Origin of the sequence: Humidesulfovibrio sp. (genome assembly GCF_030689645.1) — a bacterium.
Lineage (GTDB): Bacteria > Desulfobacterota > Desulfovibrionia > Desulfovibrionales > Desulfovibrionaceae > Humidesulfovibrio.
Genome location: NZ_JAUYFU010000077.1, coordinates 56,782 through 101,623, shown reverse-complemented (window position 1 = coordinate 101,623; position 44,842 = coordinate 56,782). Strand labels below are relative to the sequence as shown.

The 44,842-nt window shown below is 63.2% G+C and carries 37 protein-coding genes (1 of these 37 cut by a window edge); 18 read left to right on the top strand and 19 right to left on the bottom strand.

Annotation, left to right across the window (positions count from 1 at the left end):
• Positions 1 to 79: 79 nt before the first annotated feature.
• Positions 80 to 610: a hypothetical protein gene (locus tag Q8O35_RS10960; RefSeq protein ID WP_305573194.1), complete on the top strand. Its 531-nt coding sequence runs from the start codon at positions 80 to 82 to the stop codon at positions 608 to 610.
• A 55-nt stretch (positions 611 to 665) separates the two neighbouring features.
• Here Q8O35_RS10960 and lipA read toward each other — a convergent pair whose 3' ends face one another.
• From lipA to Q8O35_RS10925, 7 genes are read right to left on the bottom strand one after another with little or no spacing between them, the layout of a single operon-like run.
• On the bottom strand, positions 666 to 1,544 hold the full coding sequence (gene lipA / locus Q8O35_RS10955) for a lipoyl synthase (protein WP_305573192.1): 879 nt from the start codon (positions 1,542 to 1,544) through the stop codon (positions 666 to 668).
• Positions 1,474 to 2,139, bottom strand: a complete 666-nt coding sequence (gene lipB / locus Q8O35_RS10950) for a lipoyl(octanoyl) transferase LipB (RefSeq protein ID WP_305573190.1) — start codon at positions 2,137 to 2,139, stop codon at positions 1,474 to 1,476. The genes lipA and lipB overlap by 71 nt, the downstream gene beginning before the upstream one ends.
• 11 nt (positions 2,140 to 2,150) lie before the next feature.
• Positions 2,151 to 3,830: a small ribosomal subunit Rsm22 family protein gene (locus tag Q8O35_RS10945; RefSeq protein WP_305573188.1), complete on the bottom strand. Its 1,680-nt coding sequence runs from the start codon at positions 3,828 to 3,830 to the stop codon at positions 2,151 to 2,153.
• Positions 3,820 to 5,382, bottom strand: coding sequence for an ASKHA domain-containing protein (locus Q8O35_RS10940; protein ID WP_305573186.1), 1,563 nt, complete (start codon positions 5,380 to 5,382; stop codon positions 3,820 to 3,822). The genes Q8O35_RS10945 and Q8O35_RS10940 overlap by 11 nt, the downstream gene beginning before the upstream one ends.
• Before the next feature lie 9 nt (positions 5,383 to 5,391).
• The gene (locus Q8O35_RS10935; protein WP_305573184.1) at positions 5,392 to 6,375 is read right to left on the bottom strand and encodes a sensor histidine kinase; all 984 of its coding nucleotides are present in this window, start codon (positions 6,373 to 6,375) and stop codon (positions 5,392 to 5,394) included.
• Entirely contained in the window at positions 6,350 to 6,745 is a 396-nt protein-coding gene (locus Q8O35_RS10930) for a response regulator (RefSeq protein WP_305573182.1), read from the bottom strand. The genes Q8O35_RS10935 and Q8O35_RS10930 overlap by 26 nt, the downstream gene beginning before the upstream one ends.
• 26 nt (positions 6,746 to 6,771) lie before the next feature.
• The gene (locus Q8O35_RS10925) at positions 6,772 to 8,433 is read right to left on the bottom strand and encodes a PAS domain-containing sensor histidine kinase (protein WP_305573179.1); all 1,662 of its coding nucleotides are present in this window, start codon (positions 8,431 to 8,433) and stop codon (positions 6,772 to 6,774) included.
• Between the two features lie 222 nt (positions 8,434 to 8,655).
• Between Q8O35_RS10925 and Q8O35_RS10920 the strand changes: the two genes are divergently transcribed.
• From Q8O35_RS10920 to Q8O35_RS10865, 12 genes are all read left to right on the top strand, one after another.
• Positions 8,656 to 11,340: a PEP/pyruvate-binding domain-containing protein gene (locus Q8O35_RS10920; protein WP_305573177.1), complete on the top strand. Its 2,685-nt coding sequence runs from the start codon at positions 8,656 to 8,658 to the stop codon at positions 11,338 to 11,340.
• Positions 11,337 to 12,446, top strand: a complete 1,110-nt coding sequence (locus Q8O35_RS10915) for a glycosyltransferase family 4 protein (RefSeq protein ID WP_305573175.1) — start codon at positions 11,337 to 11,339, stop codon at positions 12,444 to 12,446. Before Q8O35_RS10920 ends, Q8O35_RS10915 begins: the two co-directional genes overlap by 4 nt.
• Complete coding sequence (locus Q8O35_RS10910) at positions 12,443 to 13,633, top strand: glycosyl transferase family 2 (protein WP_305573173.1); 1,191 nt, start codon at positions 12,443 to 12,445, stop codon at positions 13,631 to 13,633. Before Q8O35_RS10915 ends, Q8O35_RS10910 begins: the two co-directional genes overlap by 4 nt.
• 98 nt (positions 13,634 to 13,731) lie before the next feature.
• The gene (locus Q8O35_RS10905; RefSeq protein ID WP_305573171.1) at positions 13,732 to 14,778 is read left to right on the top strand and encodes a YIP1 family protein; all 1,047 of its coding nucleotides are present in this window, start codon (positions 13,732 to 13,734) and stop codon (positions 14,776 to 14,778) included.
• 5 nt (positions 14,779 to 14,783) lie between these two features.
• On the top strand, positions 14,784 to 15,137 hold the full coding sequence (locus Q8O35_RS10900; RefSeq protein ID WP_305573169.1) for a hypothetical protein: 354 nt from the start codon (positions 14,784 to 14,786) through the stop codon (positions 15,135 to 15,137).
• 128 nt (positions 15,138 to 15,265) lie between these two features.
• The gene (locus Q8O35_RS10895) at positions 15,266 to 16,411 is read left to right on the top strand and encodes an OmpA family protein (protein ID WP_305573167.1); all 1,146 of its coding nucleotides are present in this window, start codon (positions 15,266 to 15,268) and stop codon (positions 16,409 to 16,411) included.
• A 134-nt stretch (positions 16,412 to 16,545) separates the two neighbouring features.
• Complete coding sequence (gene ahbC, locus Q8O35_RS10890; RefSeq protein WP_305573165.1) at positions 16,546 to 17,730, top strand: 12,18-didecarboxysiroheme deacetylase; 1,185 nt, start codon at positions 16,546 to 16,548, stop codon at positions 17,728 to 17,730.
• Between the two features lie 100 nt (positions 17,731 to 17,830).
• Positions 17,831 to 18,817: a porphobilinogen synthase gene (gene hemB / locus Q8O35_RS10885; RefSeq protein WP_305573163.1), complete on the top strand. Its 987-nt coding sequence runs from the start codon at positions 17,831 to 17,833 to the stop codon at positions 18,815 to 18,817.
• Positions 18,818 to 18,823: 6 nt separating this feature from the next.
• The gene (gene ahbD, locus Q8O35_RS10880; protein WP_305573161.1) at positions 18,824 to 20,017 is read left to right on the top strand and encodes a heme b synthase; all 1,194 of its coding nucleotides are present in this window, start codon (positions 18,824 to 18,826) and stop codon (positions 20,015 to 20,017) included.
• Positions 20,017 to 20,475: an AsnC family transcriptional regulator gene (locus Q8O35_RS10875; RefSeq protein WP_305573159.1), complete on the top strand. Its 459-nt coding sequence runs from the start codon at positions 20,017 to 20,019 to the stop codon at positions 20,473 to 20,475. The genes ahbD and Q8O35_RS10875 overlap by 1 nt, the downstream gene beginning before the upstream one ends.
• Before the next feature lie 24 nt (positions 20,476 to 20,499).
• Positions 20,500 to 21,153, top strand: a complete 654-nt coding sequence (gene rpe, locus Q8O35_RS10870) for a ribulose-phosphate 3-epimerase (RefSeq protein WP_305573157.1) — start codon at positions 20,500 to 20,502, stop codon at positions 21,151 to 21,153.
• Positions 21,154 to 21,254: 101 nt separating this feature from the next.
• Positions 21,255 to 22,061 (top strand): hypothetical protein, encoded by an 807-nt coding sequence (locus tag Q8O35_RS10865; protein WP_305573155.1) that lies wholly within the window; start codon positions 21,255 to 21,257, stop codon positions 22,059 to 22,061.
• A gap of 26 nt (positions 22,062 to 22,087) precedes the next feature.
• Here Q8O35_RS10865 and fdhD read toward each other — a convergent pair whose 3' ends face one another.
• Positions 22,088 to 22,876, bottom strand: coding sequence for a formate dehydrogenase accessory sulfurtransferase FdhD (fdhD, locus tag Q8O35_RS10860; RefSeq protein ID WP_305573153.1), 789 nt, complete (start codon positions 22,874 to 22,876; stop codon positions 22,088 to 22,090).
• Positions 22,877 to 22,921: 45 nt separating this feature from the next.
• Positions 22,922 to 24,202, bottom strand: coding sequence for an Nramp family divalent metal transporter (locus Q8O35_RS10855; RefSeq protein WP_305573151.1), 1,281 nt, complete (start codon positions 24,200 to 24,202; stop codon positions 22,922 to 22,924).
• A gap of 207 nt (positions 24,203 to 24,409) precedes the next feature.
• Here Q8O35_RS10855 and Q8O35_RS10850 point away from each other — a divergent pair, with 207 nt between their 5' ends.
• Entirely contained in the window at positions 24,410 to 26,044 is a 1,635-nt protein-coding gene (locus Q8O35_RS10850; protein WP_305573149.1) for a caspase family protein, read from the top strand.
• A gap of 101 nt (positions 26,045 to 26,145) precedes the next feature.
• Here Q8O35_RS10850 and amrB read toward each other — a convergent pair whose 3' ends face one another.
• From amrB to Q8O35_RS10830, 4 genes are all read right to left on the bottom strand, one after another.
• Positions 26,146 to 26,979, bottom strand: a complete 834-nt coding sequence (gene amrB, locus Q8O35_RS10845; RefSeq protein WP_305573147.1) for an AmmeMemoRadiSam system protein B — start codon at positions 26,977 to 26,979, stop codon at positions 26,146 to 26,148.
• Between the two features lie 17 nt (positions 26,980 to 26,996).
• Positions 26,997 to 30,509, bottom strand: a complete 3,513-nt coding sequence (locus tag Q8O35_RS10840; protein WP_305573145.1) for a lipopolysaccharide assembly protein LapB — start codon at positions 30,507 to 30,509, stop codon at positions 26,997 to 26,999.
• A 23-nt stretch (positions 30,510 to 30,532) separates the two neighbouring features.
• Complete coding sequence (locus Q8O35_RS10835; protein WP_305573143.1) at positions 30,533 to 31,552, bottom strand: sigma-54-dependent Fis family transcriptional regulator; 1,020 nt, start codon at positions 31,550 to 31,552, stop codon at positions 30,533 to 30,535.
• Positions 31,553 to 31,726: 174 nt separating this feature from the next.
• Positions 31,727 to 33,130: an NAD(P)/FAD-dependent oxidoreductase gene (locus Q8O35_RS10830; protein ID WP_305573141.1), complete on the bottom strand. Its 1,404-nt coding sequence runs from the start codon at positions 33,128 to 33,130 to the stop codon at positions 31,727 to 31,729.
• Positions 33,131 to 33,413: 283 nt separating this feature from the next.
• Between Q8O35_RS10830 and Q8O35_RS10825 the strand changes: the two genes are divergently transcribed.
• Both Q8O35_RS10825 and Q8O35_RS10820 read left to right on the top strand, forming a co-directional pair.
• A complete protein-coding gene (locus Q8O35_RS10825; RefSeq protein WP_305573139.1) occupies positions 33,414 to 35,120 on the top strand; it encodes a glutamine--tRNA ligase/YqeY domain fusion protein in 1,707 nt (568 codons plus the stop codon).
• 157 nt (positions 35,121 to 35,277) lie between these two features.
• Positions 35,278 to 35,703, top strand: coding sequence for a MarR family winged helix-turn-helix transcriptional regulator (locus Q8O35_RS10820; protein ID WP_305573137.1), 426 nt, complete (start codon positions 35,278 to 35,280; stop codon positions 35,701 to 35,703).
• Between the two features lie 216 nt (positions 35,704 to 35,919).
• Here the strand turns inward: Q8O35_RS10820 and Q8O35_RS10815 are convergent, their stop codons facing one another.
• Positions 35,920 to 36,777: a hypothetical protein gene (locus tag Q8O35_RS10815; RefSeq protein WP_305573135.1), complete on the bottom strand. Its 858-nt coding sequence runs from the start codon at positions 36,775 to 36,777 to the stop codon at positions 35,920 to 35,922.
• Between the two features lie 178 nt (positions 36,778 to 36,955).
• Here Q8O35_RS10815 and Q8O35_RS10810 point away from each other — a divergent pair, with 178 nt between their 5' ends.
• Positions 36,956 to 38,668: a glycosyltransferase gene (locus Q8O35_RS10810; protein WP_305573133.1), complete on the top strand. Its 1,713-nt coding sequence runs from the start codon at positions 36,956 to 36,958 to the stop codon at positions 38,666 to 38,668.
• Positions 38,669 to 38,771: 103 nt separating this feature from the next.
• The gene (locus Q8O35_RS10805; protein ID WP_305573131.1) at positions 38,772 to 41,351 is read left to right on the top strand and encodes a cyclic nucleotide-binding domain-containing protein; all 2,580 of its coding nucleotides are present in this window, start codon (positions 38,772 to 38,774) and stop codon (positions 41,349 to 41,351) included.
• Between the two features lie 28 nt (positions 41,352 to 41,379).
• Here the strand turns inward: Q8O35_RS10805 and Q8O35_RS10800 are convergent, their stop codons facing one another.
• The 5 genes in view from Q8O35_RS10800 to rfbB are tightly spaced (at most 43 nt apart) and all read right to left on the bottom strand, a layout consistent with a single transcriptional unit that may run on beyond the window.
• Positions 41,380 to 41,838 carry a PaaI family thioesterase gene (locus Q8O35_RS10800; protein WP_305573129.1) on the bottom strand — a complete coding sequence of 153 codons (459 nt, stop codon included), beginning with the start codon at positions 41,836 to 41,838 and terminating at the stop codon, positions 41,380 to 41,382.
• On the bottom strand, positions 41,838 to 42,689 hold the full coding sequence (locus tag Q8O35_RS10795) for a TatD family hydrolase (RefSeq protein ID WP_305573126.1): 852 nt from the start codon (positions 42,687 to 42,689) through the stop codon (positions 41,838 to 41,840). The genes Q8O35_RS10800 and Q8O35_RS10795 overlap by 1 nt, the downstream gene beginning before the upstream one ends.
• Positions 42,690 to 42,706: 17 nt before the next feature.
• Positions 42,707 to 43,738 carry a glycosyltransferase family 1 protein gene (locus tag Q8O35_RS10790; RefSeq protein WP_305573124.1) on the bottom strand — a complete coding sequence of 344 codons (1,032 nt, stop codon included), beginning with the start codon at positions 43,736 to 43,738 and terminating at the stop codon, positions 42,707 to 42,709.
• A 43-nt stretch (positions 43,739 to 43,781) separates the two neighbouring features.
• Complete coding sequence (gene rfbD, locus Q8O35_RS10785) at positions 43,782 to 44,702, bottom strand: dTDP-4-dehydrorhamnose reductase (RefSeq protein ID WP_305573122.1); 921 nt, start codon at positions 44,700 to 44,702, stop codon at positions 43,782 to 43,784.
• On the bottom strand, positions 44,699 to 44,842 hold the 3' portion of the coding sequence (gene rfbB / locus Q8O35_RS10780; protein ID WP_305573120.1) for a dTDP-glucose 4,6-dehydratase. 876 nt of this gene lie beyond the right edge of the window; the window shows 144 of its 1,020 coding nt (coding positions 877-1,020); the start codon falls outside the window, past its right edge; the stop codon is at positions 44,699 to 44,701. Before rfbB ends, rfbD begins: the two co-directional genes overlap by 4 nt.

Here is a 44,842-nt window from a genome sequence, read left to right as displayed (position 1 = left end):
CACCCTGCCCCTCGGGCCAGGGTGCTCCCCCTGGGGGCCACCTCTTGCGCCAAGAGGGGAACATGGACTAACACAATAAGTGGTACAACTTTTGGGGGCAGGTCAGTGCGATGAATACTATTCGTTAATTGAAAGAAAGGAGAAAGACGATATTGATTTCGCCTGTAAGTTGCATGACCTCTGTTATTTGTTGGCCGGCGGCGGTTCTAAAGCGTGTGATGCGGCATTGCTTCAGAACGTTAACAGGATCTCTTCTTCAATGGCAGGCAGTCCGATAGGCGTGCGATGTTGGGAAGAATGCGCTCGTGTTATGAACTTTTCCGTGTCAGGTATTGGATCTCTACGTGATCAAGAGGACTGGCGGGAACCGATAGTCTTGATTCCGACTATGGCTGTGAGAACTGGGCGGCAATCCATTGAGTTTTTATTCTTAAAAGCAATAACCGGAAGTGCCGACCATGAGGGGCATTGTTCTGCTAAAGAGGATCTCTCGTTTTTTGGCCCTACTACCCCTGATGAATATCGCACTCTTGTTGACTGCTATCGTTCTGGTAATTCCCTGAACAACTGTGGTGGGGTATTGAAATATCGGAATGTGTCGCGATATTGACCGTACACTTGCTGCTGCAATTGTTCGCAGCGCAGTGTTGTGTGAAGTTTCATATTCACTCCGCGCCAGCAAGCTCCGCAGCGTGGTAGCTGCTGCGCACAAGCGGCGCGCAGAACATTTTCGCCACCCCGATGGAGCGGCCATACGCTGCCAGGGTGTCGAACTCCTCCGGCGGCATGTAGCGCTGCACAGGCGGATGATTGCGCGAGGGCCGCATGTACTGCCCGATGGTAATCATGCCGCAGCCAACGCCGTGCATGTCGCGGATCACCGCGCGCAGCTCCTCGTCCGTTTCGCCCAGGCCCACCATCAGCCCGCTCTTGGCCGGAATGCCGCTGCCATGCGCGGCCACGCGCCGCAGCAGCTCCAGGCTCTGGGCGTAGTCCGCCTGGGGCCGGATGCTGGCATACAGGCGCGGCACGGTCTCCACGTTGTGGTTCAGCACGTCCGGCCCGGCGGCCAGCACGGTCTCTAGGGCATCCGCATCGCCCTGGAAGTCCGGGATGAGCACTTCAACAGTGCAGCCTGGCAGGCGCTCCTTCACGAGGCGGATGGTCTGTCCGAAGTGCGCGGCCCCGCCGTCGGGCAGGTCATCGCGCGTGACGGACGTGACCACGATGTGCTTGAGGCCAAGGCGCGCCGCGCCCTCGGCCACGCGCCGAGGCTCGTCGGCGTCCGGCGGCAGCTGAAGGCCGGGATTGATGTTGCAGAAGGCGCAGTTGCGCGTGCACTCGCGCCCGAGAATCAGGAACGTGGCCACGCTGCGCGAAAAGCATTCCCACTTGTTGGGGCAGCGCGCGCTCTGGCACACGGTGTTCAGGTCCAGGTCGCTCAGGAGCGCGCTGGTGCAGGCGTAGCCCTTGCTACTGGGCAGCTTGACCCGCAGCCAGGGGGGAATGCGCAAAGCGGGCGCGGAATTCTCTGGCGAGGACATCCTTCACTTCCTTTATGTCGATGACGCGTCCGGCCTCCGCGCTCATGGAGGTGGCCTGGGCGCCGCCGATGCCGCACAGTGTGATGAGGTCAAAGAGGCTCACGTCCGGGCCGACGTTCAGGGCAAGGCCGTGGTAGGTGATGAAGCGCTTGACGCCGATGCCCATGGAGCAGAGCTTGCGCATGCCCTCCACGCCGCCGGTCCACACGCCGGGGAAGCCTTCGCGCCGCGCGGAAGCGACGCCGAAGGCGGCGTTGGTGCGGATGACCACCTCCTCCATGTCGAAGAAGAACTGGCGGATGCCGCCGGGGCGCTTCTCCACGCGGAAGATTGGGTAGGCAACCAGCTGGCCGGGGAAGTGGCAGGTTATGTTGCCGCCGCGCAGGGTCTGCGCCAGCTCAATGCCCTGGCTCTTCAGGTGCGCTTCGCCCACGTGCAGGTTCTCGCCGCCGCCCTGTCTGCCCAGAGTGATAACCTTGGGGTGCTCCAGAAGGTAGAGCGCTTCCTCGCCCCCTTGCTGCACCTCGGCCAGGGTCGCCAGTTGGAGCGCCTCCGCCTCGCGGTATGAGATGAGTCCAAGATCGACGATGCGCACAGTCGGAAGCCCTAGGCCTTGCCTTTGGGCTTGCCTTTCGCTTTGCCCTTCTGCTTGCCGGGCTTCTGACCTTTGGGCTTTCCATCGGCCTTGCCGGAAGCGGAGCCTGAGGCCTTTCGCTCTGCCCGGGAGGCGTGCGGCTTGTCGGCGGACTTGGCCTTGTCTCCCGCCTTGGCCGCGGGCTTGCCTTCCGCTTTGCCAGCCACTTTGCCAGCTGACCTGCGCCGGGGCTTGGCATCGCCGCCGGGTCGGTCCGCTGGGCGCTCCGAGGGCAGCTTGGGCTTGCGCGGGGCCTTGGGCTCCTCTGCCGCGATGATGGTGTCGACCGTGATGGCCGGAGCGGATTTTGCCGGTGCAGCCTTGGGCGTTGCCTCTTTGTCGGACGAGCCTGGCTTCTGTGCGTTGCCCTTGCCAGCGATGGGCCTGGGGGCTTGGGCCGGTCTGGGCGCGGCGGACTTGCCGGGAGCGCGTCCCTTGGGCGGCGCGGCGACAGGCAACATGGCCGGGATGAGCAGGTCTCCGCCCATGGGCAGCACCAGCGCGTGCGATTTCGCGTCCGTTTCCGGGTATTCGGGCCAAGTGGCCTCGATCAGCGCGCCGGGCAGGGGCACCAGGTGCTTCCTGGGCAGGCTGAGCAGGGTCAGGCCGCGGTCAGAGCACGCATACTGCCCGAAGCGGTGCGGGGCCATGCCGTCGGCAGCGGGCAGCTCAAAGGGACCGGATACTGCGCGCACAAGGCTTTTGCCTTCGCCAGCTTCGAGTTTGCGACCTCTGGTCGAGAAATGCAGGAAGCTTAGGCTCACGTTGTCCTTGGCCAGGCGGGCCTCGTCCGAGAGCTTTTTGAGCCAGCCGGGCGCAGCCTCGGCGTCGAAATTGAAATGGCACCAGGCCGTATAGCCCCTGCCGCTCATGGGGCAGGGCTCGGTGTGCGGGCAGGGAGCCAGGGGCTTCAGCCCGCGGTGCAGGAACCCGCGCCGCAACGCGGCAACGAGGTGCGCGGAAGGCCGCACGCCGGGTTCCACGATGCAGACCGCGCCTGTGGGCGTGAGCATGGAGGACAGGTGCCAGGACAGGGCGTCGGCGGCTTCCAGCAACTCGCCCTCGCCGCGTTGCAGCACCTCGTTCAGGGCGTTGGCCATGATGAGCAGGTCGGCCTTTTCGCGCAGGCGGGCATCCATCGGGCCTTTCACCAGGGTGACCTTCCAGGGTGCGAGGCCTCCCTGAGCAGCGGCAAGGCTGTTCAGCAGGTCGAGGCCAAGGCGCATGGGCTTGGGCGCGCGGTCCACGCAGATGAAGGTCAGGGGGCGCTTGCGCAGGCGCGGGCGGCTGAGCCACAGGGCCAGCGGCGCAGTGAGCGGCCCGGTGCCCAGGTCCACGATTGTGGCTGCGCCGTTGGGATCGTCACCGCCTGGATCAAGGGCCAGGCCGGAGAAAAGAATGCCCAGGCGGTAAATGTTCCAGGGTAGGAAATAGCGCATGTATGCAGACAGGGCCGCAGGGTCTGACAGGTAGTCGCGCCGCAGTTCGTCGCGTTCGTCGGTGAGCAGGTGCGAGAGCCTGCGGATGTCTCCGGGCAGCTCGCGGCGATGCTGGCGGCGCATGGGCATGACAGCGTCAAGATGCTTGGGGAGGCCGGCAAGCTGGGTCAAAAATTCCCGGCTGGCGCGTTGGAAAAGTTGTTCAGGCGACATGGCGCAGCACCATCCTTTCAACATACAAGGAACCGAAGCGGGGGTCGGTGGCCAGATCCAGGGTGCGGCATCCGGCGGGAAGGGCACGGACCCAGTCCCAGGCTTCGGAAGAGTTCAACAAAAGGCCCGCGCCTATGAGCGAGGTGTTTCCAGCCCGAATCAGGCGGCTGACAAGCACTTCGGGCAGAAAACCAAGAGTGGACAGGTCGCGGGCATCCACATGTTCGCCCATGGCCCCGGCCAGATACACGGTGGCAAGGGCCGAGGCCGGCAGGCCGGATTCGGCCAACAGCCGCGACAGGGCGAGGTTGAAGGCCGCCTTGACCTTCACCAGCTCCTCCACGTCCGAAGCGGGCAGGCTGAGGCCGTTCCCCAGGTCCAGCACAGCCTCGCCGTCGGAGTAGGCCAGTCCTTTGACCAGCCGCTGCCCCAGGGGCGTGGCGGGTACCACGAAGCGGCCCGACTCGTCCAGCACCCCGGCCCGGAGGAGCGCGGCCGCCAGGGAAAGGTACCCTACGCCGGTGATGCCGCCATCTTCGCCCGGCAGGGGCGGTCGTTCGACATACTCCGGCTTGAGCCCAGCAGGAGTAAGCGCAAAGGCGCGCACGGCTCCGGGCGCGGCGGTTCGGCCATGGCGCAGGCCCACCCCTTCAAGGGCAGGCCCCATTGGCACGCTGGCCAGCAGATACTCGCCAGGCGATAGGGCCAGCACGAACTCGCCGTTGGTGCCCAGGTCGGCCAGGAGGAATGGGTGCTGCGGCGGTTCTGCGGAAAAGGTGATGGCGGCGAGGCCCGCGCTCAAGTCAGCGCCCACAAAAGGCGACAAGAGCGGCGGGATGCGCGTCTCTGGCAGGTCCGGCGCGATGCTGCGGTCATCGCCGCCCGCGTAGTCCAAGCGGTAGGGCGCACGCGCCAGACCCTCCACGGGCAGGCCCAGCAGCAGATACGTCATGGCGCTGTTGCCGGACACGCACAGGCGCGACACAGGGCGGCCCGCCTCGGCCTCGGCCTTGCGAACAAGCCCGCGCAGGCGATCCAGGGCCAAGCGTTGCAGAATGTCTTCTCCACCGGGGCGGGCGGCGAAGCCAAGGCGCGACATGACCTCACTGCCCAGGCCCATCTGCGGATTCAACTCCTGTCCGGTGGAGAGCTGCGTCTTGCTTGCAAGCGCCGTCCAATGGATGCTGGTGGTGCCGAGGTCCACGGCGAGGGTCAGTTCGCCTGAGGCGTCGGCGGCCAGTGCGTTTTTCTCACGCGGGTGGCCGGAGCGCTTGGCCTCTGGCAGTTCGATCTCGCAGGCTTTGGCCGGGTGCAGGCAAGAAAGCCGCCACCCCTCGGCCAGGGCTTCGGCTCCCAGGCGGCGGGTCTCGTCGCTGGCAGGGTGTGGCGGGTCGGAAAGGTAGCGCACGCGGCACAGGCCGCACTTGCCCAGGCCCGCGCACAGGGGCACTCCGTCCCAAAGCCCAGCCAGAAAGATGGCTTGGGCCAGGGTCAGGCGGTCGTCGGGTGCCAGGGTCAGGTGCTGCCCGTCGTGGGTGGCGAGGCGGATCACACAGGCCTCCTAGACCTTGCGCGGCAGGCGGATGGTGAAGGTCGTGCCCTTGCCCAACTGGCTCTCCACGCAGATCTGACCAGCCATGCCGCTCACCATGTTGTGGCACAGGGAAAGGCCCAGGCCAGTGCCTTGCCCAGGCGGCTTGGTGGTAAAGAATGGGTTGAAAATCTTATCCATGTCTTTCGGGTCGATGCCGTGCCCGTTGTCTTTGATGTGGATGTTCATGAACTCTTCATCGACCTGGGCGGTGACCTCAATGAGACCGCCTTTGTCCACGGCGTGCAGGGCGTTAGTCATGAGGTTCAGCACCACTTGGCGCAGCAGGGGCGCGTCGGTGCGCAGGCGAGGCAGGTTCTCCGGCAGGGTTCGGGTCAGGGTGACGTTCTTGTAGGAGGCCTCTTTGTCCACCAACCGGGCCATGTCGTCCACCAGTCGAGCCACATCCACTTCCTGCAGCACAGGCTCGCGCTTGCGGGCGAAGTCCAGCAGCTTGTGGGTGATGTTCTTGCATCGGTCCACCTGGCTGCGGATCTCGCGCAAGGAGTCGCGCACCTCGGCGAAGTCGGCGCCGCTCGCCTTCTCCGCATCGGACAAAAGGTGCGCGGCCCATTCGGTCTCTTGGGCGATGATGGCGATGGGGTTGTTGATTTCGTGCGCGATGCCTGCGGAGAGTTCGCCCACGGCGGCCAGTTTCTGGGACTGGATGAGCTGGGCGGTGAGCAGGTTTTTGGCCTCTTCGGCGCGTGAAAGCCTGGACATGAGGCCGCGGGCGGAACAGGCTGCAAGAAAGAGTACTGCCCCGGCCAGGAGTGCGGCCAGGGGAGGGGTGGCGAAGGTGGCCGCCACAACCAGGGCGGCCAGCACTGGCGGAAGCAGGAAATGCAGCCAAAGCACCAGGCGCTGCTCTTTCCACACCCGCGCGCCGGTGGCCTTGGAGAGCAGCTTCCGGGCGCCGCCGATGTGGTTAGCCTCTGGCCTGGGCGCTGACATTGAGTGCCTTGCGCTCGGCGGCCCGGCGCACCTTGTCCAGCAGTTCGTCGAAGTCCGCCGGCTTGAGCACGTAGTCGTAAGCGCCTAGGCTCATGCCTTGCATTCCCGCATCAAGCGATGCGTGGCCGGTGAGCATGATGACCTCGGTAAGGGGGCGCTTGGCGCGGATTTGCCGCAGCACCTCAAGTCCGTCCATGCCCGGCATGCGCACATCCAGAATGACCACGTCGAAGTCCTGCTCGTCAATGAGCTTCAGGGCTTCCATCCCGCTTGCAGCGGAGGTGACGGGCATCTTGCGGATGTGGAAGCGCTTGGTCATGGTCTCGACGAAATCGAACTCGTCATCCACCAGCAGGATTTTGATGTCCATTGGCGATCCTTTGTTCCTGTAGCAGGCTAGTCTTTGTTCAGCGGCAGGCTGATGATGAAAGTGGCTCCCTGGCCTTCCTCGCTCTCCACCTTGATCTGGCCACCCAGCTTTTGAATGATGCTGAAGCTTATGGTCAGGCCGAGCCCGGTGCCCTCGCCCACCTTTTTGGTGGTGAAGAAGGGATCAAATATTTTGTCCAGTTTTTCCCTGGGAATGCCAGGGCCGGAGTCTTTGATCGTGATGATGACTTCGTTTGGGTCGTGCACGGCCATGGTGCGGATGTGAATGTTTCCGTCCTTGCCAATGGCGTCGATGGCGTTGTCGATGATGTTCAGGAACACCTGCTGCAGTTGGGCCGAGTCGCTGGCCACAAAGGGCAGGTCCGTCTGGAAGCCGGTGTGGATTTCGATGGCGCGGTATCTGGCCTCATTCTGCAGGAAGGTGATGGTCTGGTTGATGACATCGTTGATGTTCACGTCTTCATGGATGGGGTCCATACGCCGGGCGAAGCCGAGCAGCCGGTGCGTCACGTCCTTGGCGCGTGTGACGTGGTACTCGATTTTGGCGATGGCGTCCTCAAGCTCTTTATAGTTTGGGCTGGCCTTGACGTCCTCTTCTTCAAGCAGGTCGCGCATCCAGCCGGCTTTTTCTTTGATGATGGCCAGCGGATTGTTGATCTCATGGGCCACTCCCGCCGCCATCTTGCCAAGGGAGGCCATCTTGCTCGACTGGGTGAGGCTGGCGTTGAGCATGGCTTTTTCGCGTTCGGATCGCACCAGCTGGGCCAGAATGGTGTTGCTGGTGAGAATGGTTCCGCCCGCTATGAGCAGGAAGCCTCCTGCAAGGATGATCCACATCAGGGAGCGCGTGTGGGCCAGAGGCATCATTTCTTCAGAGGGATCATCGCGGATGGCCAGGAGCCAGTTTTTGTTCTCAAGCCAAGCCAGGCCCACCAGGAAGGGCTTGCCGTCCACGGCGATGGTTTCCGTGCGCACGCCGGTGAAGCGCGCAAAGGCGCCCAAATCCATGCGCGCCAAAAGTTTTGGCCCGAACCGGGGCTTGGATTGCAGCACGTTATCGGCGTTGAGCAGGAAGGCGTCGCCGTTGGCGCCCAGCTGGTCGCTCTGCACGAGTGAGTCAAAGATGTCCGAGTCGATGGTGGCGCGCAGTATCCAGGTCTTGTCCCCGTCGCGGCGGCTTACGGCGATGATGAAGTGGGGGTAGTTGCGGCGTCCCAGGAAGACGTCGCTGATGTAGAAACCCTTGGCCTGCACCTGGCTGAACCATTCTTCTTCTTTGTAGTTGGCGGTGCGGATTGCCTGGTAGGGGCCAGTGTAAGCGACATGGTTGCCGTTCTGGTCGATGATGCCGAGGTCGATGTAGTATTTGCTGCGCGCCTGCATGAGGGTGAACACGCTTTCCAGCGTGCTGCCTTCAAGGAAGTATTCCACCTGGTGCGTGTATGCGATGGCCATGAGCTGCGAGAGGCGTTCGTTCAGAAAAAGGTCGATGGTGCGGCGTTTGTTCTCGGTCAGGTGGCTCAGGTGCTGAATGACCTTGCCTGTGTGGGCGGCTTCGAATTGGCGGTAGATGGTGTATCCGAGGATCAAAAGCGGAATGAGAGAAAATCCGAGGGTGGTCAGGATCATCTTTATGCGCAGCTTCGTGTACCCCGAGCTTTCAATCATGCGGCTCACCCTTGTGCAGTTGTGTTGGCTGGATGCGGAAAACGACAAGGCGCATGGCGGAGCCCCCGGCCAGCATTGAACATTACTCTCCGCTACGGGGATATGCAAGGGGTTTCAGGGGGATTGTTGAAGGAAGCGGTTTGTAGAAAGCTTGGTGCAGTCTTTGGACGGAGAAGGGCCAAGGCGCTTGTCTCCGCTGGATTTTTCTGCGAATGATCAGCCATGGCCAATCGACCAGGTTTCTTCAGCCGGATCATGCAGGCCCTTGCCGGCGGCGCTGGAGCTCCTGCGCCCAGCGATGAAGAGCTGCGCGCCTTGTTTGCCGTGCGCTCGCAGGCCTTCATGCGCCTGCTTGAGGCCAACAACAAGGCGCTGGAGATCATGAGCGACCTTGAAGAGGCGCTTAAGGGCAAGGCCATCTTCGGCATGAGTTTTGTGCGCGCAAGCGCCACCGCCATCGGCGTCAACGTGTTCAAACTGGTGCGGGCCTTGTCCGAGCTTGAACCTGGCCGCTACGAGGCTCTTTTTTCCCGCCTCGCCGCCATTCAGGCGGGGATTGACGAAATTCTGGACCGTCGCGCTGCGCACCAGGGCGCGCCGCTGGTGCTGCATTTCTCGGAAATCGACCGCCACGCAGCCGACTTGACCGGCAGCAAGATGGCCAATCTTGCGGATATGCGAACCTCCCTGCACCTGCCTGTGCCCGCAGGCTTCGTCATTACCGCCGCAGGCTACGAAGCCTTCATGGCCGCTGGCGACCTCCAGGCTGAAATCAACGCCCGGCTGCAAAGCCTGCCCGAGGACTCCGGCGGGGCTGATGCCTCCGAGGCCATCGCCTCGCGCTACCGCGTGTCTTCGGAGATCCAGCAGCGCATCATGGCGGCCAGCGTGCCCGATGCTCTGGCCGAGGCCATCAAGGCGGCCTATGCGCGGCTCTGCGAAGAGTCCTCCAGTCCGGTGGTGCGCGTGTCTTTGCGCAGCAGCGCACTGGGCGAGGACGCGGCGGGGACCACCTTTGCCGGACAGTTCAAGAGCCTGCTCAACGTGTCGCCGGAAAACCTGCTGGACGCCTACAAGGAAATCGTGGCCAGCAAGCACACCCTGCACGCGATCACCTACCGTCTGAATCGCGGCATCCGCGACGAGGATGTTGCCATGTGCGTGGGGTGCATGGAGCTGGTGGATGCGCGGGCCGGCGGAGTCATGTACTCGCGCAATCCACTGGACGCCCGCGACACCTCGGTGTTCATCAATTCCGTGTGGGGCCTGCCAACGGCTGTTGTGGACGGCACGACGCCCACGGATCTTTTCATCGTGGACCGCGTGCCCGGGTCCCAAAGCGATGCTTTTGCCCTGCGGGAGAGCAGCATAAAACACAAATTTGAGCGCACTGTCCCCGACCTTGGAGAGGGTCTTCGCCGCGAGGCATTGGATCCTGGTCAGGCCGAAGCGCCTTCGCTCACTGATGTTCAGGCCTTGGAGCTGGCCGGTCTGGCCGAACTTCTGGAGGAAGCCTACGGCGGCCCCCAAGATATCGAATGGGCTGTTGACCAGGCGGGCCAGGTGTTTTTGTTACAATGCCGTCCGCTGCAGCAGGTGTCCCCCGCGGCGGATGCCGCTCCGGCGGGCCGCGCCATTGCAGGGGCGCAGGAGCTTTTCGCTGGCGGCACCACTGCCTGCGCAGGCGCGGGCGCAGGGCCTGTGTTCGTGGCCCGGAAGGAGATCGACGCCCTGCGCTTCCCCGACGGCGGCGTGCTTGTTGCGCCCATGGCCTTGCCGCGCTGGGCTTCGCTTCTTTCCAGAGCCTCGGCCCTGGTGACGGAGCAGGGCGGCATCACCGGACACTTGGCCAACGTGGCGCGGGAGTTCGGCGTGCCTGCGCTGTTCGACGTGGAGAGCGCATCCACGCGCTTTCAGGAGGGCGAAACCGTCACCGTGGACGCCCTGGGCAGACGCATTTATGCGGGCCGGGTGGAGCTGTTGTTGTCCCAGAACGATGCTCCCGCTCCAGTCATGGCGGGCAGCCCGGTCTTCGAGAGCCTGCGCGAGGTGACGCGGCTCATCCTGCCGCTGAACCTTACCGACCCGGAGGCACCGGATTTCAAGCCCGAGGCCTGCGCCACCTATCACGACATCACCCGCTACGCCCATGAGATGAGCGTGCGAGACATGTTTAATTTCGGCTCCAAGAGCGGGCTGGTCAGCCAGGCCAGCAAACAGCTGGTGTGCAAGGTGCCCATGCAGTGGTGGGTGGTGAATCTGGACGACGGGTTCTCGCGCCAGGTGCCGGAGCGTTTTGTGGACTTGGGGGACATCGTGAGCCCGCCCATGCTGGCTATCTGGGCGGGCATAGTGGCTGTGCCCTGGGCCGGGCCGCCGCCCGCCAGCAAGGCAGGCATGATGAACATCTTCCTTCAGGCCACCATGAACCCGGAGCTGGCCGAAGGCGCTGCCGGGGGGTTCAATGAGCGCAACGTGTTCATGATCTCCAAACGTTACGCCTGCCTCAACTCGCGCTTCGGCTTCCATTTCACCACCATCGAGTCCATGCTCACCGATGGCGACTTCGACAGCTATGCTGGGTTCAAGTTCAGCGGCGGCGCGGCGGACGAGAGCCGCCGGGTGCTGCGCGCCGAGCTCATCGGCGAGATCCTGGAGCGCTATGATTTTCAGACCAAGCTGCGCGGCGACAATCTTTTCGCCAAGGCCGAAAGCCGCCGCCACGACTTCATCCTGGATAGGCTGCGCATCCTTGGCTATCTGCTGGTTCACACGCGCCAGCTGGATATGGCCATTGCCGACCGCGGCGCAGCCGACGCCTTGCGCCAACGGCTGTTGGCGGACATCGAGGGCATGCTGGCCACGCCGTTCCTGGCGCCGCCTGCAGCCCCAGGAGGCGCACAGTGAGCCAGGGGGCTGGCGCACCTGCGGCCCAGGCAGGCCGCATCCGCGTGCTCCACGTCCTCAAGTCTCTCGGGCTTGGCGGAACGGAGAAGGTGGCCCAGCTTTTTGTGCGCCACCTGGACTCGCAACGCTTTGAAACCGCAGTTCATAGTCCGGTGGACGGTCCTCGCGCCGCCCAGATCCGCTCCGGCGGCAGCGCCACTTTCATCGGCATGGATCTTTCCAAGGCCCTGCAAGCCTTCCGCCCCCACGTTCTTCACCTGCACCGGGCAGGCTGGTCCGAGCCGGATTTTCTGCGCCCCGTGCGTGACTACGCCGCGAAGAACCCCGTTGTCGTGGTGGAAACCAACGTCTTCGGCAGGCACGATCCATCACCGTCTGCTGCGGTCATCGACACGCACCTGTTCGTCTCGCGCTTCTGCGCTGAACGCTTCGCCCGGCACACGGGCATTACGTCAGAGTGGCCGCACTATGGCGTGCTGTACAACCCCGTGGACACGGATTATTTCGCCGCCGCGCTGCCTGGGGGCCCGTGCGCGCAGGGCCCGACCCTGGGCCGCATCTCCCGCGCCGACCCTGGCAAGTGGTCCCGGCTGGCCCTGGACATCCTGCCCCTGCTTGCGCGCGGCGTGCCGGATTTTCGCTGTCGCATTGTCGGCGGCATCCCTGAGGCTGAGGCCTTTGTGCGAGAACAGGGCTTGCAGGCCTGCGTCGAGTTCTTGCCGCCCCTGTCTACGGACGCGGAGTTGGCGGAGTTCTATGGCGGGCTGACGGTTTTGGCCCACGCCAACGATACTGGCGAGAGTTTCGGGCTGGTCATAGCCGAGGCCATGGCCTGCGGCCTGCCTGTGGTGACGCACCCAAGCGAAGGCGAGCGCGACAATGCCCAGCTGGAGCTGGTGGAGCATGGCGTCACCGGGTTTGTGGCTCAAACGGCGGAAGAATACGCTCAAGCCGTGCGCTGGCTCATGGAGCACCAGCAGGAGTCCAGCGCCTTGGGTTTGGCAGGCCGCCGCAAGGCTGCGCATCTTTTTCGGGCCCAGAACGTGGCCGCGCAGCTGGCGGAGATGTATCTGGACTTGCTGCAACGAAAGGGGATTGCGCAGTGACGGTCGTGAATCTGCTTTTCGACTACGCTGCTGAGGTGCTGGCTTTTGACTTCAAGGGCGCGGAGGTTGCGCCGCCCCCTGCGCCCCCTGCGCCAGATGTTGCGGAACGCCTTGCCGGGCGCTGCGCGGCGGCCTTTGAGCGATCCGGCAAGGCCCGGCTGGTGTTGCTGGGGCTTGGCTCCGGGGCCGTGGCCGAGATTCTGGCGGGCGCCCTGCCCGGTGGAACCCTCGTGGTGTGCGACCAGGATCTTCCTTTGGCGCGTGCGCTTCGGGGCTCCGGGCGGCTTGGCTGGTGGCGGCGGGAGGGTCCTGCGCTGCTGGCCCTGGATGCCTCGCCCTGGGCGCTTTTGCTGCTGCTGGACCGCGCAGGGTTGGCCCTGGCTGACACCTTCGTTTTGCCGAACCCGGAGCTGCCGCCTGCGGCAAAGGCCCGGCTCAAGGCTCTGGAGCTTTTGCTCACGCGGTCTAAATTTCTGCCGCCGCCAACGGCTGTGCCCGCGCCCAGGCTTTCCGTTGCTGCGATTCTATCGCCAGCAGAGCCGGATCTGCAGGGCTTCTTTGCCCAGATGCCGGATTGGCTGCACGAGCTTGTGCTCATATGGGATGCGGATGCCTTGCCACGAATCGCCGTGCCCGAGCGCTTCCTGGTTTGGCAGGCCGCTCGGCCCCTGGAGCGGGATTTCTCTGCCCAGCGCAACGCAATGCTGGCCGCCTGCTCTGGCGATTGGGTGCTGTACCTTGACGCCGACGAGCGATTTTCGGAAGAGGCCTGGGCGGCATTGTCGCTGCTCTGCGCTGATCCATTGATCGCGGGCTGGCATTTCCCCCGCGTCACGCCGTATCCCGCGCCAGGCAAGGCGCTGGTCGGCTTTGGGCTTTGGCCGGACATCCAGTTGCGGCTGTTCCGCCGGACTTCTAACTTACGCTTCGTCAATTCTGTGCATGAACGGCTTACGGGGCTTGTCGGCCCCCAGGCCCTGGCTCTGGATATGGAGATCGAGCACTTGAGCCGCCTGCGCAAGGACGATGACGAACTGCGCCGCAAGCTGGCTGGTTTTGACGCAGCTGGAGCAGGTAATGTGCGCCATGCCTTGAGTGAGGAGTATCCGAGCCTGCCGCGCGATCTTCTTTCGCCCGGCCGAGCCTTGTTGCCGCGCGGGCTTCAGTTGCCGCCTGATATTGCCTGAAGCAGGCTGTTGGTCCAGGCCTAATCCCCTTGATTCCACGGCCCGAACGGTCTAGACTGAAAAAGTTCCACCAACCTCACTTATCATAAGGACCACGGATGCGGATTATTTGCCCCATGTGCGGGTTTGCCCGGGAGATCGATGAGGCCAAGGTTCCCCCGCGCGCCCAGATGGCTACCTGCCCCAAGTGTACGCACAAATTCCGCTTCCGCGTGGTGGACGATCTTGAGCCTGCCCCAGCGTTCAAGGTTGTCGGCACGGCGCAAAGCGCCACCGGCGGTTTTCTCAAGGGACCGGGGCAACCACCGACCCCGGCCTCTGACCAAGGGCAGTCAGATCCCATGACCGCCCAGCGGACCTCTGCGGCCGAGGCCTGGAAACGCCTGCAAGGTCCCCAGGCCTCGCAGCCCAAAGCTCCAGACTCCACGGGCCAGCACGGCGGCGCGACTCCGACATCGCCGGAAGGCGCCCCACAGCCTCTGGATTCAGGCGAGCCGTTGCCGATGGAGTCCGGCGCGTCCCTCCAGGCCAGCTCACCCGTACCCTTTGAGGATCTGCCGCGGCATGGCTTCTTCCCCGGCCTGTGGGGCACCATCCGCATGATCCTCATGAGCCCGGCGGTTTTTTTCCGCTCCATGCCTCCCCAGGGCGGCATGGCCAAGCCGCTGGTCTTCCATCTGCTCTTGGCCGAGTTCATGATTGTCTGCCAGTACCTTTGGGGCATGGCGGGCATTGGCGCCACAGCAGAGTATCTTGGCAGCCCGGAGCTCATGGACCTTGGACTTGGCGCCGCCAGCGCGGCGCCAGCCCTGCTGTTTCTCGTATATCCGCTCTTGCTCGTGCTGCGGCTCATGCTCATGACCGGCATCATCCACCTGCTGCTGCGCATGGTGCGTTCCGGCGACTCTGGAGCCGAGGCGACTTTCCGCGTGCTGTGCTATTCCGCTGCGCCCCTGCTGCTGGGCATCATTCCTGGCGTTGGCCCGCTCATCGGCGGCGTCTGGAGCATCGGCCTCACTATTATCGGCCTCAGGGAGGTCCACCGCAGCCGCCTCTCCGCAGCCATGTTCGCAGTTCTCGTGCCTATACTCATGATGCTGGCCGCGTTGCTTGGCCTCATGCAGGGCATGGTGCAGGCGGGCTGACGTTCATGAACGAGGAAAGGCCCGTCCTGCACTGGCTTCGGCGAAAGTGGCGCGCCCTGCGTTCCGCGCGCCGCGCCGCCCAGGAGCAGAACCCCGGCGGTTTGTTGCGTTTGGCCGGGGAGGTGCGGACCCTGGCCGAGGCCGCGCGCCGCGTGTGCCCGCCTGAGCAAAGGCTCCAGTCCCGCATCCGCGCTGTGCATGAAGAAATGGACCGTTTGGTCTTGTTGGCCCAGGCGCCGGAGTTCCGGTGCCTGGATTCCGGCAAGCGCCAGCAATTGCGCAAGGGCCTGGTGCAGTCGCGTGAACAGCTGCTGCGCGTCATGGGCCAGGTTTCTTCCCCCACCCGTCTATTGCAGTAACTCCCCGGCGTTGCCTCTAGGCCCTTGGCCTAGGCGGTACGTATCTTGCTTCATGCCCGACAGGGACTGTGCCAGCGTCGTAATTTCGTCGCGCACAGGAAGAAAGTCATTTAAAACCGAGAGTTGCCATGAAGCGAATCCTTAGCGCACTTGCCCTGGTCATCCTGGCGGTCCTTGCCCTTTCGGGCTGCGGGCACGTGGATCCAGGTGTGACCCAGCAAACCATAATCTATCGTGATGCGCCGGTGGAGAAATCCAAGCTCGCCATAAGCATGCGGCCCAAGACCCGTTTGTCCGACTCGCCCCAGGTGCTCATGTATCCTTTCTGGGTGGCGCAGAAGATGGACAACCACATGCTTGTTGGACGAGAGTTGGGGCGTCTTGTCCACCAGACCTGGACCGGGCTTGAGGTGTTTCAGACCCTTGCCTACGACCCGCAGCTGGTCTATCGGGGGCCGGAGCATGCGGTATCCGTGGCGCGGCGCGCCGGGGCCGATCTCGTCATCGTGGGCATCGTCCCCTACCTCATTACCGGCGGCACGGTGGACAGCACGGCCATCACCCTGCAGATACGCGTGTACGAGACCCAGGGCGGCAACCTCGTGCTGTCCATGGACCAGAGCGCGCGAGTAGAAGCCAAGCGCACCAAGGACATGATTATTTTTTCTCTGGAAACGCGCTTGTCCGATTCCCCCATTGCCGAGGCCGTGGCCTCCATTGCGGCTGATATGGCCGTGCCGCTCAACTCGTGGCTGCCGCCTTCGGATGAGGAACTGGGCTTCGCCGACACCTCACAGGGCATGACGCGGAACATCCTTGCCAGCGGAGCTTATGGCGGCGCAGGCAAGGGCGGCGCAGGCTCTTCCCGCGACATGGCTGCCGGGCTCTTGAACGGGGCGAACGGCAAGGGCGGCAATGCCGACGGCGTGAAGCTCAAGGTTGAGTTCGATTTTGATTCCTCCCGCATTCGCCAGGAGTCATTTGGTTTGTTGAACGAACTGGCCAAGGCGCTCAAGTCCGACGACTTGAAGGGCCGCAAGGTTGTTGTCTCCGGGCACTGCGACATCGTCGGCACAGACGAGTATAATCAGAAGCTCAGCGAGCGCCGGGCCGCTTCTGTGAAGGCCTATTTGGCAGAGAAGGGCGGAGTCGCGCCGGAATTGCTGCGGACCGAGGGGTTTGGGAAGTCACGGCCCCTAGTGCCGAACACCACCCCGGCCAACAAGCAGCGCAACCGCCGGGTTGAAGTGCGCCTGGACGTTGCGGCTCATTAATTCCCGTTTACTTTTTCGGCAAGTATTCCTATTTAGGGCGGCTGCGGCCGCCCTTTTTTTCGGCTTTGCGCCCGGCCCTGTTTGTGGTACGAATCCGCTCCGCGACACCAAACGTTTTCAAGAACGAGGTTTTCATGATCGGCATATCCAAACTTTACTGCGGAGCCGTCGAGGCTTCCGATGCCCTGCGCTACAACCGCGAGTCCGGAAAGCTGCCCTCGCACCTCCTGCAGTTCTCGAAAGACAAGAAGCCTGTGGTGGTCTGGAACATGACCAAGCGCTGCAACCTCAAGTGCGTGCACTGCTACGCCAAGGCTGTGGACCCTGAAGGCACCGACGACATCAATACCGTCCAGGCCAAGGCCCTCATCGACGATCTGGCCGCCTACGGCGCGCCGGTGATGCTGTTCTCCGGCGGTGAGCCGCTGGTGCGCAAGGACCTGGTCGAGCTGGCGAGCTACGCCACCGGCAAGGGCATGCGCGCCGTCATCTCCACCAACGGCACCCTCATCACCAAGGAAAAGGCCCGCGAGCTTAAGCAGGTGGGCCTGTCCTACGTGGGCATCTCCCTCGACGGCGGTGAGGAGATCCACGACAAGTTCCGCGCCGTGCCCGGCTCTTTCAAGAAGGCCATCGAGGGCGTTGAGAACTGCATGGCCGAGGGTCTCAAGGTCGGCCTGCGCTTCACCATCAACAAGCGCAACCAGGGCGAAGTGCCCACGCTGTTCAAGATCGTGCGCGAGCTCGACGTTCCGCGCATCTGCTTCTACCACTTGGTGTACTCGGGCCGCGGCTCGGAGCTCATCAAGGAAGACCTGGACCACGCCGAGACGAGAGCCGTGGTGGACCTGATCATGGACGAGACCCGCGCGCTCTTCGACGCTGGCCGCCCCAAGGAAGTCCTCACCGTGGACAACCACGCCGACGGCCCGCACGTCTATTACCGACTGCTGAAGGAAGACCCCAAGCGCGCCGCCGAGGTCATGGAGCTTCTGCAGATGAACGAGGGCAACAGCACTGGCCGCGGCATCGGCTGCATCTCCTGGGACGGCAAGGTCCACGCGGACCAGTTCTGGCGTCAGCATGTGTTCGGCAACGTCCTTGAGCGCCCCTTCTCCCAGATTTGGGACGATCCCGAGATCGAGCTGCTGCACAAGCTTAAGGACAAGAAGCCCCATGTGGGAGGCCGTTGCGCCACTTGCAAGTTCCTTAACATCTGCGGCGGCAACTTCCGCGCCCGCGCCGAAGCCTTCTACGGCGACATCTGGGCGCAGGACCCGGCCTGCTACCTGACGGACGAAGAGATCAAGAAAGACTAGCCATACCCTCGGGGGCCTCCGCACCGGGGGCCCCCGCAGTTCCCATACCGGCGCGATTCCCCTGCGGAGTCGCGCCGCTGCAACACGAGGAGACAGCGCCATGCTCGATTCCGATTTCCACCGTGGCCGCAGACTGCGCATGAAGCCAGGCGTTCGCGCCATGGTGCGCGAGAACGAGATCCGCCCGGCGGACCTGGTGATGCCGTATTTCGTGGTCGAGACCGACGATGCGGGCTTCAGGAAGCCCATCGGCTCCATGCCCGGCCAGTTTCAGCTTTCCCTCCAGCAGTTGGAGAAACAGGTGGCTGCGGCGGTGAAGAACGGCCTGCAAAGCGTGCTGCTCTTTGGCATCCCCAAAGAAAAAGACGAGCAGGGCTCCCAGGCCTACGCCGACGAAGGCATCGTTCAGGAGGCCGTGCGCCGCCTGAAGGACCGCTTCCCGGAGCTCGTGGTCATCACCGACGTTTGTCTGTGCGAGTACACCTCCCACGGCCATTGCGGCATTGTGCAAAAGGGCGGCGAGATCCTGAACGACCCGACTCTGGATCTGCTGGCGCAAGCCGCGCTGTCCCATGTGCGCGCCGGGGCCGACATAGTGGCCCCCAGCGACATGATGGACGGCCGCATTCTGGCCTTGCGCGAGACGCTGGACGACAACGGTTTCGCCTCTACGCCCATCATGAGCTACGCCGTGAAGTACGCCTCTGCCTTTTACGGACCCTTCCGCGAGGCAGCGGACAGCACGCCCAAGTTCGGCGACCGCAAGACCCACCAGATGGACCCGGCCAACAGCCGCGAGGCCCTGCGTGAAGCCGCAGCCGACCTGGACGAGGGCGCGGACATCCTTATGGTCAAGCCCGGCCTGCCTTATCTGGACATCATCCGCCAACTTCGCGACACCTTTGACGCGCCCATCGCCGCGTACAACGTGTCCGGCGAGTACAGCATGGTCAAGGCTGCGGCCCAGAACGGCTGGGTCGACGAGGAGCGCATGGTCATGGAAATGATGACCAGCTTCAAGCGCGCAGGTTCGGACATCATCCTCACCTATTTCGCCGAGGACGTCCTCGGCTGGCTGAACAAGTAGGACGCCATGCACGATCATACGAAAGGACACCCTGGCGGACATCCCGGCGGAATGCCTGCTGGTCATCCCGGAGGCCATCCTGGCCGCATCGACAAGCATCCCGGCGAGCACGCCATAGGCAAGGGCGTGGACGGCATGCCCCAGCTCCGGCTCATCGCCTGGGAAGTCACTCGCTCGTGCAATCTGGCCTGCAAGCACTGCCGGGCCGAGGCGCACCCGGAGCCCTACGAGGGCGAGCTGTCCACCGAGGAAGCCAAGGCCCTCATCGACACCTTCCCGGCCACGGGCAGCCCCATCATCATCTTCACGGGCGGCGAGCCCTTCATGCGCCACGACATCTTCGAGCTCATCCCCTATGCCAAGAGCAAGGGGTTGCGCTGCGTCATGGCTCCTAACGGAACGCTGCTCACCGCCGAGAACGCCCGGCGCATCAAGGACTGCGGCATCGAGCGCTGCTCCATCTCAATCGATGCGCCAAACGCACAGGCCCACGACGAGTTCCGCGGGGTCAAGGGCGCCTTCGCTGCCTCCATGCAGGGCATCGAGCACTTGAAAAGCGTGGGCATGGAGTTCCAGATCAACACCACGGTGACCAAGGACAACCTGCACCAGTTCAAGGAGATCTTCCATCTGGCGGAAAATCTCGGCGCTTCGGCGTGGCACATTTTCCTCCTCGTGCCCACGGGCCGCGCGGCGGAGTTGGGGGCCCAGGTCATCAGCGACCATGAGTACGAGGAAGTGCTCAACTGGTTCTATGATTTCCGCAAGACCACGGACATGCAGCTCAAGGCCACCTGCGCCCCGCACTACCACCGCATCCTGCGCCAGCGGGCCAAGGAGGAGGGCGTTCCGGTGAACTTCGAGACCTTCGGCCTCGACGCCGTGTCCCGCGGCTGCCTTGGCGGCGTGGGCTTCTGCTTCATCTCGCACTCGGGCATCGTACAGCCCTGCGGTTACCTGGATCTGCATTGCGGCGACGTGCGCCAGACGCCTTTCCCTGAGATCTGGCGCAGCAGCCAGCAGTTCCTGAACCTGCGCAACCCCAAGGTGTACGAGGGCAAGTGCGGCGTTTGCGAGTATGAGAAGGTCTGCGGCGGCTGCCGCGCCCGCGCCGCCACCATGCGCGGCGGCTACCTGCGCGAGGAGCCTTTGTGCTCCCACACGCCGGTGAAGCTGGCCAAATTGGGCCAGGAGGGCTGATGGACGCCTACGACAAACAGATTCTGGACATCATCCAGTCGAGCTTCCCCGTGGACACCCGGCCCTACGCCGTGGTGGGCGAGCAGGTGGGCCTCACCGAGGCCGAGGTGCTGGCGCGTGTGCGGCGGCTCAAGGAAGAGGGCGTCATCCGCCGCATGGGGGCCAACTTCGGTTCCCGGCAGCTGGGCTGGAAGAGCACCCTCTGCGGGGCCGAGGTGCCCCTGGACAAGCTGGACCGCTTCGTGGCCGAGGTGAACCAGCACCCCGGCGTGACGCACAACTATCTGCGCGCGCACAAGTTCAATGTCTGGTTTGCGCTCATCGCGCCCAGCAGCGAGGCCATTGAGGCCGTGCTGGCCGACATCACCGCCAAGACCGGCGTGGAGATAATGAACCTGCCCGCCAGCAAGCTGTTCAAAATCAAGGTTGACTTCGCCATGGGCGAGGCAGCCGACTAGCCGCGCTTCCAAAGGAGCCCCCGTATGATCCTCTCGCCCTCGCTTCTCTCCGCAGACTTCGCCCGCCTGGCCGATGAATTGGCCGCGCTCAAGGCCGCCGGGATCAAGTGGGCGCACCTGGACGTCATGGACGGCTCCTTTGTGCCCAACATCACCTTCGGGCCGCCGGTCATCGCCGCCATGCGCAAGACCAGCGACCTGTTCTTCGACTGCCACCTGATGATCGACGAGCCGGGGCGTTACGTCGACGAGTTCGCCAAGGCTGGCGCTGACCTCATCTGCGTTCACGCCGAGGCCACCAACCACCTGGAGCGCACCTGTGCGGCCATCGCCCAGGCCGGTGCCAAGCCTGCCGTTGCACTGAATCCGGCCACGCCTCTTGAAGTTGTCCGCTACCTGCTGCCGCAGCTTCACATGGTGCTTATCATGAGCGTCAATCCCGGGTTCGGCGGCCAGAAATTCATCCCTTTCTGCATGGACAAGGTGCGTGAGCTCAAGGCCATGATCCGCGAGGCCAAGGCCGAGACCCTCATTCAGGTTGATGGCGGCGTGACCCTGGATAATTGCGCCGAACTCACCAAAGCCGGTGCGGACGTGCTTGTTTCCGGCTCGGCCTTCTTCGGTTTTCCTCCCTACGCAGAACGCCTGCGCCAGTTCGAAGCGCGTTGCGCCGTCTGATTCGCGTCTTTTCCTAGGGTTGCCAACCGCCTGCAAGCGGGCTATATCATACGCTTGATGGGACGATTTTTCGCCTCACCCCTCCAGCACCAGGAGAGGCTATGCCGCGATTGCCAGCTTTCATCCTTGCTCTAGTCTTTGCCTTTGCTGCCAGCGTCTTGGGCGCCAGCCCAGCCCATGCCGACCATCAGCTTGGCGTTGTTGTTTTGCACGACAAGAACGGCGGTCCGGACAAGCAGCTGGCTGAATTGATACGGGTGCTGCGCAACGTGGGTTTCCTGGTGCTTGCCCCGGAGCTGCCCTGGTCCAAGAAACGTGGCTTTGACGCCACCTATCAGCAGGCCTTGGTGGAAATCGGTATGGCCGCAGAAGAGCTGCGCCTTGGAGGCTGCACCCGAATCGCCCTTGTGGGGCATGGCCTGGGAGCAAACGCCGCTCTGGGCTTCGCCGCAAACAGGGGTGGGGTTTTCGCCATCGCCGCCCTTGCCCCGTCCCACGATCCCGAACGACACCGCGAAGTTTTTTTGCCCGATGTGCGCAAGGCGCGATCCCTGCTGGCCAATGTGGGCGGAACCACCAAGTCTTTGTTCGTGGATATCAACCAGGACAAGGATTACGACCTTTCCACCACAGCGGAAGTGTACTTGAGCTTCAACGACCCGGATGGCGCGGCGGTGATGCCCAGGTCCGCCGCAGCCTTGAAGGAGCCTGTGCCGCTTCTGTGGGTGGTAGGCCTGCGCGACCCGCTCTGTCATCTTGGCCGTACATATGTGTACACCAAGGCCCCCTCGCATCCCAAAAGCGATTACGAGGAGATCATGGCCGACCACGCGGGCGTCCCGCGTGATGCCGCACGCATGGTGGCCGAGTGGCTGCGCGGTCTGTACAAGCCGGAAGCGGAGAAGTAGCTGCGGATTATTCCGGCTTGCTGCGGTTACCCTTGGATGATGCGGCCCGGGTCGTTGTAGACCCAGAAGCTGTCCGCCTTGATGTTGCCGATGAGGGTCATGCCGATCTTGCGCGCCAGCTCCACAGAGAAGCTGGTGGCCACGGCTGTGGAAGCCATCACAGACACCCCGATGCGCACGGTCTTGAGCAGAATTTCTGAGGCCACCCGCCCTGTGGACACGATCATCTTGTCCTCAGTCGGCAAACCTTCCAGAAAGCACTCCCCTACAATCATGTCGATTGCGTTGTGACGACCGATGTCCTCACGGAAGAGCAGCATCTCCTGCGGGGTGCACAACGACGAGTTGTGGCAGCCGCGCGTGTGGTTGTAGAGGGTGCTGCGGCGCTTAAGCTCGCCAGCCAGGGCCAGGATCTGCGCAGGAGTTACCTTGAGGCCGGAATCCACACGACGCTTGGAGATGGTCTCGACGTTGCGGTCGAAGTTGGTGCCCTTGCCGCAGCCGGAGGTGATGGAGCGCTGAATGGTGCGCCCGCCCGCCCAGGGGTCGTGGCTCACAGTTACGCTGGCCGTGATGCGCGTCTCCTCGTCCTTTACATCCACATCCAGGAGCTGCGCAGGGTCGGTGAGCAGCGCATCGCTCTTGAGGAAGCCTACTGCCAGGTGCCGGGGGTATTTGCCGGTGCATAGAAGCGTCACCACCTCGCGGTCATTCAGGTAGATGGTCAGAGGCACTTCGCGGATGGCCTCGATGGACACGTTTTTGCGTCCGCTGGCCGTGTACTCCTGTATTTCGTAGGGGAAGCTGTCCGTCATCCGGTCTCCGTGGTCAGGGTAGAGGGCTGTCCAGTGCGACGAGCATCATGCCGCGCCGCTTCCGAAAAAAGTATCCCACAAAAGCAGGAGGTTTAAGGCCACAACCACGGCGCTTATACAGGCGAGAACGAAATTATGCCAGGAACTGTTCACAAATTCACCCATGACACTGCGTGAGGCAGTAAGCCGGAATTGCAGGAAAATTGTGAATGGGAGCTGGATGCTGAGCAGAATTTGAGACACCACCAGCCCCTGGAACGGGGTGGCGATGAACAGGATGCCCAGGGCGGCGGGCACAAGGGTCAGGCCAACCCCTAGTCTGCTGTGGGCGTCTTTGATGTCGAAGGGTTCTGAAAAAAGCCCGGCGAAAATGCTGCCGCCAGCCATGGCCGCAGTGACGCTGGAGGCCAGGCCTGCCATGAGCAGCGCCAGGGCGAAGACCAGGGCGGCGGAGCTGCCCAGGATGGGCCGAAGCATGGCCTGGGCCTGTTCGAGGGCGTCCACGTTCACGCCGTGCGTGTAGAAGGTGGCAGCAGCCACGAGAATCATGGCGCTGTTGATGCCCCAGCCCACCAGCATGGAGAAGAGGGTGTCCGCAAATTCGAAGCGCAGCTGGTGGCGGATGACCTTCTTGTCCTCAAGGTTCCACTGGCGGCTCTGGATGACCTCCGAGTGCAGGAACAGGTTGTGCGGCATGACCACTGCGCCAAGCACGCTCATGATGATGGGGATGGAGCCTGGGGGGAAGCTGGGTTTGAACCAGCCGACCGCCGCAACGCTCCAGGGTATGTCGACCAGGGTCAGCTCGTAGATGAAGGAGATGCCGATGAGCGACACGAAGCCGATGATGAATTTCTCCATGCGTCGGTAAGAGTTTGAGTAGAGCATCCAGGCAACGAAGCCTGTGGTGAGAAGCGCCCCTGCCCAAATAGGCAGGTTGAAGAGCATGTTCAGCGCGATGGCCGCGCCCAAAAGTTCCGCCAGGGCGGTGGCCACGGCGGCCAGCATGGCCGAGCCCAGCAGCACGCGCGCCGTTGCCGGGCGCATGTGTTTCACGGCGGCCTCGGACAGGCACAGGCCCGTGGCGATGCCCAGGTGCGCAGCGTTGTGCTGCAGCACAATGAGCATGAGCGTGGACAACGTCACCATCCAGAGCAGCGAATAGCCGAAGCTCGATCCGGCGGCCACGTTGGCGGCCCAGTTTCCGGGGTCGATGAACCCCACAGTGACCAGCAGGCCTGGGCCGATATACTTGAGGATCTCCAAGCCTGTGAAGCGGGGCGCGTGGGTATGGGCGAACCACTGCTTGATGCGTTCTGGGATCACGTGCTTGGCTCCGTCCTTGCAGATAATCGTTTCTGCCCGGAGCCGAAAGCTCCAGACATCCTGCACCAAATTCCTACCCGTCGGGAGCTTGTGTGTCCAGCAGCGAGGCAGGCTGTTGCGCCATCGGTAATTGCCAGCAGCCTGGGCCTCGGCTATAGACGTTAAGAGTAAGGCTGTACGTTTCATTGTGATCCATCGGGGGAAGCCATGCGCCGCATGCAAGAACTCATTTCTGCGCTCTGTGCGCTGTTTTTGCTCACCACACTGGCGCTGACGCCTGCCCAGGCGGAAAGCGGCGGGCGCTACGCCCTGGTCATGGGCAATTCCGCGTACGGCGATAAGCCGCTGAAGAATCCTGCCAATGATGCTCGCGATGTCGGCAGGGCGCTGTCGCGGCTGGGCTTCGATGTGCAGCTTAAGACGGACGTGGGCCTGCGGGCAATGGAGGACGCCATCCGCGACTTCGGCCTGAAGCTCAAGCGCGGCGGCGTCGGCATTTTTTATTACGCCGGGCACGGGGTGCAGGTGCAGGGTGTGAATTATCTGGTGCCCATCGGCGCGCGCCTGTCCAGCGAATCCGATGCCAAGTTCGAATGCGTGGACGCGGGGCGCGTGCTGGGCAAGATGGAGGACGCGGGCAACGAGCTGAACATCGTTATTCTGGACGCCTGCCGCAACAATCCCTTTACCCGATCCTTCCGCTCCGCCGACCAAGGCTTGGCGCGCATGGATGCGCCCACGGGCTCGCTGGTGGCCTACGCCACGGCGCCCAACTCCGTGGCCTCGGATGGCCGCGGCCAGAATGGGCTGTACACAAAGTACCTGTTGGAGAACATCAATACGCCGGGCGTGCCCATTGAGGAAGTCTTCAAGCGCGTTCGCATCGGCGTCATGAACGAGACGGGAAAGAAGCAGGTCCCTTGGGAATCCTCGTCCATCGCTGGTTATTTTTTTCTTGCAGGGGGGCAGCCTTCGGGGCCGGCCGCAGTGGCCGCCAGCCAGATGTCTGCCGCCCAGGCTGCGCAGCAGCAGCGTTTGCAGGAGCAGCGGCTCAAGGAGTACATCGCCGGGCTTGAGGCGGAAAAGAAGCAGGTGGAGCGGGAGAAGGCCGAGCTTTTACGCCGCAGGCAGCAGCTGGATGAGGACGAGGCGCGAAAACTGAAGGCGGACCAAGCTCCTCAAGAGGTGCGTCTCAAGGAACAGCTGGCCATTCTGGAGACCGAGCGTCGCAAGCTGGAGCAGGAGCGCGCCGAAGTGGCCGCTGCCAGGGCCAAGGCGGAGCAGGCCCAAAGGCTTGCGCAGCAGCAGGGCAAGATTCAGGTGGCCAGCGTTGGCGGCGGCGGCAATACCGCAACGGTGCAGACTCCGACAGCGCCTTCCGCTCCCTCGCCCGCTGTGCAGCGCCCCCGCATAGAGGACCGAGCCGCTGTTTTGCAGCGACTGGCAGGCGCGTGGCGGCTGGAGACGGACAATGGACGGCCCTTGCCAATACTCGTGTTGAAGCCTGGCGGCGACACTCTGTTCGGCACCCTGGCGGGCGATCCTCACCTCGTTGACCGCATGAGCCTGACGGGTTTAGCCATGGAGGATGGCAACCTGCACCTGCGCATGAGCGTAGATCCGCCGAAGGAAGACCTGGGCGATCCGGCCCGCTTTTTGCGGAATGTTCTGCGTGGCCGTCCGCCGCAACGGGTCATTGAGTGCGTGGGTTACTTGCGCGCCACGGAAAACGGCGACATTCCCATCTTTTGCGAAAGGGACGATGTTGAAGCGCGCCACGGCGATCAGCGTGGCAGGATGGCTGGCCGCATGGTGCGGGCTGTGCAACAGCGCGACTGGTAGGGTTTGGCCTTGTGCGGAGTGCCCCACAGGCTCAGGTTCGTCAGGCAGGGGGGCGCATTTTCGCGTTTGACGTGTTCCCGATGCGCCTGTGCACAGTCTGTTCAGCTCACCAGCATACCCGCGTAGCCCACCACTCGGCGCATTTCGCCGTTGATCTGGCCCGAGGTGGCATAGCCCGTTATCTCGCTTTCCGTAGCGCCAAGCTCCAGGGCTGCCGCTATGCCTACGGTCATGGGCAGCACGCCGCACATGCTGATGTTGCTGCCGCGAACGGTTTCGAAAAAGCGCACAGCGTCCAGGCGCAGGGCCGGTTCCAGCGCCTCCGTGTCCTGTGCCTTGGCCAGGTCGTGTGGCACGAAGTGGCTCATGTCTGAACTCACCAGTATGCTCACCGGCCTGTCGAAGGCCCGTAAGGCGCGGCCAATGGTCTTGCCCACGCCGATGAGCGTGTCCAGGCTGGGGTGCGAGATGCTGACCGGCACGATGCGTGTGTTCGGGTTCAAGGTCGCCAGGAAGGGCACCATGACCTCAAGGGAGTGCTCGCGCTGGTGCGCCAGGGTGTCGGGCTCAAACAGGGGTTCCTTGTCGCAAAGCAGCGCGGCCAGCTCCTCGTCCACCTTGAGCGCGCCGCCGGGGAAGAGCCAGCGGCCATTGGGCCATACCGCAAAAGGCTTGCCCAGGCCGGTGTGGTTGGGGCCGAGCAGAAGCACGGTCTCGGCCAGGTTGGCCTGGCCCAGGGTGATGCCCGCGATGATGCCGGAATAATAGTAGCCCGCATGCGGAGCCATTGCCAGAATGGTGTGGGCCGCGTTCTTCGGCTGGGCCTGGGAGAGGTAGCCCTCCACCTCGACCCGGAGGGCCTCGGCGTCGTTGGTGTAGAACTGCCCGGCCACAGCGGGCTGGCGGTCATGAATCTCGACAAAGGGCATGGGCATGGCGGTCTCCTTGGCGTTTAGCGCGGCGGCCGGGTCATATAGTTCTGAAGGCGCTGGTCCAGCGCGCTGCTGTCCAGGGCCTGTGTGGCCATGCGAGCGTATACCGTGCCGGGCTTCTTTTTTACGATGTCGGTCAGCAGGGTCTTCCATTCGTCCATCTGGTTGCCCTGGCGGTAGATGTCGGCCAGGCGCAAGCGCATGGGCGCCCAATCCGGGTCGCTTTCCGGGATGATGCGGTCGAACTCGCGGCCCCACTTGAGGGTCTCATTGAAGCGGCCGGAACGCTCCGTGGCCGTGATGGTCATGAGCAGGCAGTCCTTGATCTTGTCCTTGTCGCCGCCAGCGGCAAGAAGCTGGGTAAGGGCCTCCTGCGACAGTGCGAAGAGGCGGTGCATGTCCTGCTTGCGCGCGGCGTCCTTGGCCAGCACGTAGGTGGCGTGGGCGCGGGTGGCCGGGTCCGTGGCCGGGTCGCCTGCAATGCGCGTCCACAGGGGCAGGCTCTTTTCCGTCTCGCCTTGATTCTCTAGGGCCATGGCCCGAGCGTTCTCGAACTGGGCCTTCTGCCGGGGCGAGAGCTTCCAGGCTGCGCCCGCCCTGGCAGCCAGGTCGGAGATGCGCTTCCATTCCTTGCGTTCAAGGAAAATGTTCATGGCCAGATCAAGGGCCATCTCGGAGTACTTGGGCACTTGCTGCTTGCCCAGGAAGCGTCCCGCCAGCTTGAGGGCGCGATCGCCCTGCCCGCGCTTCCACGCGCTTACGGCAATGGCCATCTGAGCTTCGTCGCCGATCTTGGCCTGGTTTTCCTTCACAAAGGGCGCAGTGTCATAGATCTGCAGCACGCGGGCGTAGTTGCCCTCCTGCACAAGCCCAGGAAGAGCCATGAGAAACGCTTGGAAGCCGAGTTCGTTGGCTTTTCCCACAAGGTTGCTCTTGGGGTATTTTTCCAGGAACGATGCTGCGGTGTTCATGGCCTCCATGTAAGCTTTGGTGTGGAACTGCCACATGCCGAGCTTGATGTGGGCCAGGGGGGCCAGCGGGCTCTCCGGGTGCTTGGCCATGATGAATTCGTAGGTCTCGTTGGGCCGTGTTGACACGGGCCGCCCGAATACCGGCCCCATCTCGCTCATGGTGGGATCATCGTAGATGCCTTCCTCGGCCAGGCGCATGCGCGCCACCAGCCCGCCCTCGCGGTCGGGGAAGTCGCGCAGGGCTTTCTGGTACACCTCTTTGGCCGGGGCGAGCTTGTTTTGGCGCAGATAGATGTCGCCGATGCGCACAAGGGTGATGTCGGCGAACTCGTTTTCGGGATTCAGGTTGTAGAAGGTCCAGTAGTGGTCCTTTGCCAGGGCCAGCTTGCCAACTTTCTCCTCCACCTCGGCCGCGAGCTTCAGGAACGATGGATTGTCCATGTAGAAGAGCGGCCAGCGCTTGTCGAGGTAGTCCACGATCTGGAAGGCTTTTTCGAAGTTGCCAAGTTTGCGCAGCACCTGCGCCAGAATGTACGCCGTGTCCTTGGTCAGGCGAGAGTCGGGATAATTCTGAATCAGGCTTTGGTACTGGTCTGCGGCCTGCTTCAAGTCGCCCTTGTTTCGATAGTATTCGCCCAGGGAGAAAGGGATGATCGGGGCGTTCTGGTCGTGCGCGTACTTATTCTTGACGATGTTGAAGTAGGCCTTGGCCTCGGGCAGGTTGTTCACCTTGAGGTTCAAAAGGCCCAGGTTGATGAGGGCGCGCGGCACCCGGTTGGACTTCTGGTTGGAGTTCATGGCCGCCAGCTGCGCCCCGGTGATTTTGTCGTAATTTGCGGGCATGCTGTCTTTGTATGCTTGCATGTAAGCGTCGGCCAGGGTGTAGAGGGTTTCCTCGCGTTGCTCGCCCTTGAGGTTGGGTTCGCGCAGAAGGCCTTCAAGAGCCTTGGCCGCCGCGTCCCACTTGCCGCCCACCATGTCCGTCTGGGCCTGGAGCAGCGCGTCCTTGACCTGGTCGGCGGTGAGCGGCCCTTGCGGTTCCTTGTCCTTGCCGCCCTTGGCCGGTGCGCCGGGCGCGGATTCTCTTCCTGGTGTGCCGTGGGGCTCTGCGGGGGCAGGAGCCGACGCGTTGGCTGCGTTGGGCGCGTGTGTCTCGGTCGCAGTGCCGGAAGCGTTGGCCGCGTGCGCCTCGGCCTGCGGAGCATGCGTCTCTGTCGAAGCATTGGCGGCATGGGCATCCGGCGCACCGCCCACCTGGGGCAGTGTGGCGTTGGCTGAGGCCGCGCTGGGAGCCAGCACCTTCTGGACGGTCTGACGCACCTCCCAGGGCTTGCCGGGTTGCGGAGCGGCAGCGGCAGGCTGACCTTGGACCATGTCTTGGCCACGCGGAGCGACCTTCGGGGCAGCAGGCTCGCCCGAAAGCACTTCGGCCGGGCGGGCATCGCCAGGGCCGCGATGGTCGGCACGAAAACGCACACCGGATTGGCCCTTGGCTGGAGCCAGGTCCACTGGCGGCGCGGGAAGAGGGGCCTGCGCAGGCGCGGAAAGCGAAATGGATGGAGGCGGCGCGTGCTCGGTCGGGCGCGGGGCCGGCGCTGAGGTGGTCTGCTCCTGAAGCAGGGGTTTTTCCACCACGCCAGGGGGAATTTTTCCGCCAACCTGCTTCTGGGGCGGCTGCTTTGCTTGCGACACAGGCTCCGGAGCATGGTCCGCCACCTGCGGCAGTGTGGTGGTGGCGCCGCTAGGGGGGCCTAGCACTGCCTTGTTAACGGGCATACGCATGGAATAGGGCACGGAAAAAAAAGGCTGGCCTTGGGTGCCGTCTGCGGGCGGGGCGGGCTTGGCCGCAGCAATCTGCGGTGCAGCCTGCGCAACGGGCTGTGGAGCGGCTTGAGGTGCAGGCTGTGGCTGTTGCTTGGGTTCCTTGGCCGCGCGTTTCGCTTCCTCAGCGGCCTGCTTTACTTCTTCTGCAGCTTTTGCCTTGGCTTCTTTGGCGCGTTTGGCCTCCTCAAGCTTTTCAGCCTTGGCCTGCTCTTTCTTTTGCTTCTCTGTGAGCTTGTCGGCTTTTGCTGGTTCAGCCTTTGGCATTTCTGCCTTCGCCGTCTCGGCCTTGGCCTTGGCGGGCTCGGCCTTCTTCTCGGCCTCTTTTTTTCCCTGGCCCCAGGTCGCTCCGATTGCATCGGGGAAGATTTGAATCTGTAGCTGTGGTTTTCCTGTTACCGGAAAATTCACGTAGCCGAAGGAGCTGGTTTTAAGCTGGATTTTGAAGCCTCCGGGCGCTGGGCGCACGCCGGAAACAAGCTTGGAACCCCCAAGATTGGGAGTGCGTGGAGCTTTTTCGCCAGCGGCGGCGTCGAAGGTGACGGTGAGTTCCTGGGGGCCTGTGCGGCGCACAGAATACTTTGGCAGCGTGCCGCCTTCGGCGGATACTGTGAGCGTGTCCGAGTCAGGGCCAACGCGATAGGCGGCCTGCAGAGCGCAGGACTCCTCGGGCTGTGCAGCGCCTGCTGCAGCCAGGGCCGCCAGAAGGCCTATGGTGGCGGTGAGACGTCTTAAGGACACGGGCCAGCCGATCCCCTGCAACCTCAAGAGTCCAGGAGGTTGCGCTTCTTCAGTTTCTCGATGAGCGTTGTGCGCTTGATGCCCAGTAGTTCCGCGGCCTGGTTTTTGACGCCAGAGGCCTCGCCCAATGCTTCTTGCAAAAGGCGCTCCTCGATTTCATCCAGGAATTCCTTCAGGCCGAAACCCTTGTCGCGCATGTCTTGAAGCTCCGGCCAGCGAAAACCCTGCGGCGCGAGGTCGGCGGAGATTGCGGTTTGGGGCGGCTCTATGCCTGCTGCGCGCTGGATCTTTTCCGGCAGGTCTGCTGGGGTTACCTGCGGGCCTTCGCACAGGATGGACAGACGCTCCATGAAGTTTTCAAGCTCGCGCACGTTGCCCGGCCAAGAGTAGTTCACCAGCAGAGCCCGGGACTGAGGACCAATGGAGAGCTTCTTGCGGTCCTTCTCCTGGCAGAAGTCGTGCAGGAAATGTTCGGCCAGGACCATGACATCCTCCCCGCGTTCCCGCAGGGGGGGCAGGTGCATGGGGATGACGTTCAGGCGGTAAAACAGGTCTTCGCGGAAGCGCCCGGCAGCGACCTCGACTTCAAGGTCGCGGTTGGTGGCGGCCACAACGCGCACATCAACCTTCTTGGTCACTGTGCCGCCCACGCGCTCGATTTCCTTCTCTTGCAGGGCGCGCAGGATCTTCACCTGCAGGCTCAGGTCCATCTCGCCGATCTCGTCAAGGAAGATGGTGCCGCCGTCGGCCAGCTCAAACCGGCCAGGCCGGGAGCGGATGGCGTGTGTGAAGGCGCCCTTCTCGTGTCCGAAAAGTTCTGATTCCAGCAATTCCCTGGGGATTGCGCCGCAGTTGATGGGCACGAAGGGCTTGTCGTGGCGCCTGCTGTTCTTGTGCAGGGCTCGCACCAGCAGTTCCTTGCCCGTACCGGACTCCCCGGTGACGAGGACCGTGCTGTCGGTGGGGGCCACCTTTTCCAGGATTTTGTAAACCTCGCGCAGGGCGGGGCTGCTGCCAATGATGCCGTCGATGTTGAGCGCCATTGCTCCTCCCCAGAAATGTCCCCTGAAGGCGGACGCAAAGTGAGCGCCCGCAAGGCGTGCCTCCCTCACTGTCAAGGAAATGACGCGAAGTCAACCATTTTCTAGAAAATATTTAGGCGTTCTGGATGTTGGGGCGGGCCGCTTGCGTTGCGGTGGATGCTGGCGGGCTTGACTCTACCCGCGCAGGCGCCGGGCGATCTCCTTGCTTGGGATGAGCCCTGTGGCCGCAGCGGAAACAATGTTTCCGGCTACGCCTGGGCCGTCGCCCGCAACGAACAGGCCGCTAACCGCCGTTTCCAGGTCTGAGGTGGTTTCGATCTGCGTGGCGAAGAACTTGATCTCGGGTGCATAGAGCAGAGTCTCGTCGTTGGCCACGCCGGGCAACACCTGCCCCAGTTTTTCCAACCCTTCCACGAGGTTCGTCAGGATGCGCTCAGGCAGGGCCATGGCAATGTCGCCGCAGATCACGTTTTTGAGCGTGGGCTCGATGGAGCTGTTCTTGATGCGTTGCCAGGTGCTGCGCCGTCCGCGCTTCAGGTCGCCGAAACGCTGCAAGATGGGCTTGCCGTCGCCGATGAGCGAGGCAAGTCGCCCGATGTGCTCGCCGTAAGCTTGATTGTTGGTCACCGGATCGTTCAACACCACCTTGGAGAGAAAGGCGAAGTTTGTGTTAGGGCTCTTCTTGTCCATGTAAGCATGGCCGTTGACGCAGACAAAGTCCTGGTAGTTTTCGAGCGCAACGAATCCGCCGTCATTGGTGCAGAAGGTGCGTGTCTGGTCGTCGTACTTGCTGGTGCGGATGAAGAATGTTGGATCGTATATGATTTCGCATATTTCCTGCATGACCTCGCGCGGCACTTCCACGCGCACTCCCACCTCGATGCCGCGTTGCGAGAGCGCGAGGCCGAGTTCGCGGGCCTGGTTGCCCACCCACTCCGCACCCACGCGGCCCGGAGCCAGGATGACGGCGCGGGCAGTATACTCGCCTTTGCCCGTGACCACGCCTTTGATTACGCCGTCCTCGGCTATGACGCTTTTGACTTCCTCGGACGTGTGGAAGGTGACGCCCTTGGCTTTGATGTACTCAGTCATGTCGGCGATGAGGCGGGGCAGGTTGTCGCTGCCCAGGTGCTTTTGACGGATGATCAAAAGGTCGATGCCGGTCTTCCTCGCCTGGGCGCGGATTTTTTTGGCCTGGTCCATGCTTGTGGGGTATACCGGTCCATCCATCCCGAAGCGGTTGAACATGGCCTCAGTCTCGTCGATGAGGGCCATGGCTGCGGACTCCTCCATGAACTGGGTCAGGTCGGTCTTGCCCAGCTTATGGATGAAGTTCAGCTTGCCGTCGGAGAACAGCCCGGCCCCGCCGATGCCCGAAAGGATATTGCAGGGCTTGCAGTGGATGCAGCCCAGACGGCCTACAGGGCATTCGCGTTTTTGGGCCTGTTTGCCTTTTTCCAGCACCAGAACTGAGAGTTCTGTGTTCTCGCCCAGCCAGGCGGCTGCGAAGAGTCCGGCGGGTCCGCCGCCCACAATGATGACGTCGAAATCGGTGCGTGTGGTCTTGGCAGCAGTCATGTGAAACCTCTTGCGGTTGATTGCGGCGTGCGCATGCGCACGCGTCTGGAGCATGTCATCTGTAACACCGGCTGAGCAGAGACGGCAAGCTGTGCGGAATGTAGATGTTGCAGAGCGGCAGCAAGTCTCACGTTCTTTAGCCTGGGCCTTGAGCAGAGCCTGTCCGGCCCTGCTTCGTTTGACCGCAGGGGCGGTTTCACCTATGGTTGTTGGCTTGGGGCGACTGTTTCGCCAGCCCCTCGAATTTCCTGAAACGCTGAATATCGAGAGAAGGATACCGCGCATGACCACGTCCGAAAAGAATTCTGGCGACGTTTCCCTGTCCGCCCATGTGAATTTCATCCGCGTCCGCGTGGCCGAGGACATCGCCTCGGGCAAGAACGCCGGTCGCGTTATGACCCGTTTTCCGCCTGAACCCAACGGCTACCTGCACATCGGCCATGCCAAGAGCATCTGCCTGAATTTCGGCCTGTCCAAGGAGTTTGCCGGGGTCACCAATCTGCGCTTCGACGACACCAACCCGGCCAAGGAAGAAGTGGAGTACGTCGAGAGCATCATGCGCGACGTGAAGTGGCTGGGCTTCGATTGGGAGGATCGTCTTTATTACGCCTCTGACTATTTTGAGAAGCTTTTCGCCTATGCTGTGGAACTCATCAAGAAGGGCAAGGCCTATGTCGACGACCAGTCCGCCGAGGAGATTCGCGCCAACCGCGGCACTCTGAAGCAGCCGGGCACAAACAGCCCGTACCGTGACCGCAGCGTAGAGGAGAACCTGGAACTCTTCGCCCGCATGCGCGCTGGCGAATTCCCAGACGGCACACGCGTGCTGCGCGCCAAGATCGACATGGCCTCTCCGAACGTCGTCATGCGCGACCCGGCCCTGTACCGCATTAAGCATGTGCATCACCATCGTACGGGCGATGCCTGGTGCATCTACCCTATGTACGACTTCGCCCATTGCCTGTCCGACTCCATAGAGGGCGTGACGCATTCCATCTGCACCCTGGAGTTTGCGAACAACAGGCCGCTGTATGATTGGATTCTGGACGAGCTGGGCGTGTTCCATCCGCAGCAGATCGAGTTTGCCCGACTGAACCTGACCCACACTGTGCTTTCCAAGCGCAAGCTCATCCATCTGGTCAACGAGGGCATCACAACCGGTTGGGACGATCCCCGCATGCCCACGCTGTCCGGCATCCGCAGGCGCGGGTTCACGCCCGAGGCCATGCGCGATTTCTGCGAACGCATCGGCGTGGCGCGCTCCGACAACATGGTGGAATACGGGCTGTTGGAGCACTGCCTGCGCGAGGATTTGAACGCCCGCGCCCCTCGGGCCATGGCCGTGCTCAGGCCGCTTAAGGTGGTCATCGAGAACTATCCCGATGACAAGACGGACGACGTGTTTGATTTCCCCTGGCACCCGGAAAAGGACATGGGCATGCGCAAGGTGCCTTTCTCCAAGGTTCTGTACATTGAGCAGGATGATTTCAGAGAAGTGCCTCCCAAGGGGTACCACCGCCTGTATCCCGGCAACGAGGTGCGCCTGCGCTATGCGTATTACATCACCTGCCGAGAGGTGGTGAAGGACGCGGATGGCAACATCACCGAGCTGCGCTGCACCTACGACCCCGAGAGCCGGGGCGGCGGCAGCCCGGACGGTCGCAAGATCAAGGGCACCTTGCATTGGGTGAGCGCGGCCCATGCCGTTGACGCCGAGGTCCGCCTGTATGATCTGCTGTTCACCGCGTCGAACCCAGGTGCGGAGGAGGATTTCACCTCCTGCATCAACCCGAAATCCCTTGAGGTTGTGCGAGCCAAGCTTGAACCGGCTCTGGCCGATTCCGCCCCCGGCTGGATTTGCCAGTTTGAGCGCCTGGGCTACTTCTGCGCCGACGAGAAGGACAGCAAGCCCGGCGCGCCGGTGTTCAACCGCGCCGCCACCCTGAAAGACACCTGGGGCAAGATCGAGAAGAAGCAGGGCGGCAAATAGCTACCCAGCCTATGGAAAGCAGAGGCCGCTTCCGGGAAACCGGGGCGGCCTTTTACTTTGCGCGGGGGTGTTGACATGTCAGGAGAAATCTCGTTAGTTGTACATGCAACTGATGCCGCCGCCCCATGACTTCCTTCTTACGCTCAGGAGAGCTCCTATGACCAAGTCCAGCGAACTCGTGCATCAATGTCTGTACTTTACGGCAGGCTCTCTTAGCCGGGCCGTTGGTCGGCTTGCGGATGCGGCTTTTGCACCCACTGGGCTTTCGCCGTCGCACGCCTTTGTGCTCATGCTGGCGGCGGAGGAGCCCGGAATCGGACCCGGAGAACTGGCCGAGAGGCTTTCCCTTGCCCCCTCCACTGTTACGCGCTTCGTGGATCAGCTCGTCGCCAAAGGTTTGCTCACGCGTACGGCAGAGGGCCGTACCGCGCGCCTTGCCGCCACCTCAAGGGGACTCGGGCTGCTCAAGGGCGTTGAGCAGGCCTGGAAGCGTCTGCATATCGCCTACGCCTCAGTGCTTGGCCCCGAGGCAGACCGGTTGGCGCGTGAAATCGATGCGGCCTGCCAAACTTTGGGTAAGTGAAGGCGTAGGGGCTTGCGTTATGGCGCCAGCCCTGTCTATTGCGTGTACATACAATCGGATGTTCGGAACCAAACGGGGATGATGTCATGAAGCGCAATATCGGTGCGGTCAACGTCCGGCCCCCGTCTCTCACCCGCATCGTCGGCGCGGGGGTAGACGGCAATAGTACTTTCTTGCCTTCGAGCGTGTGGGGACAACGAATCACCTGACCTGGGCTCAGGCTGTGCGTATATCGGTGCCGTTCCAGTTCCATGGGCCAGGTGGGGGTGCAGCCGGCAGGCCAGCGAACATCGACTGGACCTCGCGTGGGTTGGGGATTAGTCCCGTTGCGAATGGAGAGGCCCAGGCTTCGCCGCGCAATAGGGCTAAAGCCCAACGGCAAACGCTTGCCTCAAAGGCTCCATGCGAGGCGATCACAAGGAGCGCCTTGGCCTGACCGTCCTGCCAGGGCGGCAGTTTGTGCAGCGGGGGGCAAAAGGCCAGCAGCTCGGGTACCCGAGTGATGACGCCGCCAGCCAAGGCCAGGCGCAGCCAAAAGTCCCACATGGCGAGTTGCACGTCAGGCCGAAGGCCTCCCATTTCTTCCCAGGCCTTCCGGCGCACAAGAGTGACCGGGCCCACAGGGTTGAAGCGAGTCAGCTGTTCCGAGCTGAAGGGCAGCAACCGGGCAAACGGAGTCTTGTCCGGGCTTCCTGCCGTATGTGTGGGGAAGGCTGCTTGGGCTTGCTTTTGCTCCAGAGCCGGCAAGCAGCTCGACACGAAGCGAGGACTGAGGCGCGCGCCTTCCGGCACTAGGGCGATGATGTCCTCCTGCCCTCCCAGGACTGCGGTGTTCAGAGCCTTGGTGTGGTGGGCTCCCCTAGCGTCTTGGACGTCCAGGCTCTTGAAGCCCAGCGAATCATGCAGCAGCTTCGCTTCGCCAGAAAGGTGATCCTGTGGCGCGGTGCTGGCGAGAACGACGTGCAGACATTGCGAGCCAACTGTCTGGCAGGCCAGGGAGATCAATGTCCTGAAGAGGTCAGCGCCTGCGCCACGGCAGTGTATGATCACCCGAATGCGGGTGTTGGTGTCCATAGGCTTCCCCTTCCTTGGGAGTTCGCGGGCAGGCACGGTCCGTGTGCCGAAAATAACCCTTATCGATTGCTTTTTCGTCCATTAGTACGGCAAACTTTAGCCCCGAATGACAGATTCACCTGGCTCGGCATAGTTGGACCTGTCACGATCCTTGCAGTCAGAGGCAAGAAGGAGTCCCATGCTGCACGAAAAGAGCGCCATCAAGAGCGGAAAGCCTGCTGTCGCCCACGCGGAGCCTGTCTTTGCAGACGGGCAGTTGGTGGACTTGCGTCTTGGCGTGGGCGGAAAAAAGTGGAGCCTCTGGGGCCGTGGCGGGCGCGAACGCGAGGAGGCTCTAGCTGATTGCGTGCCGCCGCGCAGCCTGCCAGTGCTGTTGGGTCCGAGCCTTGGCCGCTGCTTGGAACTGCTGACTCGCAGCGGCGGACCAGTGGCCGTTGTGGACAACGAGGCCGCCGTCTGGGAGATTACCGGCCTGCGTCGGCGTTTCGGCGCTGCGCCAAACATCCTGTGGTGCGCCGCCGCCGATGCCGAGACAGCGCTGGCCGAGTTGACCCGCTGGCAGGCGGAGCACGGGGGGCTCCCCTTCGCTCCTTTGATGGCTCCGGCTTCACGTCGCGTGTGCCCGGCATTGTACGGCGCGCTGTTTGACGTATTGTCCGCCAGCGCCAAGGCTAATTTCTGGGATAAGGCCGCGTACCCGAAGTTCCGGTCTGCAAAGCCGCGTGTGTTGTTTCTGGACCGCCCATATTTTCTCAACGCCGAGATCAAGGCCGCCCTGACGCAGCTAGACGTGCCCTGGTCGCCCTTGGCCGTGCCTGTTGCTGATCAGGGCAGCACCGCCTTCGTGGAAGACCTGCTGCGCAGGGTGCTGGACTTCCGGCCTGATTTCGTCCTCACGGTGAATCATTTTGGCCTGGACAGCCAGGGCCGCCTGTCGGAATTGCTGGAACGTCTTGGCCTCCCGTTGGCCTCTTGGTTCGTGGACAACCCGCACCTCATCCTTTCCCGCTATCAGGGCCTTGCCCGGCCCGGCACCGCCCTGTTCACCTGGGACGCGGACAATGTTCAGAGCCTGGGCGCCGCGGGGTTCGAGCATGTCCACTATCTGCCTCTGGCCACGGACGTGAGCCGTTTTCGCCCTGGATTGCCCTCTGGCCCGGAAACCTGGCGCGCGGATGTCTCCTTCGTGGGCGACTCCATGGTCCGCGCCGTGTCCGAGAGCCTGGCGGCCTGCGCAGCCGTGCCCGAACTTGTCCGTAACTACGTTGACATCGCCGCAGGGTTCGGTGAGTCGTCCGAGCGCGACGTTGACGCCTATCTTGCAAGCGCGCATCCGGAGCTTGCCGCGAGGCTGCGCGCACTGCCTGACACGACCCAGCGTCTGGCCTGCGAGTCGCTTTTGACCTGGGAGGCCACGCGTCAGTATCGCTGGGCCTGCGTGACCGCCCTGGAGCCCTTTGCGCCGGTCATCGCTGGTGATTCCGAGGGGTGGTGCAACGCCTTCGGACCGGTAAGTTCTGCGAGGTTTTTACCGCGCCTGGACTACTATGACGATCTGCCCCGGTTCTATCCCATGAGCCGCGTAAGCCTCAATTGCACCAGCCGGCAAATGAAGGGCGCGGTGAATCAACGGGTGTTCGACGTGCCTGCCAGCGGAGGCTTTGTGCTTACCGACAGGCGCGAGCAGTTGGATCGTCTGTTTGAGCCAGGACGCGAGGTTCTGGTGTATGATGAGCCTGGAGAGGTCGCGGAGCTCGCGTTGCGCTGCCTGAAAGACAGCGCCTTGCGCTCGCGGGTGGGCGATGCCGCACGGGCACGCATACTTGCGCAGCATACATACGTTCACAGGATGGCGGAGTTGTTGGGCCTCATGCGCGCCACTTTCTCGTAGCCGCAGCAGTTTCTGTGGCCGGACAAAGCGGTCTTGAGAAATGCGGCATTCTTTGCCATAGTCAGCAATGTGTCATGTGACGCCACCAAGTGCGGAGGGCGCAGTGTCCGACGAAAAGCATACAGATCTCGATCACGCAGCGGCACCAGGCGGGGCTATGTTCTCCTGCGCCTCATGCGGCCACACCCAGGCTCTTCCGGAACAGCTCCTTGGACGCGAGGCCAAGTGCCCCCAATGTGGGCAGCATGGCAAGGTGGTGCGTCCCCCGCAGCCCGAGCCGGGCGTCGACGACGTAAAGCTGGACGATCTGGTTGAGGCCGAACCGCCAAAGGCCGTTTCCGCAACGCCAGCGGAAAGCCCTGGAGCTCTGGCCGTGGATGCAGGCCCACGGCTTGAAACCACCATGGGGCATCTGCGCCATTTCTTTTCCGGCAATTTGCTGGTGAACTTCTTTTCCGGCATTGTCGGCGGCGGCTACGAACTGCTGGTCTGTATGGCTCTGGCCATGCTGGCCCTCACGGTCAACACCGCAGCCGGGCTCACGCCGCACGCGCTGGTGCTCACCCTCGTGCCCGCAGTGCTGGGCTCCGTGTTCTTTGCCCTGCATGGAAGGCTGCCCGTCGCCCTTGGCGGGCCGGACCCCGCAGCGACGGTGTCGGTGTTTCTGCTTCTGGGGGTCTTGAGTGCGGATCTCCTGGGCCATGTATCTGGGGCGACCTTGACCGCAACCCTTGTGGCGGGGCTGACTCTTTCTGTGCTTTTATCCGGTGCTTTTGGGGTGCTGCTGTCACGGTTTGGACTTGCGGAGCGAGTCCGTTTTCTGCCGTCGGAGGTGCTTGGCGGAATGCTTGCAGGCTTTGGCCTGCTGCTGGTCAAGGCGTGGCTTGAGGTTATGGCTCAGGTCGACCCGGCCTTGGCCGCTCTTACCGTCCTGCCGCTCGTCGAAGTGCCCAACGCTCTTGCCAGCGCGTCGCATATCTGGGGGCCTGCCGTGGGCTTCGGCGCGGCATATTTTCTGGTGCAAATGACTCTGGGCGGCCTCATCTGGCCGCTTTTGCTCGCTACGCTGACCATTGGCGTCTGGAATCTGCTGGCCGTGTTCCCTCATCTGGTGCCAGGGCTGACCACCGGGCCATTGTCTGGCCTGGCCGTCCTGGCCGCCGCACAGCCGGGTCTTCCGCCAATGCTGGACCTGAGCGCGCTGCCGGGTCTTTTTCAAGCGCAGCATCTGGCGCACATCGATTGGCCGGCGCTGGCCTCTCGCGCTGACTTCTTCGCCGCAGCGGTTGTTGTCGCCATTCTCCCTTCACTCATGCGCACGCCCATTTTGGAGTCTGTTCTTGAGCGCGACTCCGACCCGGATAAGCAGATGTGCATGGTCGGCGCCTCCTCCCTGCTATCCGGCCTTGCGGGGGCTTTGCCTTCATCCTTGTCGCTTTCCGGCAGCTTGGGGCTGCGGGCTCTGGGAGCCGCCGGGCCCTTGGCCGGGTTCACCGTCGGTCTCGCGTGCCTTGGCTTTCTGTTGGCTGGACAGCCGATTTTGCAGCATATTCCGACATTTGTCCCCCTGGGCATCCTGCTGGCCATGGGGCTCGTCATGCCCGTGAGCTGGTTGCTGCGCGATGCTCGCAACCCACTGTCGCGCAAGGATGACAATCGCGCTGCCTGGACCTCATGCCTGATGGTGGCGTTTTTGGGGCCGGTGCTGGGCGTTTTCGCCACCCTGGGCCTGGGAGCAATGCTGAGCCTTGCGCGCGCCGTTTCCGGTGGGGGGGTTCGCTTTACGCAAAGCGGCGACGTATATCACAGCAATGTCGACCGCTCACCCGCTGAGCGTCGAACCTTGCGGGAGCGCGGGGGACAGATCCTTGTGCTGCGGCTTCAGGGATTCTTGTTTTTGGGCACGTTATACGACCTTTGGCGCATCGTCGCCAACCGGCTTGCTTCGCAGTCCCTGCGTTACGTGCTGCTTGATTTCGGGGCCGTCACCGGGCTTGGTGCCTCTGCCTCCACCGGCTTTCGACGGCTGGAGACCCTGGCGCGGCAACGCGGGCTTTTGCTCTATCTCACCAGCGTGCCTTTGGAGCTTGAGGAGCATCTTGAGGGGTTGGGCTATCGCATGGATGATTCCGGAGGCGTGTGCCGCGTGGCATTGAACCTGGACTATGCTTTAGAGTTCTGCGAGGACGCGATTCTAGCCGGAGTCGCGGCTGAAGCTGGAGATGGATTACAGGAGCAGCATCAGACGACCTTGGAGGAGTTGCTGGCGGCAACCTTCCCGGATCCACGGCTGGTGCCTGCGCTTATGAAGTGCCTGGAGCGGGTTGAGGTGCCCAGGAAGCATCGCTTGATGCAGCAGGGCGAAGCCTCGGACTGCATGTATTTCCTCCAATCTGGCAAGGTGCAGGTGGAGCTGGCGTTGCCGGGCGGCAAGCTTTTGCGTTTGAAGAAGATGGGACCGGGCACCGTGTTCGGCGAAATGGGCATTTATACCAACGCCCCGCGCTCCGCCTCAGTCATCGCCACGGAGCGCTGCGTTGCGTTCAAGCTTTCGGTGGAGCGCTTCACGCTTATCCAGCAAAAGGCCCCGCAGTTGGCGGCGGCGGTGAACCGCTTCATCGTTACCCTCCTGGCCGAGCGCGTTGCCGAGGAAAACGCCAAGAACCGGGCTGCCCAAATGTAGGTGTCTGGGCGGTCTCTCTACCCTGCGTTCAACCCCAGGCGGAAAGGTCGAGGCGTTCGCGCTTGCGGTAGGCTGTGCCCTGGAAGGTGGCGATGGTCTCGCCGTCCTCGTTTTTGACTTCCACCACATAGGTCGCCAGGGGGCCGGAAACGGCGGTCTCCCGCGCGTGTGCAGTAAGGCTGCTGCCGCAGGTGGCAGCCTTGGTGAAGGCTATGCTGGCGTTGACCCCAAGGGCCAGGGTGCCGTGGGAGTTGGCAGCCGCGCCAAAGGCCAGATCCGCCAGGGTGAAGATCGCCCCGCCCTGCGCCACATCCGCCCCGTTCAGGTGTTTCTCCTCAATGGTCATGGCCGCAGTGGCCACACCCAGGCTGACGTCCGTCACCTGAATGCCAAGATTCATACACAATCTGTCGCGGTTGTTGAAGAAACGCTTGAGCCTGGCGTAACGTTCGGCGCGTTCGGCGTTGGTCAGGTGCGGGGTGGTCATCAGCTGTCCTCCAGATTGAAAAAGGAGCTGGCGTTCCGGCCTGTGGCGATCCAAACAGCCTCTGACGCAAGGCCTTTGACCTCGGCCACGCAGGCTGCGGTAAAGCCAACCAGGGCCGGGTGATTGCGTTTGCCGCGCCAGGGCTCGGCGGTAAGGTACGGGCAGTCTGTTTCGATCAGCATGCGCTCAAGGGGGATCGTCTCCACTGCTTCGCGCAGTGCGCTGTTGCGTCCGTAGCTCACTGGGCCGGGGATGCTCACATGCCAGCCGTGGTCCAGAACCAGCCGCGCCTGGGACGCATCGCCGCCGAAGCAGTGCCACAAAAGCTTGCGCCCGCTGAAGCCGGCGTCTTCAAGCGTGCGTATGGTGTCGTCAAAGGCGTTGCGGCTGTCTGACGCGTCGCGGCAATGAATCACCGGGGGCAGGCCGAGTTCTGCGGCCAGGGCCAACTGCGTGCGGAACACCTGCTGTTGCAGTTCGTGCGGGTGGTCGTCCCAGTAGTAGTCCAGGCCGATTTCGCCCAGGGCCTTGAGGCGCGGGTCTGCGGCAAAGGCTTGGCGCATGGCTTCCACCGTTTCCGGCGTGCACTGGTCGGCATTGCCAGGATGGATGCCGAGGATGAAGAACACCTCCGGCCTGTGGTCGAAGTAATGGCGGTTCTTGTGGTAGGCCTGCGGACCGAGAAACACGTTGCCGATGCGGGACACGCCGCAGGCGCGGGCACGGTCGAGAAGATCTTCACGGTCGGCGTCGAAGTCGTCCAGGTCCATGTGCGCGTGGGAATCCACTCCGGCCAGGGGCAGGCCGAGGGTCTCCGGCTCTGGCCGGGGGGGCTTGTTCTTTTTTGACATGCTGCTCTGGGTTCTTCTCAGGTGGTTTCCAGGCGCGACCAGAGCTCAAGCACGCTGTGGCGCTGGATGTCCAAGGTGTATGCGTCGGCGGTGGCGCGGGCATTGGCCAGGGTTGTGGAGAGATTGGGACTATCCGCAAGCGCCCAGGTTGCGGCTGTTTTCAGGTGCAGGGCCGCGCCCAGGATGTCCGCGTCGGCGCTCCAGAGGCCGTTGCCGCCCCATGGGACATCACGCACCGGCCACCAGGGGGCGAAGGGAGCAGGGTCCTGGTCAGCGGCGAGCGCCTGACGCATGTAGTCCGCGCCGCCAAAGCCCATGAAGCCGACGGGCAGGCAGCCGCAGGCCATGGCCTCAAGGGGCGGCAGGGGGCAGCCCTCGGGGAAGCCCGTGGCCAGAAATATGTGCGCGGAGGCCAGGGCCTCGGCCACGCCGGAGGCGGGCAGGCCGGAGATCTCCACCCAATCGCATCGTGCGGCAAGGTCTTCGTCCAGGTTCTGGAATGTTTCCTGAATCTGTTTAGCCAGGGCTTTGTTCTTGCGCGGCATCCAGGCGATGCGGATGCCATCGGCCGGGTCGGGCTTTGCTTTGGGAGCGCGGAAAAGGTTTGTGTCGATGCCAGGACGCAGTACGGGCGCGCTCTGGCCGGTGGTGGCGGCGACAAACTGCGCCACCGGGTCGGACACGGCGGCGAAAATCACAGGCAGCTTGCGCCAGCTGACTCCCTCCGGCAAGGCGGAGAGCAGGTAGGCCCAGTTCTGCACGTAGACCAGGCAGCGGGCGCCTGCGTTGAAGCCGGGCGCAAGGGCGTTGACCCAGCCTTCCGGCACGACCCAGAGATCCTGCGGGGTGAGCTGGAGCTGGTCCCAGGGGACCACGGGCGCATCCACCCAGGCCTCGGAGGGAGACCAGCCCTGGCCTTGGCCGGACGTTTCGCGCGGGACAAGAAAGGCCTCGCGGCCCGAGGCTGTAAGGAAGGCGGCCATGCGCCGGATGACGGTGATGCCTCCGGCGGCCTGGCGCACGGGCGGCAGAAAGAAGAATGTCCGCATGACCATTGGCAAACCACAATCGCCGGGCTTTGGCAAGCCGGGCTCAGGGCTGTGGCTGGGCCGCCCCTTCGGCCAAGAGCTTCGCAACATACTCCGCCAGGGCTTCGCGCCAGTGTCGAGGCGTGTATCCCGCCCGTCGTGCGGTCTCGGAGAGATCAAGCACAGAGTATGCCGGGCGTTTGGCGCGGGTGGGGTAGCCGCTGGTGCGGATGGGGATCACCTTGCATGGGCTATGGGCCAGTTCGATTGCCGCGGAGGCCAGCTCATGCCAGGTGGCCGGGCCGGAGTTGGCTGCGTGCAGAAGGCCCGCCGCTCCGTTTTTCAGCAGCGCCACGGTCAGCGCGGCCAGATCAAGGGTGTATGTGGGCGATCCGAACTGGTCTGACACGACGCTGAGTTCTGGTCGTTCGGCTGCCAGTTCAATCATCCGTTGCACGAAGTTCATTTTGCCCGGCCCGAAGAGCCAGGCCGTGCGCAGGATGAGCAGGCCGGGGATGTCGAGGGCCAGCAAGGCCTCTTCGCCTGCCCGCTTGGAAGCGCCATAGACCGACAGCGGGTCCGTGGCGTCAGTGGGCAGGTAGGGGGTGCGCTTGGCGCCGTCGAAAACGAAGTCCGTGGAAAAATGCACCAGCCTGTGGCCGCGTTCTTCGGCCAGCACGCCGAGCAGGGCGGGCAGGGCGGCGTTGAGGCGGTAAGCCTCCTCTGGGGCGTCCTCGGCCTTGTCCACTTGGGTGTAGGCCACGGCGTTGACCAGGCAAAGCGTGGCCGGGTCGTAGTCCTCGTCGGAAAGGGGCGGCTCGAAGGTGTCCAGGAAATCGTCCAGGGCGTCGGCGTCGAAGTAGTCCACGTCGGCGTTGGAAACGGGTATGGCCTCAACACCGGCAGCGGCCAGCGCGTCAACCACGGCGCGTCCCAGCAGGCCGTTTCTGCCGCCGAAGACCAGCGCTTTTTCGGGCAGGCTCATGAGCGCTCCTTGTACCAGCGGTCCATGAATTTGAGGTAGGCGCCGCTTTGCACCTCGTCCAGCCACACGGAATTGGCCTGGTACCAGGCGATGGTGCGCGACATGCCCTCGGCAAAGGTGACGGACGGGGCAAAGCCAAG

Bases quoted from the DNA above. Each gene is read 5' to 3' on its own strand.
- Q8O35_RS10935 (WP_305573184.1), bottom strand. From the start codon at position 6,375: ATGTCAGCGCCCAGGCCAGAGGCTAACCACATCGGCGGCGCCCGGAAG.
- ahbC (WP_305573165.1), top strand. From the start codon at position 16,546: ATGATCGGCATATCCAAACTTTACTGCGGAGCCGTCGAGGCTTCCGAT.
- ahbD (WP_305573161.1), top strand. From the start codon at position 18,824: ATGCACGATCATACGAAAGGACACCCTGGCGGACATCCCGGCGGAATG.
- amrB (WP_305573147.1), bottom strand. From the start codon at position 26,979: ATGCCCATGCCCTTTGTCGAGATTCATGACCGCCAGCCCGCTGTGGCC.
- Q8O35_RS10790 (WP_305573124.1), bottom strand. From the start codon at position 43,738: ATGCGGACATTCTTCTTTCTGCCGCCCGTGCGCCAGGCCGCCGGAGGC.
- Q8O35_RS10825 (WP_305573139.1), top strand. From the start codon at position 33,414: ATGACCACGTCCGAAAAGAATTCTGGCGACGTTTCCCTGTCCGCCCAT.
- Q8O35_RS10905 (WP_305573171.1), top strand. From the start codon at position 13,732: ATGCGGATTATTTGCCCCATGTGCGGGTTTGCCCGGGAGATCGATGAG.
- Q8O35_RS10865 (WP_305573155.1), top strand. From the start codon at position 21,255: ATGCCGCGATTGCCAGCTTTCATCCTTGCTCTAGTCTTTGCCTTTGCT.
- Q8O35_RS10945 (WP_305573188.1), bottom strand. From the start codon at position 3,830: ATGTCGCCTGAACAACTTTTCCAACGCGCCAGCCGGGAATTTTTGACC.
- Q8O35_RS10850 (WP_305573149.1), top strand. From the start codon at position 24,410: ATGCGCCGCATGCAAGAACTCATTTCTGCGCTCTGTGCGCTGTTTTTG.
- Q8O35_RS10810 (WP_305573133.1), top strand. From the start codon at position 36,956: ATGCTGCACGAAAAGAGCGCCATCAAGAGCGGAAAGCCTGCTGTCGCC.
- Q8O35_RS10930 (WP_305573182.1), bottom strand. From the start codon at position 6,745: ATGGACATCAAAATCCTGCTGGTGGATGACGAGTTCGATTTCGTCGAG.
- rpe (WP_305573157.1), top strand. From the start codon at position 20,500: ATGATCCTCTCGCCCTCGCTTCTCTCCGCAGACTTCGCCCGCCTGGCC.
- fdhD (WP_305573153.1), bottom strand. From the start codon at position 22,876: ATGACGGACAGCTTCCCCTACGAAATACAGGAGTACACGGCCAGCGGA.
- hemB (WP_305573163.1), top strand. From the start codon at position 17,831: ATGCTCGATTCCGATTTCCACCGTGGCCGCAGACTGCGCATGAAGCCA.
- Q8O35_RS10830 (WP_305573141.1), bottom strand. From the start codon at position 33,130: ATGACTGCTGCCAAGACCACACGCACCGATTTCGACGTCATCATTGTG.
- Q8O35_RS10875 (WP_305573159.1), top strand. From the start codon at position 20,017: ATGGACGCCTACGACAAACAGATTCTGGACATCATCCAGTCGAGCTTC.
- rfbD (WP_305573122.1), bottom strand. From the start codon at position 44,702: ATGAGCCTGCCCGAAAAAGCGCTGGTCTTCGGCGGCAGAAACGGCCTG.
- Q8O35_RS10925 (WP_305573179.1), bottom strand. From the start codon at position 8,433: ATGATTGAAAGCTCGGGGTACACGAAGCTGCGCATAAAGATGATCCTG.
- Q8O35_RS10920 (WP_305573177.1), top strand. From the start codon at position 8,656: ATGGCCAATCGACCAGGTTTCTTCAGCCGGATCATGCAGGCCCTTGCC.
- Q8O35_RS10895 (WP_305573167.1), top strand. From the start codon at position 15,266: ATGAAGCGAATCCTTAGCGCACTTGCCCTGGTCATCCTGGCGGTCCTT.
- Q8O35_RS10820 (WP_305573137.1), top strand. From the start codon at position 35,278: ATGACCAAGTCCAGCGAACTCGTGCATCAATGTCTGTACTTTACGGCA.
- Q8O35_RS10795 (WP_305573126.1), bottom strand. From the start codon at position 42,689: ATGTCAAAAAAGAACAAGCCCCCCCGGCCAGAGCCGGAGACCCTCGGC.
- lipA (WP_305573192.1), bottom strand. From the start codon at position 1,544: ATGTCCTCGCCAGAGAATTCCGCGCCCGCTTTGCGCATTCCCCCCTGG.
- Q8O35_RS10815 (WP_305573135.1), bottom strand. From the start codon at position 36,777: ATGGACACCAACACCCGCATTCGGGTGATCATACACTGCCGTGGCGCA.
- Q8O35_RS10900 (WP_305573169.1), top strand. From the start codon at position 14,784: ATGAACGAGGAAAGGCCCGTCCTGCACTGGCTTCGGCGAAAGTGGCGC.
- Q8O35_RS10800 (WP_305573129.1), bottom strand. From the start codon at position 41,838: ATGACCACCCCGCACCTGACCAACGCCGAACGCGCCGAACGTTACGCC.
- Q8O35_RS10835 (WP_305573143.1), bottom strand. From the start codon at position 31,552: ATGGCGCTCAACATCGACGGCATCATTGGCAGCAGCCCCGCCCTGCGC.